This is a genomic window from Arsenophonus endosymbiont of Aleurodicus floccissimus, from assembly GCF_900343025.1.
GTDB lineage: Bacteria > Pseudomonadota > Gammaproteobacteria > Enterobacterales > Enterobacteriaceae > Arsenophonus.
This window is the reverse complement of record NZ_OUND01000001.1, coordinates 634,386-692,056: the sequence shown is the minus strand read 5'-3', so window position 1 is coordinate 692,056 and position 57,671 is coordinate 634,386. Positions and strand designations below refer to the sequence as shown.

The 57,671-nt window shown below is 36.0% G+C and carries 36 protein-coding genes and 29 pseudogenes (2 of these 65 cut by a window edge); 36 read left to right on the top strand and 29 right to left on the bottom strand.

Going from position 1 to position 57,671, the window contains the following annotated elements:
- Positions 1 to 823, bottom strand: partial view of a 3-deoxy-7-phosphoheptulonate synthase gene (locus ARADI_RS03640; protein WP_119711146.1) — the 5' portion only. The gene continues 224 nt to the left of window position 1, outside the view; 823 of the gene's 1,047 nt are visible here — the first part of the coding sequence; it begins with the start codon at positions 821 to 823; its stop codon lies off the left edge, out of view.
- A 130-nt stretch (positions 824 to 953) separates the two neighbouring features.
- A pseudogene (ppsR, locus tag ARADI_RS03635) lies at positions 954 to 1,802 on the bottom strand (posphoenolpyruvate synthetase regulatory kinase/phosphorylase PpsR).
- A gap of 238 nt (positions 1,803 to 2,040) precedes the next feature.
- Between ppsR and ARADI_RS19420 the strand changes: the two are divergent.
- Positions 2,041 to 3,706 (top strand): annotated as a pseudogene (locus tag ARADI_RS19420) (PEP/pyruvate-binding domain-containing protein); the annotation flags it as partial.
- 246 nt (positions 3,707 to 3,952) lie between these two features.
- On the opposite strand, the pseudogene ARADI_RS03625 reads toward ARADI_RS19420, so the two are convergent.
- The 11 genes and pseudogenes from ARADI_RS03625 to ydiK all read right to left on the bottom strand — a co-directional run bounded on the left by ARADI_RS03625 (position 3,953) and on the right by ydiK (position 12,624).
- Positions 3,953 to 4,744 (bottom strand): annotated as a pseudogene (locus ARADI_RS03625) (heme ABC transporter ATP-binding protein).
- Positions 4,745 to 4,754: 10 nt separating this feature from the next.
- Positions 4,755 to 5,751 (bottom strand): annotated as a pseudogene (locus ARADI_RS03620) (FecCD family ABC transporter permease).
- Positions 5,751 to 6,565 (bottom strand): annotated as a pseudogene (locus ARADI_RS03615) (heme/hemin ABC transporter substrate-binding protein). Before ARADI_RS03615 ends, ARADI_RS03620 begins: the two co-directional pseudogenes overlap by 1 nt.
- Positions 6,566 to 6,596: 31 nt before the next feature.
- Positions 6,597 to 6,983, bottom strand: a pseudogene (locus tag ARADI_RS17180) (ChuX/HutX family heme-like substrate-binding protein).
- 186 nt (positions 6,984 to 7,169) lie between these two features.
- Entirely contained in the window at positions 7,170 to 7,646 is a 477-nt protein-coding gene (locus tag ARADI_RS17175; protein WP_238149093.1) for a ChuX/HutX family heme-like substrate-binding protein, read from the bottom strand.
- 362 nt (positions 7,647 to 8,008) lie between these two features.
- A complete protein-coding gene (locus tag ARADI_RS03605) occupies positions 8,009 to 8,575 on the bottom strand; it encodes a porin family protein (protein WP_119711145.1) in 567 nt (188 codons plus the stop codon).
- A 9-nt stretch (positions 8,576 to 8,584) separates the two neighbouring features.
- A pseudogene (locus ARADI_RS20595) lies at positions 8,585 to 9,040 on the bottom strand (TonB-dependent receptor domain-containing protein).
- A gap of 3 nt (positions 9,041 to 9,043) precedes the next feature.
- Entirely contained in the window at positions 9,044 to 9,331 is a 288-nt protein-coding gene (locus ARADI_RS03590; protein WP_119711142.1) for a hypothetical protein, read from the bottom strand.
- Positions 9,332 to 9,465: 134 nt separating this feature from the next.
- Positions 9,466 to 9,867, bottom strand: a complete 402-nt coding sequence (locus ARADI_RS03585; protein WP_238149092.1) for a TonB-dependent receptor plug domain-containing protein — start codon at positions 9,865 to 9,867, stop codon at positions 9,466 to 9,468.
- 156 nt (positions 9,868 to 10,023) lie between these two features.
- A pseudogene (gene hemP / locus ARADI_RS21520) lies at positions 10,024 to 10,208 on the bottom strand (hemin uptake protein HemP).
- A 1,331-nt stretch (positions 10,209 to 11,539) separates the two neighbouring features.
- Positions 11,540 to 12,624 (bottom strand): annotated as a pseudogene (ydiK, locus tag ARADI_RS03575) (AI-2E family transporter YdiK).
- Positions 12,625 to 12,839: 215 nt separating this feature from the next.
- Between ydiK and ydiJ the strand changes: the two are divergent.
- The 9 genes and pseudogenes from ydiJ to ARADI_RS03530 all read left to right on the top strand — a co-directional run bounded on the left by ydiJ (position 12,840) and on the right by ARADI_RS03530 (position 23,274).
- A pseudogene (ydiJ, locus tag ARADI_RS03570) lies at positions 12,840 to 15,873 on the top strand (D-2-hydroxyglutarate dehydrogenase YdiJ).
- A 53-nt stretch (positions 15,874 to 15,926) separates the two neighbouring features.
- The gene (locus ARADI_RS03565; RefSeq protein WP_238149091.1) at positions 15,927 to 16,280 is read left to right on the top strand and encodes a hotdog fold thioesterase; all 354 of its coding nucleotides are present in this window, start codon (positions 15,927 to 15,929) and stop codon (positions 16,278 to 16,280) included.
- A gap of 315 nt (positions 16,281 to 16,595) precedes the next feature.
- The gene (gene sufA, locus ARADI_RS03560; RefSeq protein ID WP_119711139.1) at positions 16,596 to 16,964 is read left to right on the top strand and encodes a Fe-S cluster assembly scaffold SufA; all 369 of its coding nucleotides are present in this window, start codon (positions 16,596 to 16,598) and stop codon (positions 16,962 to 16,964) included.
- A 32-nt stretch (positions 16,965 to 16,996) separates the two neighbouring features.
- Positions 16,997 to 18,474: pseudogene (sufB, locus tag ARADI_RS03555) on the top strand (Fe-S cluster assembly protein SufB).
- Positions 18,475 to 18,518: 44 nt separating this feature from the next.
- A pseudogene (sufC, locus tag ARADI_RS03550) lies at positions 18,519 to 19,265 on the top strand (Fe-S cluster assembly ATPase SufC).
- A pseudogene (gene sufD, locus ARADI_RS03545) lies at positions 19,240 to 20,556 on the top strand (Fe-S cluster assembly protein SufD). Before sufC ends, sufD begins: the two co-directional pseudogenes overlap by 26 nt.
- A 1-nt stretch (position 20,557) precedes the next feature.
- A pseudogene (locus ARADI_RS03540) lies at positions 20,558 to 21,814 on the top strand (SufS family cysteine desulfurase).
- Between the two features lie 41 nt (positions 21,815 to 21,855).
- Positions 21,856 to 22,296, top strand: a pseudogene (sufE, locus tag ARADI_RS03535) (cysteine desulfuration protein SufE).
- A gap of 61 nt (positions 22,297 to 22,357) precedes the next feature.
- Positions 22,358 to 23,274: pseudogene (locus ARADI_RS03530) on the top strand (L,D-transpeptidase family protein).
- A 178-nt stretch (positions 23,275 to 23,452) separates the two neighbouring features.
- On the opposite strand, the gene ARADI_RS03525 reads toward ARADI_RS03530, so the two are convergent.
- Together ARADI_RS03525 and pykF are read right to left on the bottom strand one after the other, a co-directional pair.
- Positions 23,453 to 23,689: a major outer membrane lipoprotein gene (locus ARADI_RS03525; protein WP_119711138.1), complete on the bottom strand. Its 237-nt coding sequence runs from the start codon at positions 23,687 to 23,689 to the stop codon at positions 23,453 to 23,455.
- Positions 23,690 to 24,248: 559 nt separating this feature from the next.
- Positions 24,249 to 25,661, bottom strand: a complete 1,413-nt coding sequence (gene pykF, locus ARADI_RS03520; RefSeq protein WP_119711137.1) for a pyruvate kinase PykF — start codon at positions 25,659 to 25,661, stop codon at positions 24,249 to 24,251.
- Positions 25,662 to 26,551: 890 nt separating this feature from the next.
- Here pykF and ARADI_RS03515 point away from each other — a divergent pair.
- Positions 26,552 to 26,887: a hypothetical protein gene (locus ARADI_RS03515; RefSeq protein WP_147392344.1), complete on the top strand. Its 336-nt coding sequence runs from the start codon at positions 26,552 to 26,554 to the stop codon at positions 26,885 to 26,887.
- Between the two features lie 214 nt (positions 26,888 to 27,101).
- Here the strand turns inward: ARADI_RS03515 and sodB are convergent, their stop codons facing one another.
- On the bottom strand, positions 27,102 to 27,683 hold the full coding sequence (gene sodB, locus ARADI_RS03510; RefSeq protein WP_119711134.1) for a superoxide dismutase [Fe]: 582 nt from the start codon (positions 27,681 to 27,683) through the stop codon (positions 27,102 to 27,104).
- A gap of 244 nt (positions 27,684 to 27,927) precedes the next feature.
- On the opposite strand from sodB, the pseudogene ARADI_RS03505 reads away from it, so the two are divergent.
- Positions 27,928 to 28,274 (top strand): annotated as a pseudogene (locus ARADI_RS03505) (Grx4 family monothiol glutaredoxin).
- Between the two features lie 68 nt (positions 28,275 to 28,342).
- Here the strand turns inward: ARADI_RS03505 and rnt are convergent.
- On the bottom strand, positions 28,343 to 28,987 hold the full coding sequence (rnt, locus tag ARADI_RS03500; protein WP_119711133.1) for a ribonuclease T: 645 nt from the start codon (positions 28,985 to 28,987) through the stop codon (positions 28,343 to 28,345).
- A 122-nt stretch (positions 28,988 to 29,109) separates the two neighbouring features.
- Positions 29,110 to 29,522, bottom strand: a pseudogene (gene gloA, locus ARADI_RS03495) (lactoylglutathione lyase).
- A gap of 942 nt (positions 29,523 to 30,464) precedes the next feature.
- Here gloA and slyA point away from each other — a divergent pair.
- A pseudogene (gene slyA / locus ARADI_RS03490) lies at positions 30,465 to 30,827 on the top strand (transcriptional regulator SlyA); the annotation flags it as partial.
- A gap of 170 nt (positions 30,828 to 30,997) precedes the next feature.
- Here the strand turns inward: slyA and ARADI_RS03485 are convergent.
- Entirely contained in the window at positions 30,998 to 31,465 is a 468-nt protein-coding gene (locus ARADI_RS03485; RefSeq protein WP_119711131.1) for an outer membrane lipoprotein, read from the bottom strand.
- A gap of 310 nt (positions 31,466 to 31,775) precedes the next feature.
- Between ARADI_RS03485 and ARADI_RS03480 the strand changes: the two are divergent.
- The 5 genes and pseudogenes from ARADI_RS03480 (at position 31,776) to pdxY (ending at position 35,982) form a co-directional block, all read left to right on the top strand.
- Positions 31,776 to 32,575 (top strand): annotated as a pseudogene (locus tag ARADI_RS03480) (anhydro-N-acetylmuramic acid kinase).
- Between the two features lie 34 nt (positions 32,576 to 32,609).
- Entirely contained in the window at positions 32,610 to 32,876 is a 267-nt protein-coding gene (locus ARADI_RS20590; protein WP_369406925.1) for an anhydro-N-acetylmuramic acid kinase, read from the top strand.
- 34 nt (positions 32,877 to 32,910) lie between these two features.
- The gene (pdxH, locus tag ARADI_RS03475) at positions 32,911 to 33,564 is read left to right on the top strand and encodes a pyridoxamine 5'-phosphate oxidase (protein ID WP_119711130.1); all 654 of its coding nucleotides are present in this window, start codon (positions 32,911 to 32,913) and stop codon (positions 33,562 to 33,564) included.
- Between the two features lie 114 nt (positions 33,565 to 33,678).
- Complete coding sequence (tyrS, locus tag ARADI_RS03470) at positions 33,679 to 34,953, top strand: tyrosine--tRNA ligase (protein ID WP_119711129.1); 1,275 nt, start codon at positions 33,679 to 33,681, stop codon at positions 34,951 to 34,953.
- A 163-nt stretch (positions 34,954 to 35,116) separates the two neighbouring features.
- Positions 35,117 to 35,982 (top strand): annotated as a pseudogene (gene pdxY, locus ARADI_RS03465) (pyridoxal kinase PdxY).
- Positions 35,983 to 36,049: 67 nt separating this feature from the next.
- On the opposite strand, the pseudogene gstA reads toward pdxY, so the two are convergent.
- Both gstA and ARADI_RS03455 read right to left on the bottom strand, forming a co-directional pair.
- Positions 36,050 to 36,666 (bottom strand): annotated as a pseudogene (gene gstA, locus ARADI_RS03460) (glutathione transferase GstA).
- A 167-nt stretch (positions 36,667 to 36,833) separates the two neighbouring features.
- Positions 36,834 to 37,027: pseudogene (locus ARADI_RS03455) on the bottom strand (YegP family protein).
- A 739-nt stretch (positions 37,028 to 37,766) separates the two neighbouring features.
- Here ARADI_RS03455 and ARADI_RS03450 point away from each other — a divergent pair.
- The 5 genes from ARADI_RS03450 to ARADI_RS03425 all read left to right on the top strand — a co-directional run bounded on the left by ARADI_RS03450 (position 37,767) and on the right by ARADI_RS03425 (position 40,271).
- Positions 37,767 to 38,213: a hypothetical protein gene (locus tag ARADI_RS03450; protein WP_119711127.1), complete on the top strand. Its 447-nt coding sequence runs from the start codon at positions 37,767 to 37,769 to the stop codon at positions 38,211 to 38,213.
- Positions 38,214 to 38,242: 29 nt separating this feature from the next.
- A complete protein-coding gene (locus tag ARADI_RS03445) occupies positions 38,243 to 38,425 on the top strand; it encodes a hypothetical protein (protein WP_119711126.1) in 183 nt (60 codons plus the stop codon).
- Positions 38,426 to 38,526: 101 nt separating this feature from the next.
- Positions 38,527 to 38,763: a hypothetical protein gene (locus ARADI_RS03440; RefSeq protein ID WP_238149090.1), complete on the top strand. Its 237-nt coding sequence runs from the start codon at positions 38,527 to 38,529 to the stop codon at positions 38,761 to 38,763.
- A 699-nt stretch (positions 38,764 to 39,462) separates the two neighbouring features.
- Entirely contained in the window at positions 39,463 to 39,825 is a 363-nt protein-coding gene (locus ARADI_RS03430; RefSeq protein WP_119711123.1) for a hypothetical protein, read from the top strand.
- A complete protein-coding gene (locus ARADI_RS03425) occupies positions 39,822 to 40,271 on the top strand; it encodes a hypothetical protein (RefSeq protein WP_119711122.1) in 450 nt (149 codons plus the stop codon). The genes ARADI_RS03430 and ARADI_RS03425 overlap by 4 nt, the downstream gene beginning before the upstream one ends.
- A gap of 78 nt (positions 40,272 to 40,349) precedes the next feature.
- Here the strand turns inward: ARADI_RS03425 and fabI are convergent, their stop codons facing one another.
- The 7 genes and pseudogenes from fabI to ARADI_RS03390 form a co-directional block, all read right to left on the bottom strand.
- A complete protein-coding gene (fabI, locus tag ARADI_RS03420; protein WP_119711121.1) occupies positions 40,350 to 41,141 on the bottom strand; it encodes an enoyl-ACP reductase FabI in 792 nt (263 codons plus the stop codon).
- Positions 41,142 to 41,312: 171 nt separating this feature from the next.
- Positions 41,313 to 42,123 (bottom strand): annotated as a pseudogene (gene sapF / locus ARADI_RS03415) (putrescine export ABC transporter ATP-binding protein SapF).
- 5 nt (positions 42,124 to 42,128) lie between these two features.
- Positions 42,129 to 43,115 carry a putrescine export ABC transporter ATP-binding protein SapD gene (gene sapD, locus ARADI_RS03410; RefSeq protein ID WP_119711120.1) on the bottom strand — a complete coding sequence of 329 codons (987 nt, stop codon included), beginning with the start codon at positions 43,113 to 43,115 and terminating at the stop codon, positions 42,129 to 42,131.
- Positions 43,115 to 44,008 (bottom strand): putrescine export ABC transporter permease SapC, encoded by an 894-nt coding sequence (sapC, locus tag ARADI_RS03405; RefSeq protein WP_119711119.1) that lies wholly within the window; start codon positions 44,006 to 44,008, stop codon positions 43,115 to 43,117. Before sapC ends, sapD begins: the two co-directional genes overlap by 1 nt.
- An 18-nt stretch (positions 44,009 to 44,026) precedes the next feature.
- A pseudogene (gene sapB / locus ARADI_RS03400) lies at positions 44,027 to 44,959 on the bottom strand (putrescine export ABC transporter permease SapB); the annotation flags it as partial.
- A complete protein-coding gene (gene sapA, locus ARADI_RS03395; protein ID WP_119711118.1) occupies positions 44,956 to 46,578 on the bottom strand; it encodes an ABC transporter substrate-binding protein SapA in 1,623 nt (540 codons plus the stop codon). The gene sapA and the pseudogene sapB, both read right to left, overlap by 4 nt.
- A 241-nt stretch (positions 46,579 to 46,819) precedes the next feature.
- Positions 46,820 to 47,659 (bottom strand): sigma 54-interacting transcriptional regulator, encoded by an 840-nt coding sequence (locus ARADI_RS03390; RefSeq protein WP_119711618.1) that lies wholly within the window; start codon positions 47,657 to 47,659, stop codon positions 46,820 to 46,822.
- A gap of 258 nt (positions 47,660 to 47,917) precedes the next feature.
- On the opposite strand from ARADI_RS03390, the pseudogene pspA reads away from it, so the two are divergent.
- The 7 genes and pseudogenes from pspA (at position 47,918) to tyrR (ending at position 53,714) form a co-directional block, all read left to right on the top strand.
- Positions 47,918 to 48,583: pseudogene (gene pspA, locus ARADI_RS03385) on the top strand (phage shock protein PspA).
- A gap of 40 nt (positions 48,584 to 48,623) precedes the next feature.
- Positions 48,624 to 48,839 (top strand): envelope stress response membrane protein PspB, encoded by a 216-nt coding sequence (gene pspB / locus ARADI_RS03380; RefSeq protein WP_119711117.1) that lies wholly within the window; start codon positions 48,624 to 48,626, stop codon positions 48,837 to 48,839.
- A gap of 11 nt (positions 48,840 to 48,850) precedes the next feature.
- A complete protein-coding gene (locus tag ARADI_RS20225; protein ID WP_305000186.1) occupies positions 48,851 to 49,066 on the top strand; it encodes a PspC domain-containing protein in 216 nt (71 codons plus the stop codon).
- 242 nt (positions 49,067 to 49,308) lie between these two features.
- A complete protein-coding gene (locus tag ARADI_RS22095) occupies positions 49,309 to 49,476 on the top strand; it encodes a phage shock protein PspD (RefSeq protein WP_119711116.1) in 168 nt (55 codons plus the stop codon).
- Positions 49,477 to 49,522: 46 nt separating this feature from the next.
- Positions 49,523 to 50,918 (top strand): annotated as a pseudogene (locus ARADI_RS03365) (YcjX family GTP-binding protein).
- A complete protein-coding gene (locus tag ARADI_RS03360; protein WP_119711115.1) occupies positions 50,915 to 51,976 on the top strand; it encodes a YcjF family protein in 1,062 nt (353 codons plus the stop codon). Before ARADI_RS03365 ends, ARADI_RS03360 begins: the two are co-directional and overlap by 4 nt.
- Positions 51,977 to 52,187: 211 nt before the next feature.
- Positions 52,188 to 53,714, top strand: a pseudogene (gene tyrR, locus ARADI_RS03355) (transcriptional regulator TyrR).
- 127 nt (positions 53,715 to 53,841) lie between these two features.
- On the opposite strand, the pseudogene tpx reads toward tyrR, so the two are convergent.
- Positions 53,842 to 54,345, bottom strand: a pseudogene (tpx, locus tag ARADI_RS03350) (thiol peroxidase).
- A gap of 148 nt (positions 54,346 to 54,493) precedes the next feature.
- On the opposite strand from tpx, the gene ARADI_RS17165 reads away from it, so the two are divergent.
- From ARADI_RS17165 to ARADI_RS20580, 6 genes are all read left to right on the top strand, one after another.
- Entirely contained in the window at positions 54,494 to 54,793 is a 300-nt protein-coding gene (locus ARADI_RS17165) for a hypothetical protein (RefSeq protein WP_238149088.1), read from the top strand.
- A gap of 74 nt (positions 54,794 to 54,867) precedes the next feature.
- Entirely contained in the window at positions 54,868 to 55,212 is a 345-nt protein-coding gene (locus tag ARADI_RS19415; RefSeq protein WP_255420600.1) for an ABC transporter substrate-binding protein, read from the top strand.
- Complete coding sequence (locus tag ARADI_RS19410) at positions 55,175 to 55,588, top strand: ABC transporter substrate-binding protein (protein WP_255420599.1); 414 nt, start codon at positions 55,175 to 55,177, stop codon at positions 55,586 to 55,588. Before ARADI_RS19415 ends, ARADI_RS19410 begins: the two co-directional genes overlap by 38 nt.
- Positions 55,589 to 55,655: 67 nt before the next feature.
- Positions 55,656 to 55,973: a hypothetical protein gene (locus tag ARADI_RS17155; RefSeq protein WP_238149087.1), complete on the top strand. Its 318-nt coding sequence runs from the start codon at positions 55,656 to 55,658 to the stop codon at positions 55,971 to 55,973.
- Positions 55,974 to 57,039: 1,066 nt separating this feature from the next.
- Positions 57,040 to 57,663, top strand: a complete 624-nt coding sequence (locus tag ARADI_RS20585) for a CorA family divalent cation transporter (RefSeq protein WP_369406924.1) — start codon at positions 57,040 to 57,042, stop codon at positions 57,661 to 57,663.
- Positions 57,630 to 57,671 carry the 5' end (the start) of a CorA family divalent cation transporter gene (locus ARADI_RS20580; protein WP_369406923.1) on the top strand. 429 nt of this gene lie beyond the right edge of the window, so 42 of the gene's 471 nt are visible here — the first part of the coding sequence; its start codon is at positions 57,630 to 57,632; its stop codon lies off the right edge, out of view. Before ARADI_RS20585 ends, ARADI_RS20580 begins: the two co-directional genes overlap by 34 nt.

Here is a 57,671-nt window from a genome sequence, read left to right as displayed (position 1 = left end):
GATGAATTTTTTGACAATTACCATGGCTAAAGTCGATAACCAATCGCTCAGGTAATCCCAATTGGCGTAACTGACTGCAGGCTACGGCAATATCCTCAGCGCTATAATTAGGCCGTTTTCCTCCCCGCATAATAATATGGCCATAAGGGTTACCTTTCGTTTGATAAATAGTCATTTGGCCATTCTTATCCGGCGATAAAAATACATGGCTGGCACGTGCGGCACGAATAGCATCTATAGCAATATTAATATTCCCGTCGGTACCATTTTTGAAACCAACCGGACATGACAGCGCTGATGCCATTTGTCGATGGATTTGGCTTTCTGTTGTTCTGGCGCCGACGGCTCCCCAGCTAATAAGATCGGCTACATACTGACCGGTTATCATATCTAAAAATTCAGTTGCCGTCGGTAGTCCAAGTTGATTAATGTTAGTTAATAGCTCACGGGCTAAACGCAAACCTTTGTTAACTTGGCAGGAATTGTTTAGGTCAGGATCGGAAATTAAACCTTTCCAGCCAATCACCGTCCGTGGTTTTTCAAAATAGGTACGCATCACGATTTCAAGATAATCTTTATATTCGCCGCGTGATTTAGCTAACATTTTGGCATATTCAAGTGCCGCTTGGGTATCATCTACAGAGCATGGGCCAATGACCACCAATAGGCGTTGATCTTGGCCAATTAAAATTGACTCAATTGATTTTCGTGACGTTGTCACATTTTCGATAATTTCTTTGGATAGCGGAAATTCATCCACCAGCGCTTGAGGCGTAATAAGGCTATCAATAGGTTGAGTTCTTAACTCATCGGTTTTATACATATTTATCTCATATATAATTCAATATAGTCGATTTTCTGGCAAATAAACTAGCATTACCATAACTGAAAATAAACTGGATCTAATGGTTGTTTAAGATATCGTTAAAGTAATGAGCGTTTCTCAGCTAATTTTAAATTATTAAAATATACCACGACTTAGCCCCAAATATTTCAATAATTTTGGCTGAAATCTCTTCGACAGAGTAGTTAGTTGTATTTAAATAGTTAATATTATGTTATTCTAAATAAAGTCTCTACCTCAGTTAATTCTATCCGATATTGATGCAAAGAAGCATAACGACTTTTTTCATAGCGCGCTTCACGAATAGCAGCTAGACGTTCAGGGCTAATTGTTAGACCAAAAAGTTTATTTATATAAGGTTTTAATGCAAGTGGTAATTGTAAATTATCCATATAATCTGCGGTGAAAGGATAATTGTCTGCCTGGATGGTAAATTGCATCGCTAAATAGAGGCTGGTCGGTGTTTTACCGCAGCACGAAACTCCAAGTAAAATAATTTGAGCCTGATCGAGATTTTTTAGTGATATACCATCATTGTGCGCTAATGTATATTCAATCTCCGTAATTCTAGCATCATATTGATTTAGATTAGATAGTCCATGAGTACGGTTGAGCTTTGGTTCGGGTTTTAAGCCGATCTCTTGCTGGATCGGATCAATCAAAGATTGGACAATATCCTGACAACAGCCGGCACTATTGGTAATAATTTTTTTGCTGTTGGAGAGATAATCGAGTAGAAAACCAACGGGCGGAGATGGGTTTTTGAATAGATTTGATCAATTTTTTGTTTTATTTCTTCAGCGCGTTTTTCGCTGGTGACAAACGGTAGTGTGTAAGAAGAAAAATTTAGCGGAAATTGTGATAAAACTACATGCCCGAGTGTTTCTGCAGTAATAGCGGTTCCGTCAGAGATAAAAAATACACAGTGTACTAAATTTTTGGCGTGATGATTGTCCATTGGTTAATTTTCCTTTTCTTTAATTCTATTTTTAGAAAGTAAAATAATAAAGATAAAATGTAAAAATTTGTTAGCCGAATGATAGATTATCTGGCGTTAAAAAATATTATTATGAGCTTGATCGATTCACCATTCCATTTTTGGTTCAACACTATGTTAGTCTTAATGATGAGATAATTTTTGCCAACCAACTAAAATATTTACACTTCCTATGAATTTTAATAAGGGATCTTCTTCAATGTCAGATAATGGCCGTACTTCATGCAATATACTTCGGTATAACCAGCTTACTATGAATGATGTTGATTTAGTTGGTGGAAAGAACGCTTCTTTAGGTGAAATGATCACACATTTAGCTGATCTGGATGTTATCGTGCCGAATGGTTTTGCCACTACTGCCCATGTTTTCAATGATTTTTTAGAACAAGGTGGGGTTAATCAATGTATATACTAATTATTGGATGAAATTGATGTTGACGATGTAACTCAATTAGCCAAAGCAGGTAACTAAATCCGGCAATGGATTCATCGATACCCCTTTTGGCGATAAATTAGAACAAGATATTCGGCAGGCTTTTTCGCAATTACCCGCCGATGAGTGTGATATTTCGTTTGCCGTACGTTCTTCTGCTACTGCTGAAGATATGCCAGATGCTTCTTTTGCTGGTCAGCAAGAAACTTTTTTGAATGTACAAGGTATTGACGCGGTAATTGTTGCTATTAGACATGTTTTTGCTTCACTATTTAATGATCGGGCTATCTCATATCGAGTTCATCAAGGTTATGATCATCGCGGTATCGCGCTTTCTGCTAGTATTCAACGCATGGTACGTTCTGATTTAACTCCTTGGGGCGTAATGTTTACTTTAGATATCGAATCAGGTTTTGATCAGATAGTTTTTATTACCTCAGCGTGTGGGCTTGGCGATATGGTTGTTCAAGGCGCAATTAATCCTGATGAATTTTATGTGCATAAACCGACATTAAAAGCGGGGGCGTCCAGCTATTGTGCGTAGAACGTTAGGCTCGAAAAAAATGCGTATAGTTTATGCTTATAATCATCAATATGGTAAGCAGGTAAGAATTGAAGGGGTAGCGGAAAAACAGCGTAATAGCTTTTCGTTAGCTGATCATGAAGTTAAAGCTCTTGCTCATCAGGCATTATTAATTGAGCAGCATTATGGCCGGCCAATGGACATTGAATGGGCTAAAGATGGCCATAATGGTAAATTATATATTGTCCAAGCTCGTCCTGAAACTGTCCGTTCTAATCAGCAGGTAATGGAGCGCTATCAAATAAAAAAACCGGTAAGGTATTAGTAGAAGGACGTGCTATTGGCCAACGTATTGGTGCAGGAACAGTTAAAAGTGATTGTCCGTTTATCTGATTTAAATCAAATGAATATGCTAACTTAATTGGCGGTGAGCTTTATGAACCTCATGAAGAAAACCCTATGTTAGGTTTTCGTGGTGCAGGGCGCTATGTGTCCGATAGTTTTCGCCAATGTTTTGCCCTGGAGTGTGAATCGGTCAAGCGGGTGGGAAATATCATAGGGTTAACTAATGTTGAGATTATGATCCCATTTGTCAGAACCGTAGCTCAAGCAGAAGCTGTTATTGAGGAGTTAGCCCATTATGGTTTAAAACGCGGTGAAAATGGTTTGAAAATTATAATGATGTGCGAAATTCCATCAAATGCCCTATTAGCAGAATAATTTCTTGCCTATTTTGATGGATTTTCTATTGGTTCAAATGATATGACACAATTAACCCTCAGGCTTGATCGTGATTCGGGTATTATTTCTTCATTATTTGATGAACGCAATGAAGCAGTAAAAGCATTAACTTCAATGGCGATAACAACCGCGAAACAGCAAGGCAAGTATGTAGGTATTTTTGGTCAAGGTCCTTCTGATCATCAGGATTTTGCTCAATAGTTAATGAAAGAAGGGATTGATAGTCTTTCTCTTAATCCTGATACGGTGATGAACATGGTTGTCACTGGCCGAAAATGATTAGCACTGGTTAATTTTATCAATTAAATTTATTTTGCAAACTGAGTCTGAACATAAAAACGCAGACTCAGTTAATGACGATCAATATTTAATATTTATGCTTTTAACTGGCGATTATCAATTAAAACCAATTAGTTAATGATGTAAAAATATTTGCGGAATATTTTTGTCTGGATGAGTTTTTACATAAAGATTGGCTCTGTACCAGCGGCGTAAATTGTCTTCTGTCATGACTTATTGTGGCGTGCCGACACTAACCAGTCGCCCCCGATAAAGTAAATAAATGCGATCTACATATAATGCTGCTAGGTTTAAATCATGTAATACACAACAGACGCCAATAGATTGTTCTCGATTTAATCGATGTAATAAACGTAAACTTTGCTGCTGATGATAGAGATCAAGCGCCGAGGTTGGTTCATCCAAAAATAAATAGCTATTATTGGGCTCAGGCTGCCAAAGTTGGGCGATAACTCGTGCTAGCTGAACTCGCTGTTGCTCTCCGCCAGAAAGTTGTCGGTAATTTCGATAACGCAATGCCAGACAGTCTGTTTGTATTAATGCACTTTCGATAGCTTGATTGAAATAATAACTACCATATGGAGTTCGTCCCATTGCCTCAATTTCTTCAACGGTGAACGGAAAGTTGAGTTGGTTATGTTGACGCATTACCGCACGTTTACGTGATAATTTATTAATGTCCCAGGTTGCCAGCGATTTCCCTTTTAATAAACAGTCTCCAGTATGTGGTGTAAGAAAGCAAGTCAATAAAAGCAGTAAGGTCGATTTTCCGGCACCATTAGGCCCGATAATAATACTTATTTGGTTGTGATAGAGTGACAGTGATAAATCATCAATAATATTTTGACTGTTTACGCTATAACAGAGTCGTTTTGCTGCAATAAAAGGTGGTGAAGAGCGGCACATAATTTTATCATTAACCTTGTGACTGTTTTAAAATAAGATAGAGAAAATAAGGGGCACCAATTAGCCCGGTAATTAAGCCTATTGGAATTTCTGCCGGTGTGGCTATAGTACGAGCGATGGTATCAGCAGTAAGTAGTAAAGCGGCTCCGGCTAAAGCACAAGCGGATAATAACCATTTATGGTTAGCGCCAAAGCTCATTATAATAAGATGCGGGACAACTAGGCCAATAAAACCAATTATTCCACTTAGCGCAACAGCACAACCAATTAAAAGTGAGCTAAGCAGTAACAGGATAAATTTTGTTTTTTTACTTTTAAACCGAGATAATGCGCCTCTTCATCGCCTAATTGTAATAAATTAAGTTTCTTACTTTGCTGTAAGGTAATAAGTATGGTCAGTGAGATGGTGGTGGCGGCAATAGCTAATATGGCACCATTATTTTGACTTAAAGAGCCCATCATCCATAATGTAAAGCTGCGTAACTGTTGGTTATCGCTAATATAGCTAAGTGTACACCAATGAAAGATACACATAGTGTATTAATCGCTATGCCTGACAAAAGTAATTTTGTTAAATGACCATTTGAATAATGTGTTAATGAAAAAATAACTATTGCAATAATAAAGCCACCCGCAAACGCGGCTATCAGATAACCATAGTCACTTAACAGTGAAGAACTGGGGAAGGGAAGAACAATAAAAAGCGCAACGCTAAGGGCTGCTCAGCTACTAATACCAAGTAAGCCGGGATCGGCTAATGGATTACGAAATAGCCCTTGCATAATAGCACCCGCAACGGCTAATACACAGCCGACTAATAATGCCAGTAAAATACGGGGTAAGCGAATAGTTAGCCAAATTTGCCAATGATTATCGGTTAATGGTAGTTGCCAAAGTGAGTGAAACGACAAAGCCATTGCACCCACATTTGCCGCCAGTAAAGTAATTAAAATAACAATACAAAATAAAATGAATAAGCCCAATGTTGGATAAGCGAATTGTTTCATCATTTATTGGATTTTTCCAAAGTATCACGTATTTGCTTCATAACGCTAGGCGTCGACAAGCTAAATCCGAGTAGCCCTATAAATCATTAACGACGAGTAATGCTTTGTTTTTTCCGGCAGGTGTCATATTAATACCCGGTAATCGCCAGACTTTTTCTATTCCACCTAAAGAGCGGAGCCCTTCAAAGGTAATTAAAATCCAATTAGGTTGACTGGCAATGATGGCCTCTTGAGAAAGTGTCAGGTAACCATTAAAACCCTGTAGTGCATTTTTGGCACCGACCGTTGAAATAATACTATCTGCCGTGGTGCATTGACCGGCGACTAGCGGTACAGTTTCATTATGGCTAAATATGAAAATGATTTTTTGTTGCAAAGGCGCAGTATTAATTAATGACAATTGCTCATTAAGTTTATTGATGAGTTGTTCACATTTTTGTGGCTGGTGGATAGCGTTAGCAATGGTGCGAATTTTTTCTGGTATGGCTGCCAGAGAAGGTGTTCCCTGTCACTTTTATTATCTTCACTCCTGTTTGTTGAATTTGTTTTAGGACTAAATCGGGTTTAGCTTGCTCACTTGCTAAGATCAGCGTCGGGTATAGCGATAAAATGCCTTCAGCATTTAACATACGCATATAGCCTACGTCAGGAAGCTTTAATACCGGTCTGGTTGACGACTGGTACTATCTCGAGCAATAACCTGCTTTCCTTCATTAAGGGCAAAGATAATTTCAGTAATATCCCCTCCAAGGGTAATAATGCGTTCACTCGCCTGAGAATAAGGAATGAGTAAAAATATGATGATGGAGAGCAGCCCTAATTTCTATTAAGTTTAACTCCTGTCATTATATTTTAGTTAAGGTTGAAATTTGCTTTTGCCAATCTAATTGTTCAGGTTCTCCTTCGGTACGTTGACCAAATAGTTGAATGACTTGATTGCCATAGTGATCAAAAATTTCCAGGCTGGTGACTATACCATCCTTGGTTGGTTTACGTGTTACCCAACTGTTAGCGATGCCAGTTTCAATTACATTGAAGGAGAATTTTGTATTTAAAATATTACTTTTCTGTAGCGCACTTTATTTGTCATGATAATCCGCCAATTTTTGAATGCATCCGGTAAATATTTGCATACATCCAAGGTTACCAACGAAGATCATAATTTCATTTTGTTGATTAAAGGCGCAATGCAGAATGTGGTAGAGGAGAATGATTATTAATCTGATAAGCAAGCTCGTCGCTAACTACAGCGAAGATTTATTGCCGTTTGACATTATGTTTTTGCAATAATTGAAAAAATTGATGAACATTTGTCATATTGCGCCAATCTGTTTCTAGTTGTTTTTTTACCGCTTCGTTAATATGGGGTGGTTGTTAATAGACAATAACAAGACGCAAATTTAATGGTGGATTGGCGGTCATTTGATATTGATTAATTTATACCAAACAGCCATATTAGTTTTTTCAGTGGCGTAAATCTTATGTACGGCATTACCATAATGATCAAAAACCTGAATACTGTGTTGTATATTATCTGAAAATATCTCAGTTAAGGCAAAGCTGATTGCCCAGTGATCAAGAAAAATACGCAAATCAAGTTCTCTGGGGTTAAGAACAATACCAGTCAGGCTGTTTAAACGAACATTTTTGAATTCACTGATATGGATATGAGTGGCATATTTATTATTAGTAATTGCTTTTATTTCACCTAGATTTGCTAATTTAGGTAATAATAGTGTTGGATTTATATTTAACCGTTTAGCATTATCAGCATTTGCACATGCGTAAATCAATTCTGCTTCTGTGACATTTAAATAGTTTGCCGATTCTGCTATTGATTGCAGATTATTCTGTTGTTTTGTCTGCTGGTAGCGGTTATAAAGTGAATCGTTCATACTTTCATTTCCTTATTAGGTATATTGTGTTGATCCATAATTTATTTATTACTATTATTAACCTGCTATGCCTAATGTTGGACATAGGTGTAAATTGTAGGGTCTCTCCGATTTGTTAAATTTAAAATCCTATTTGTCATTACTAATAGTTTAAATAGAAATCTTTAGCTCTATAAAACACTTGTTGCTGTAGATTGTCTAATTTTTATTGTTTTGTTTGTTTTTTTTTTTTTTCGCTAAAAAACATATTTATGACAAAATTTTGATCTGATAAAGACAGAAAGTTTGCAATAAAATTAATTGTCATGAGTAAAATAAATAAGTAATTACTCATGACTTGCTGTTAGGGTTAATAAAAATAATTACCAACGATAATTAATTTTAAAATGTATATTTTTACCTTCCTGTGGAATAACTAATGATGAGGTATAGGACTTATTAAATGCATTGGTTAATGATAGAGTGGAATTTATGCCTGATAACCGCCCATTTCCTTGATAATATAGATAGAAGTCATTGGTACCATAACCCGCTTGTTGAGTGATAGGATTCCAATATTTATCTTTACCGCTATGGTCACCAGAGCGATTAGTTCTAGCGGTATATTGTCCAACCCAGCCCAATGAAAAACCGCTATTAACCAGGGCTACATCAAGTGAAGCCGTCAAACTTTCTGGTCGAATCGATGACATGCTCATACCAGATTTGGTGTCTTTCGCATGAGTTCGATTGTAAGCGAGAACAGCATTGAACCAAGGGGTAGTATAATTAATTCTACTATCTATACCATGGATAACCACAGATGGTGTATTGATGCTTAATGTTTTCCCAATGGGAGGAACGCCATGAACTTCGGTCTTAATGTAAGTAGTCGCTTTAGTGTCAAAAATAGCTGTTCGCCATTGTAAGCTATTATTAGCCAGTAACATATTATTAAACTATAAGTTTACACCGTATTCAATTGTTTGATTGCGTTCAGGTTGTAGATTAGGGTTTGGCGTAAAATAATTCATAGAGAAGTGTTTTGAATCATTATAAATTTCATTTAAGCTAGGCGTTCTGTAGCCCTCAGCATAAGAACTAAAAATCTCCAACTAGTGTGTGGGAGTAAAGCTAACTACGCCACGAAATATCCACTGAGAATCCTGATTGCTAGCGTATCTATCACTATCATTTCTATCGTTAGAATAACGAGTACCGATAGAAAAGGTAATTGGTAATTTATTTAATCGAATTTCATCTTCTAACCAAACCGCTATATTGCGCAAGGTTGCTGCTGGAAAGCGATCTGCTAGTTTATTAGACTGTTGCTTTTGTTGATAAAATTCGCTACCAATATTGAATTGGTGAGCAGCAAACTGATTAGAATCCCAGGTAAAAAGATCCCAATTTATAAGCTAATTTTCCGTATGAAACGGATATATTTTTTGTGTCAATTGAATATCATATTGGCTGGTAATGCGATCGTAGCGGCTATTTTCGTAACGGCTAGGTTTGACAACTTCTGGGTTTCTATGTTGTATTCCATCATTTTGATAATAGTGTAATTGAGCTGAAATTATATATGATGGAGTGATTGCCCAGTTGCCTTTGGCGAGTAGACTGTGAATATCCTCCTTATTAAAGGGAATTAAGCCATCACTGAGATGAGGCGATCCTTTTGATCTTGTAATAAAGGCAATCAATCCATCAGTGCCGTCAGTTCTACCAAATAATAAGCTACCATATTGATATCCCTTATCATTATGGCTATAGCCTAAGTTTAGGATAGCACCATGAGATTGCTCTGGAGCCAGCAGATCTCGTGCATTAACTGTTTTTAAGGCGATAGTACCACTAAGGGCTCCACTACCATCTTGTAGGCTATTACTACCTTGTATAGCAATGATTTTTTTATAAATATTGGGTCTAGAAATGTGCGGGTGATTGTTCCGGTATCAATATCTTGCCGAATACCGTCAATGGTTATCAGAACCCCAGAACTTTCATAACCTCGCATGTTTAAATTTTGGCCATTAGTAATGCCAAAGCCAGAGAGGCTAACACCGGGAATGCTTCTTAATAAATCTAATGCATTAGATGCGTATTGATATTTTGGTTTACTAGTATCAATTACAGTATATGTTTTAGCGGTAGTGGATATATACGGCGTTGCTTGATCAGCATATACGGTAATGGTTTTATCGTCTGCTTTTGACCAGGATAGTTGCGGAATCAGCATTTCGATAATACAAGGTACGCCATATAGTGAATATTTAATATAATTAATTGATTTTAAGGCAGTCTTTTTCAGGCCCATAGGTATCCTTCCCTATTTTTATAATAGATCTAAAAATTAGCTGCCTGATAGTAGTTAGGTGGCTTGGTTTTGATTATTTTATTTGGTTAATATTAATTTTCCTGCTCTGGTCTGGCGTAATTGATAAATTTCACCTTGATGATAGATATTAGCAACTCCTTTTTTTGATCCAATAAATATTGGCTATTGATGGTATTAATCACCTGGGTTGTTATTTGTTTTACATCTGAATTTAGTAAATTATTTTGTCTGAGTTTGTTCATATCGAAGAGGTATAACTAAATAATGGTAATTATTATTGTTTTGTTGTTAATCAAGGTTTTTCATCTGCATATAAACAGTGATAAAGTGAAACAATGATAAATAATCAAGAAATGTATTTTTAAAACAATAAAATAGAATTATTTCATAAAGGACGGTTGAAAGAATATAAATAATTTTTATAAAACGGAATTATTATTTTAGATGGTATTAGAATAATTAGTAATATTTGTCTGTTTTTTTATTCATTCTTTTAGCAAAAAATAGATAATAAATATGCTTTTTAATCTAAATGCAATTATATAATAAAATGTTATTATTTTAAAAAATAGATTTTATTTGCTTATATTATAGTCAGCATATATCGTTAAAAAATTTTATTTTCATGGTATTCTATTCACTTATTTATTGTTAACTTTAGGTTATTTTTACTATTTTATTTATATTCAGTGACGTTAAAAAAATAATATAGTTGAAATTTGTAAATTATATATTCAATTATAGCTTGACGGATGACAGGCCAGATTATGATATAGAATAAGGTTTATTTACTTTTATATAATAAAAATTAAATAATAATATATGGCATTAGATAATAAATTGAGTGGCAAACTAATAACAGGTAAAGTTTATGCATATTTTATTATTAATAAATATTTGCCAGGCTTAATTAAAAATATGAATATTTATAGGTAAGTATCTTACTTTATAGCAGATGAGCTTTATATTTTATAAATAAAAGTCAATAATATCATTATAAATCAATTGATTATCATTAATATTACTATTTGCAATAGAAAAAAAGCCTATAATGGGCTGACAGGCAAAGACTACACACAGCAATATTCTGTAGGTTTCATGATTTTTTTTTATTGCATAATAATGCCAAGAATATTAAAACCAATAATTTATAAAGAGGTTAATCTATAAGTATTATATTAAGATAACTCTAAGGTTTTATCACTAAGAATTATCTCAATAAAAATTTCACTTTGTAGTATAATTATATAAGATGATTATTTAATACTAATACTAATACTAATACTAATACTAATACTAATACTAATACTAATACTAATACTAATACTAATACTAATACTAATACTAATACTAATACTAATACTAATACTAATACTAATACTAATACTAATACTAATACTAATACTAATACTAATACTAATACTAATACTAATACTAATACTAATACTAATACTAATACTAATACTAATGAAATTTAATTGTACGGTATTTTGGAAAATTTTTAGCGTAACAAATTTCAAATAATTTAAGTATAATGATTAAGAAGAATATTAATTAAGTCAATCATTTTAATTTAAGGATCTTTCTTATATAAATTAGATTTGGTTGCATTATTTAATAACTTAGCTGGTTTCGAAACCTCATTCATCCAGGCGGTTAGTAAATTATGTGTGACAGTTAAAACGACTGGACCAATAAAAAGACCAATTACGCCAATCAAAATAAGTATCATCGATAAATTCGCCCCCATCCTTATTAAAATAGGACGCAGTACGCCATCCATTGTTGCGACAATGATGCTCCATACAATCATAATAATGGCCCAGCTGGTATTGCCTGACCAGAATAACTATACTATGGAGGGTACCATAATCAATAATGGTCCAAGTTGGGCAACACAACATACAAAGATAAGAATTGTTAATATTGCAGCATAAGGAATATTTGCTAAAGCTAAACCAATACCACTGGTAATCTCGCCTGTATTAATGCGGTTACTACTACACTTAATGCAACAGCACGAATTGATTGGCCCGCAAGTAGGATCGCGGTATCGCCTCGTGTACCTGCTAGGCGAATGGCAAAATGACGAATACTTAATATAACACTTTCTCCCTTCAAATAGAGTAATGCACTAAATAGTAACATTACGACAAGATGAAACACGAAACGCCCGGCATTAATGGCTTGCGTTAAGAACCAGCTGGTTGCTTCTCCAATATACGGTTGTAGTTTAGCAATTAATGTATTACCGTCATTAGCGACCAATGTATGCCAACCATAGAAGAGTTTATTACCTATAAAGGGTAAGTTTTTTAACAACAATAGCTCGGGTAATCTAATTTCAGTTGGTGATTTTGCCCATTCAATCAGTGGGCCACTATTTTGAATAATGCTACCAATTAGTATTACAAAAGGAATAACAAATAATAATATTACTAATAGAGTCATCGCTATACTTGCTAGCCATTTTTTATGCCATAGTTTACTTTCAATTTTTTTAAATAATGGCCAGTTTGTAATAACCACCATGCCTGCCCAGAGAAAACCAAGTATGAATGGTTTCAATATCCAAAAACATGCAGCTATCATTAATAAAATAGCAATTATGCTAAAAATGAATTTGGGTAAATCGTTAGGGGATTGCGCTTTTTCCATATATTAGCCTAATTATAAAGAATGATGGGTGCATATTATCAATTGTCTATTACATGATTAATCATGTTTTTTGTATCTAATAAAAGTAGGGTGATGATGGAAATCGTATTGTTTACAAAATGTTAATTGCCAAATTTTGTCTGGTATGTATTCTCAATTAAAGAATAGTACATAAATTGCAAAGTGAACACTAATTAAAAAGAGTTACTAGTATAATGATCCCACGTATAGGACGCGCTCATCAAATCAGTCAGCAGATAACAACCTATTTAACGACATTAAAAAACCAAGATTTTAGTGGAGATTTACCCATCAGTTATGCTGAACGTTTATCAATAGCAACAGATAATAGTATTTATCAACTTACACCTAAAGCGGTTGTCTATCCGCATTCGACTAGCGATGTTCAATTGTTGGTGAAACTTGCGATTGATAAACAATTTCAGTCATTAACCTTTACACCCAGAGGTGGTGGCACAGGGACCAATGGCCAGGTTTTGACTGAAGGCATTGTGGTTGATATGTTGCGCTATATGCAAAAAATTTTGCAAATTAATGTGGCAGAAAAATGGGTTAGAGTCGAAGCTGGTGTGATAAAAGATCAACTTAACCAATTTTTGGCGCCTTATGGTTATTTTTTTCACCTGAATTATCAACCAGTAACCGAGCCACTTTGGGTGGTATGTTCAATACTCACTCATCAGGTCAAGGTTCATTAGTTTATGGTAAAACATCGGATCATGTACTAAGTGTTAAAGCTATTTTACTTGGTGGAGAGGTATTAGAAACCTATCCGATGGCAGCTCAGTTGGCGGAGCGTATTTCACAGCAGGAATCAACTATTGGTCGCATATATCGTGCCGTTTATCACCACTGTCAGCAGCAGCGGCAGCTAATTTTGGCTAAATTTCCGCGATTAAATAGATTTTTAACTGGTTATGATTTACGACACGTGTTTGACGATATTATGACTCAATTTGATTTAACCCGAATTTTAACCGGCTCTGAAGGGACCCTGGCTTTTATTACCGAAGCTAAGCTAAATATTACCCCATTACCTAAAGTAAGACGATTAGTTAACATAAAGTATGACTCATTTGATTCAGCGTTACATAATGCACTAGTTATGGTGGCAGCCAAAGCATTATCAGTGGAAATGGTTGATACTAAAATCCTCTCTTTAGTGCGTGATAATATTATCTGGCATTCAGTGAGTAAATTAATTAATGATGTTGATGACAAAAAATTATTAGTATTAAACATTGTTGAATTTAGCGGGGATAGTGAAGAAAAAATTAATCAACAATTAATTCGCTTATGTTCACAATTGGATAAGTCAATCCAAGCCGGTAATTCGAGGATCCTTGATTATCATATATGCCATCAATTGGCAGATATTGAAAATATCTATACGATGAGAAAAAAAGCAGTTGGCTTGTTGGCTAATACCAAAGGATTAGCAAAACCGATACCGTTCGTAGAGGATACTTGCGTGCCACAGGAGCATTTAGCCGATTACATTGCTGAATTTCGTGCGTTGCTTGACTGCAATAATTTAGCTTATGGCATGTTTGGTCATGTTGATGCTGGGGTATTACATGTTCGCCCGGTGATGGATATGTGTGCTCCTCAACAAGAAGTATTAATGAAACAAATTTCAGATCAAATTGCTCAACTTACTGCTAAATATAGCGGCTTATTATGGGGGGAACACGGTAAAGGTTTTCGTTCCGCCTACGGTCCACAATTTTTTGGTGAAAAGCTTTATCAAATACTCTGTCAAATCAAAACAGCATTTGATCCCTTTAATCAATTAAACCCAGGAAAAATATACTCATCAATTAATATAGCGCTTCCGTTAATGCCTATCGATACTGTAAAAAGAGGAACCTATGACCGTACCATTCCGATCAAAGTGAGGGAAACATTTGAGCAGGTTATGGCCTGTAATGGTAATGGCTTGTGCTTTAATTTTGACGTTAATAGTCCAATGTGTCCTTCAATGAAAATTTCCCTGCAACGAATTCATTCACCAAAAGGCCGAGCAACATTAATGCGAGAATGGTTAAGATTACAGGTTAAGCAAGGCGTAAACTTAGCGTTATTTGTAGAAGATATTAATAGTTATAAACTCTCTTGGCCGCAAAAAATAACACGCCTATACCATACCTTGCGAGCTAAGAGTGGACAGTATGATTTTCCCATGAAGTAAAAGAGGCGATGGCAGGTTGTTTAGCCTGTAAAGCGTGTTCAACCCAATGCCCAGTTAAAATTGATGTTCCCTTGTTTAGGGCAAAATTTTTAGCCCTCTATTATAAGTCGTTATTTGCGACCAATTAGTGACTATGTGGTTGCCAATATTGAATTAACTTTGCCACTCATGGCAAAACAGCCACGCTGGTTTAATTTTATGTTACGGCAAGAGTGGATACAAACCCTAGGTCACAAAGGTGATTGGACTAACGGATTTTCCTCAACTGTCTACACCCAGTTTACAACAACAATTGGCTGGTCATGCAGCATTGTCTCTGTCATTGCCACAATTAGAAAGCTTACCAGAAGAGACTCGCAACCAATTTGTTTTTGTCGTCCAAGATCCATTTACTAGTTATTATTATGCCAAGGTAGTTGCAGATTTTATACATTTAATTGAAATATTAGGTTATCGGCCTATATTGTTGCGATTTTCTGCTAATGGAAAAGCGTTACATATTAAAGGATATTTAACTCGTTTTGCCAAAACAGCAGATTTTCTTAACCGTTTAGCGTAATTATCAATTCCGATGGTCGGTATTGATCCAGCCTTAGTGTTCTATTATCGCGATGAATATAACCAGATCCTCGGTAATAAACAGGGTAAATTCGAAGTTAAATTGGCTGATGATAGTATTAACGACAAAGCCAGTAGCGAAGTTAATGGCTGAAAAATGGTATTTATTAGAGTATTGTACCGAAATGTCATTGTTAGCTGATAGTGCTCAATAATGGATTAAAATTTTTGCTCAGTTTGGTCGTCATCTTATTAATGTTAATGTTGGTTATTGTGGCATGGCAGGAACTTATGGTCATGAGGTTAAACATCTGGCTAATTCAAAGGGAATTTATGCCTTATCTTGGGGAAATCTATTACAAAAATTACCCAAAACACATTGTCTAGCAACAGGTTACTCTTGTCGCAGTCAAGTAAAACGAATTGAAAATGAAGCAATAAAACATCCTTTACAAGCGTTATTGGAGATATTTAAATGATTTGGTAACGTTCTTATACCCTCGAAGAAATTAATAGTTGGAGTGATAACAGCATGTTATCCCATTTAGGGATTGTTATGTTAAGTATTAGTGATGATACTATTGAAGCAACAATGCCGGTTGATCAGCGTAACATGCAGCCGTTTGGATTACTACATGGTGGTACTTCGGTGGTATTAGCCGAATCGTTAGGCTCGATAGCTGGTTATTTCTGTACTCAAGATAATCAAAAAGTAGTTGGTACCGAAATTAATGCTAGCCATATTAGGCCGGTATCTTCAGGAAAAGTACGTGGCGTATGTAGTGCAATTCATCTAGGTCGCTGGCAACAAGTCTGGTCGATAAAAATCTTTGATGAACAATTAAGACTAAGTTGTATTTGCCGTTTGACAACAGTAATCATTTAATGGTTAGCACTTAAAGATAACTAAACGACAAAAAATCGATGATTTAGCGATGCTTTGTTTGTCACATTACATATTGTTGAATTTGTGAGTTTGTTTTATTTTTTATATTTATCATAATATTAGGGTGATTGTTGATTTAATAATCGTAAAATAAACGCCACTTTTTGCTGAAAAAATACTCTAATTAAAATATCCGCTTAAAATAAATGGTTAAAGTGAGAAATGTTATCATTACCATATATAATATTAAGCAAAAAAAGTCTAGTTACATTGATAGTATAATCTAGTCAAAATATTAGTTTCGTGAGGTCAATAATGGCAGAGCGCGTTGATACTTTTTCTTTGAATGAAACAACTTGGCAGGGCCTTACCATAACCGATAAAGCAGCTGCTCAAATTCTTAAATTAATGAAAAAAAATCCTGCTAGTCAGGGATTATCTCTTAATATCAAGCAATCAGGTTGTGCAGGATTTGGTTATGTCATTGCATTGATAGATAATCCAACTAAAGAATATTTGCTGTTTGAAAATAATGGCGCCAAACTTTTTGTTCTTCTAAAAGCAATGCCATTTATTGATGGTACTGAGGTTGATTATGTTCGTGAGGGACTTAATCAAGTATTCAAATTTAATAATCCTAATGCTCAACACGCTTGTGGTTGTGGTGAAAGCTTTGGTATTTAAGTGAATTAAATTATGTCACAGCGTAATTAGAAATTAGTGATGATGTTCAACAATGGTTAGCGGAGCATCGTTATAAAGAGGGGTTTTTCACTCAGGTTGCAACGGATGAATTAGCTAAAGGTCTCAATGAAGAGGTCATCAAAGCTATTTTAGCCAAACGTAATGAACCTGATTGGAAGTTGCAGTTTCGTTTAGAGGCTTATCAACATTGGTTGGGTATGGAAGAACCCCACTGGCTTAAAGGCTATTATCCTGATTTAAACTACCAGGAATATAGTTATCATGCGGCGCCATCCTGCAATAGTTGCGATGATACTTATCAAGCTGAAACTGATTCATCGACAGCGGGTGGGGATGAGCATAGCAATAATTACCTGACCGCCGAAGTTGAAGAAGCATTCAATAAACTTGGTGTACCAGTTCGTGAGGGTAAATCGGTTGCGGTAGATGCTATTTTTGACTCAGTTTCTGTTTCAACAACTTATCGTAGCGAATTAGCGAAACTGGGTATTATTTTTTGCTCTTTTGGTGAAGCTATCCAACAGTATCCTGAGTTAGTAAAAAATATATTGGTACGGTCGTTTCTAATCGAGACAATTTTTTTGTGGCCTTAAATTCTGCTGTCGCTTCTGATGGGACATTTGTTTATGTACCAAAGGGTGTTTGTTGCCCGATGGAATTATCAACCTATTTTCGTATTAATTCAGCTAAGACCGGTCAGTTTGAGCGCACTATCTTGATTGCTGATGAAGGTAGTTACATTAGTTATATTGAAGGATGCTCTGCTCCGGTGCGAGATAGCTATCAATTACATGCTGCAGTAGTTGAAGTTATTATTCATAAAGATGCTGAAGTAAAATATTCTACCGTACAAAACTGGTTTTCAGGTGGTGAAAGTGAAACCGGTGGCATTTTGAACTTTATCACCAAACGCGCCTTATGCGAGGGTGAGAATGCCAAAATGTCCTGGACACAGTCTGAAACAGGTTCGGGTATTACTTGGAAATATCCCAGTGTTATTTTGCAAGGGGATAATTCGGTGGGGGAATTCTTTTCAGTCGCATTAACCAATGGTAATCAACAGGCTGATACCGGTACAAAAATGATCCATATTGGTAAGAATACGCATTCTACCATCATCTCAAAAGGGATCTCAGCCGGTCGTAGTCAAAATAGTTACCGCGGTTTAGTAAAGATTTTACCGACGGCAGAAAACGCCAGAAATTATACCCAATGTGATTCTATGTTAATTGGCACTGAATGTGGCGCGTATACTTTTCCTCATATTGAAGTAAAAAATAGTAGCGCACAGTTAGAGCATGAAGCTACAACATCTCGTATTGGTGAAGATCAACTCTTTTTTTGCTTGCAACGAGGTATTAGTGAGGATGACGCCATTTCCATGATCGTAAATGGTTTCTGTAAAGATGTCTTTTCTGAATTACCATTAGAGTTTGCCGTTGAAGCACAAAAATTGTTAGCAATTAGTTTGGAACATAGTGTGGGTTGATGGTTCCTATTAAAAGAATACTCAGTTATTCAAAGGCCAATGAAATGTTAAGTGTTAAAAATTTAAATGTCAGTATTGAAGGTAATCAAATTCTTAACGGATTAAATCTAGAAGTAAAAGCGGGTGAAGTACATGCAATCATGGGGCCTAATGGATCAGGCAAGAGTACATTATCAGCGACACTGGCAGGACGTGAAGAATATCAAATAGAACAGGGTGAAATTCTATTCAAAAATAAAAATTTGCTTGAGTTATCGCCAGAAGAACGTACAGGTGAAGGTATATTTTTAGCCTTTGAATATCCGGTGGAAATTCCTGGCGTAAGTAATCAATTTTTCTTACAAACCTCGGTTAATGCAGTAAGAGAGTATCGTAAGCAGCCACCACTAGATAAATTTGATTTTCAGGATTTTATTGAAGATAAAATTGAACTACTTGATATGCCGAAAGATTTACTTACTCGATCAGTTAATGTCGATTTCTCTGGTGGAGAAAAAAAACGCAATGATATTTTACAGATAGCAGCGTTAGAGCCTGAGTTATGTATTTTAGATGAAACCGACTAGGGTCTTGATATTGATGCCTTCAAAGTTGTGGCTAATGGCGTGAACTCACTTCGTAGTGCTGAAAGAGTTTTTATCATCGTTACTCACTATCAGCGTATTTTGGATTATGTACAGCCTGATTTTGTTCACGTTCTCCATCAAGGCAAAATTATTCAATCAGGTGATTTTACCTTGGCTAGAAAACTAGAGGTACAAGGCTATGGCTGGCTTATTGACCAACAGTAAAAGAGCAGAAAAACAGCAGCAAGTCACAAAGTTAAATCAACAGGCGCTAAAAAGCTTTGCGACACTTTTTTATGCCAGTAAAAGAGCAAATGAAAAACAAGCTCAGGCCTATTGGCAGCAGGTAGAGAAAATTGGTTTTCCGCCATTTCGCCATGAAGAGTGGTATTATACGCCGTTGGCAAAAGTACTTAATGCTCAATACCAATTAAATAGTGATAAAGTTAACACAATTATTGCTGAGCAATTAAAACAGCTGGCTATCTCTATTGACGGCTTGCGAATTGTTTTGTTTGATGGATGTCTTATCCCTGCCTTAAGTAGCGATAACTTTGGCCCTTATCAAATTCAAATGATGGATGCGCAGGCACAGCTTCCGGCACCTATCATGACCGATGAAATATTCCTGTTTAACTGAGAGTCTGGCCGCTTAGCCCCTGATGATTAAATTGGCCGCTAATCAACAAGTAGAAAAACCACTCTATATATTGAATATTACCTCTGGTTCAAATCACCATAATTATGTTAATACTAGTCACTATCGCTATCATTTAGAGATTGGTGCCAATTGCAAATCGCAAGTTATTGAACATTTTGTTTCTGTTGATGATAAGCCGCATCTGACAGGCAGTCGATTGACCGCTAATATAGCTGATAATAATCATTTTAGTCATATCAAACTTAGCATTGAAAACAACCAAAGTCACCATTTTGCCCATAATGACATCTTGTCAAGTCGTGATAGTCAATAAACAGTAGCGGTATTTTTATCGGCTCAGCATTACTTCGCCATCATACCAGTGTGAAATTAAATGGAGCGGGTAGCAGATTAACACTTAATATCTTATTGTTGCCACGAAATAGAGAAATTTTTGATACCAGAACTTATCTTGAATATAATCAGCCATGTTGTAAAAGTCGCCAGTTGCATAAAACGATCGCGCAGGATGAAAGTAAAGCTGTTTTTAATGGGATGATTAAAGTTGCGCCACAGGCACTTAAAACCAATGGCCAAATGACAAATAATAACTTGTTATTAGGTAAACAAGCCGAAATTGACACCAAACCGCAGTTAGAAATTTATGCTGATGATGTTAAGTGTAGTCATGGTGCTACAGTAGGCCGGATTGATGATGAACAGCTGTTTTCTTTACGTTCACGGGGTATTCATCTCAATGATGCAAAACATATGATTATGGTGGCCTTTGCAGCTGAAGTCATCGAATCTATTGAGAGTGAAGGTGTAAGTAACAAGGTAATGGATATTATTCAGCAGCGCTTAGCAGGGATTTAATATGACATTTTCAGTGGCATCCATTCGCAAAGATTTTCCTATGCTGGCAGAAAAAATCAACGATAAACCGTTGGTTTATTTGGATAGTGCTGCCAGTGCGCAAAAACCGCTCCAAGTGATAGAAAAGGAAAGGCAATTTCTTTGTCATCACTATGCGGCGGTACATCGAGGGATCCATCGCTTGAGTAGTGAAGCCACGGCGATGGTAGAAAATGTTCGTCAGCAAGTCATTGATTTTATTCATGCAGCTGATTCTGAAGAAATCGTTTTTGTTAAAGGAACAACGGAAGGCATAAATTTAATTGCTAATAGTTATAGGCATGGTTTTATCAAACCAGGCGATAATATTATCATTAGCCAAATGGAACATCACGCTAATATAGTTCCTTGGCATTTGCTTGCAGGCCAGATTGGTTTTGATATTCGTATATTACCTATTGATAATGATGGAAAATCAATTTTTGAACAATTAGATAGGTTAATCGATAGCCGGACTCGATTACTCTCTTTTACCCACATGTCGAATGTTTTGGGAACCGTTAATCCAGCAAAACAGATTATTGCCTATGCGTGCCAATGTGCAGAGCAAAAAGCAGCACAATTGCATATTTTGCTTGATGGTGCGCAAAGTATTATGCACCAAATGATTGATGTCCAAGATTTAGATTGTGATTTTTATATTTTTTCCGGTCACAAACTGTATGGACCTACTGGTATTGGTGTTTTATATGGCAAAAAGGCCTTATTAAATGTTTTACCACCTTGGCAAGGTGGGGAAGCCATGATTGATCAAGTGAGTATGACGTTATCTGAGCCAGCAATAATAAATATCACTTACGAAAAGGTACCATGGCGATTTGAAGCGGGCACACCCAATATTGTTGGCATTCTTGGCTTAGGTGAGGCATTACGTTATATTAATAATATTGGTTATCAACAAATATCTGCTCATGAAACGGCATTAATGCAGTATGCTAATCAGCGTTTAAGTACGGTAAACTCTTTGCGTCTTTACGGCTCAGATGAGCGTCAGGGAGTTATTGCCTTCAATTTAGGCGAGCATCATGCTTATGATATTGGTAGTTTTTTAGATAATTATGCAATTGCAATATGGACAGGCCACCATTGTACGCTGCCATTGATGGATTTTTATCAAGTACCAGCTATGTGCTGAGCTTCGCTAGCGGTTTATACTACTAAAGAAGAGATTGATATTTTAGTTGAAAAACTACAATATGTTGAAAAATTACTAGCTTAATCTGTTTTAAAGTACATATAAGGGTAGAATGATGTCAGCCCTTGCCTGATGAGAATAAATTGTTGCGTAATTTTTCACGTTGTCAAAACTAGGAAGAGCGATATCTTTATTTAATTGAATTAGGGGAAAAATTATTACCTCTTAGCGGTAGACAAAAACAAGTTAAAAATCAGGTCTCAGGTTGTCAAAGCCAGGTTTGGATTGCTATGGAGCCAGATAGTGACGGAAGGATCCAATTGGCAGGTGACAGCGATGCTGCTATAGTTAAGGGTTTGATTGCATTAGTAATAATTATTTTTCAAAATAAAACCGGAAAACAAATTTTGACTACAGATAGCAAAGCATTTTTTCAAAAGTTGTCATTGGAGCAGCATTTAACGCCATCAAGAAGCCAGGGATTGCATGCTATGATCAGAACAATCCACGCCAGCGAGCCGAAAAAATTATCCAATCAAGCACTTAAACATTTAGTTAACTACTGATATAATTAAAGTGACGCTTATTCATCCGATAAACTTTGTACGTTCCTTAGGAGGAAAAAGTATGAAGAGAATTCTATTTTTTATCGGCTTGTTTTTTTTAGCGGGCTGACTTTCAATGTCAGTGCTGCTGAATACTCCTTGCCATCCACTACAGCACGTTTAATTTGAGAAAATAGTATTTATGCGGTGCCTAATGATGGGCGTCCACTGGAAGCTATTGCAAGTGAATTTCAGATAGGTTTGCTGGATATGTTGGAAGCTAATCCAGGAACCGATCCATATTTACCTAAAGTGGGTAAAACGTTGATTATTCCATCGCAAATGTTATTACCTGCGACTAAGCGTGATGGTATCATCGTTAATTTAGCCGCATTGAGCCTGTATTATTTTCCTAAAGGAAGCAATAAAGTCATGGTTTACCCTATTGGTATCGGCCAATTGGGCGCCAATACGCCTAAAATGGTGACGACTGTTAGTCAATTAATTAAAAATCCAACCTGGACACCGACGCCTAATATCCGTAAACGTTATGCTGCCGATGGCGTTATATTGCCGGCAGTATTTCCAGCCGGGCCTGATAACCCTATGGGGCTTTATGCTTTGCGATTATCTTATGGTAACGGACAATATTTGATCCATGGTACTAATGCCAATTTTGGTATTGGACTACGTGTTAGTTCCGGTTGTATTCGTTTAAGACCTGAGGATATACAAGCATTATTCTACTCTATACCGGTAGGAACTTGGGTACAGGTAATCAATGAGCCGATTAAGTTCTCTAAAGAGCCAGACGGAAGCTATGACATCGAAGTTCACCAACCATTATCCAAATGTGAATCTGATGATCCGCAAACGATGCCATTAGTATATAGCAATGAGTTTAAGGCATTTTTGTAACAACCTGGTATTGATCAGCGATTAGTTGCTCAAGCCGTAGCACGTCGCTCAGGAATGCCGGTTAAGGTAAATAAGAGCTAAATTAATATTAGACGGTGATGAATTATGAGTAGATTTACTTTATTTTATAAAAAATAGTGAATTTATTAATAATCAGATAATGGTATTATTAAAAATTAGTTGTATGTAATAAATAATAAGGCACCCAACCAACGGGTGCCTTATTAGTATATCGAGTGATCCGTTAAATGCAATTGGATTACTTTTTATATCTACGAACTTGATTATCCAAACGTTGATTAGCACGAGCAGCTTCATCTTTAGCAGTCTGAACATCAATACGTAATGACTGAACGTCATTGGATAGTTGATCGACTTTACCGTTTACCGTTTGTACATCTGAGGACAGTTTGTTAATTTGGCTACTGTTTGAACAGCCTGCTAACAAAGCAGAAGCCAGAACGATAGAGCCCAGTAAAACTTTAGTACGCTTCATTATATTACCCTCTAGATTTAGTTAATCTCCAAGTAGCAAGGTAAGTATTGCACATTCCTGGTAAAACAGAGAATAAATTTCTATCTCTAACTTTGAATTATTAGATCTTTTTCAAATTCAGGCAGAATACTTACTTATTCTTATGCTAGTACTTAATTAGAATATTTTCTACTTAAAATCTGACAAGTTGCTTAATAAAATTAAGAAAAGAGAATAAATTTGTTTGTTTTTTGTTCGTTTTGATTGAATAGACGGCAATTTTTAATTATCTCATAGCGTTATTTTGTTAATTATTTTTTCCTGTAGATATAAAATAAAATTAACGTGATAACAGTTATTTTTTAAATAACATGTCGATTATGATCTTTTGAGCTGGAAATATTAATTTTTGGCTAATAGAATGTGTCTTAAATAAATGCTCAATGGCTAAAATGATTAATAGGTTTTTGATTATAAATTACCAATATTAGATATTAGTGCTTTAATTTTTCTTTATTAAAAAAAGAAAAAATAAATTCCCCGCTATTTTATTTGGAGGAATTTATTTTGGAAAATAGAATTATAAGATATGGACAGATGAGGTATTTGTTGTACCACTTGGCACTAATGCGCCTGAAACCATAACGACAACTTCACCTTTTTCGGCCATATTATTGTCTAAAGCAACTTGTTTACCAATACGATAGAAATCGTCTGTGGAGGCAATTTCTTTGACTAATTGTGGAATAACGCATTTAACTAATAATAATTGACGGGCAGTTTCTTCATTAGTTGTTAAAGCAAGGATCGGTGCTGTTGGAAAATATTTACGTACTGATTTTGCTGATTTACCGCCATAGGTTGCCACGATAATCAATTGAGAGTTTAACTTTTCCGCCATTTCAACCGCACCGCGACAAACTGCTTCAGTAATGCGTAATTTTTGGTTTATTTTACTATCATCAATGCGGCATGGCATAACTCGATCGGTACGATCGCAAATAGTCGCCATAATTTTTACCGCTTCGATAGGATATTTTCCTTTCGCGCTTTCGCCAGATAGCATAACGGCATCTGTACCGTCTAAAATAGCATTAGCAACATCACCGGCTTCCGCACGAGTAGGACGGGGATTTTTAATCATCGAATCTAACATTTGGGTGGCGGTAATGACAATTTTACGGGCTGCAACGCATTTTTCGATCATCATTTTTTGCGCAAAGATAACTTCTTCAACTGGGATCTCGACGCCAAGATCACCACGTGCCACCATGATCCCATCAGAGGCTTCTAAAATTTCATCGAAGTTATTTAATCCTTCTTGATTCTCAATTTTAGAGATTATTTGGATATTTTTACCACTATGCTGCGCTAGATGGGCGCGGATTTCTTCTACATCAGCGCGTTTACGGATAAAGGAAGCGGCAACAAAATCAACGCCTTGCTGGCAACCAAAAATCAGATCTTGTTTATCTTTTTCCGCCAGTGCAGGCAAGCCAATTGAAACACCCGGTAAATTAACGCCTTTATTTTCACCTAAATCGCCATTATTAAGTACCCGACAGATGACATCACTAGCGGTAACAGATAAAACTTTCATGCCGATTAAGCCATCATCAACTAGAATAGTATTACCTGGTTTAAGATCATCAGGTAAACCAGTGTAGGTCACAGCAACCCGATCTTGACCACCAATCACTGAGGTGTCGGTGGTAAAGGTAAAATTTTGTCCAGCGATTAGCGATACATCGTTGCCATCTTTAAGCAGCATTGTACGGATCTCTGGCCCTTTTGTATCTAATAATATTGCAGCCTGTTGGTTTTTTTGGCTACAGACAGCACGTAGATTTTTAATATGTTTACCATGTTCCTCATGATCACCATGTGAGAAATTTAGCCGCATGACATTCATGCCAGCATTAAGTAATTGTGAGAGTTTTTCTTCAGATTCAGTTTTAGGGCCGATAGTACAAACAATTTTGGTTTTTTTCATGACAATTAATCTACAGGTTTTATAGCAGTATTTTATTAATTGCGGTGTTTATATCAGGTTTTTGTTTTGATATAGGTTATACGCCGTAACGAATAGCTAAAAATCCACTGGTATTTAATAACGATAAAGTAAGTGGCACAAGTATAAATATCATGCCTTATTATTGCAACTGGCCACTATATTGTCAGTTGCATCATTTGAATGATATATAACTTATTATGATATTGTAGTTATTACTATTCATGCTATCAACGAAAAACCAATATAAACATAAGCTAATCACCACAATATTTACTAGCAGATAACAGTGCCGTTAAATTTTATCTAAAATGATAAAATTTGACTGATAAACTAACTTTTTATTTGTATACTGGAAAGGGAATCACATTATTACATCTTAAATAAAAGCAAATATTTGATATTTAATTTTTTAAAATTGGATTTAGCTAAATATTTATAAGTAAATCAAGGAGGATATTGATGTTTAATTAGATTAGTCATACTTAATCGCGTAACAGCTATTCAGATTGGTGAGGTAGGTGATATAACTATTTCTTCCTCATAACCAATTGGCACCCAACTAGGGCAGCAGATCCGAACAGTTAGTAATAATCATATCCAATGGCAGTCGGCCACAATCAATAACGGAACAAGTTTGGGTACGGCGCAATCGACGAGTACAAACCATCAAGCGTTATCAATGCAATGCACTAAGATTCGATCAGAAGGTGAGCAGCTAGTGCCTAATATGACTTTGAATATGACTATAAACATTGATCCTGGGATATCACTTTATCAGCGGTCAAATATGTCATTCAATTCGGGTGGTAACATTAGGCTTTCACCACTTAGTAATCCCAATTTTGATTTAGCTGAAGAAGTGGAATGCTTTGAAGAAACATTCTATGATCTTAGGATCCTATATTGAACAATTAGAACGTGCGCGAGCCTCTCAGCCAGCAGCAGGAAGTGAATTTTTATCGTTAAATACCGAAGAAAATAGTACAAATTCTACTCTCAATGTTGATGACTTTGATAGGTTGCTAGCGCAAAGCGAGCAAGAAGACTTTGAAGAAGCCAATCTTCCTGTAATAAGAGCAGCCGAATATCGGGCAACTTTAAGGGAAAATTCAGTGCTTACTGTTAATGATGAAGCTGAAATGCCAAATGAAAGCATTTCTTTAGTTAGAGCACCAATTGAAGATGATGATCCATCAATTAACTGAGCAATAGACAAATAATTAAGGGAAAACTCACAGTTATGCAGCGGCTATATTAATAATAAAATTTGTTTATTTACTAACCTGGTATTATAAATAATATAATTTATGATGGTATTTAATATTAATTATGTAATTGCTGTTCGTGACAATATTTAATAACAGCCATAGCCAGAAGCCTGTTTAACTTTTAACGCTTTTTCAAATCATATCCAATAAATTATGGCAACAAATTTTGTTCGACAAATTGCCAGTTAACCAGTGACCAAAAATTTGTCAAATATTCTGCCCGTGCATTACGATAATCAAGGTAGTAAGCATGCTCCCATATATCAACAGTCAGTAATGGTTTATCATCACCACTGATTGGTGTTGCGGCATTATAAGTATTGACGATGGAAAGTTTTCCATTTGCCTGTTTGACTAACCATGTCCAGCCGGAACCAAAATTTTTGATCACCGCATCGGTAAACTGGTGCTTAAATTTTTCAAAATCGGCAAAATGTTGATTAATGACCTCAGCTATTTTACCTGTTGGTTCGCTACCGGCATTAGGCGCTAAGCAGTACCAATAAAAAGTATGGTTCCAGATTTGGGCAGCATTATTAAAAATACCTCCTTGGGCGGTTCTTATAATTTCTTCTAATGATTTACCTTCAAAGTTAGTCCCTTTAATTAAATTATTTAGATTATTGACATAAGTGTTATGGTGTTTACCATAATGGTATTCTAACGTTTCTTGAGAAATATGGGGCTCTAAAGCATTTTTAGCATAAGGTAATGGCGGTAATTGGAAAGACATTGCAGACTCCTTTTTTATTCGTATCGTGCAACCAGTTGATAAATACAAAATATAAACATATTGAGATTATCATTTTTTATATAGATAACTTAATAATTATGTTAATCAATTTTTATTAAATACGATTGGAACATAATAAAGATAGCAGCAAAGGGTTATCAAGTATTGATAGAAAATGGTATTCTATATCAATGTTATGTTCGCGTGGTGCAAAATAATAGATTTAGTTTTTAAGGAAGTAACAATGACGACAATAGAAAAAATTGAACGCCAGGTAAAAGAAAATCCAATCCTTTTATACATGAAAGGCTCCCCTAAATTTCCAAGCTGTGGTTTCTCTGCCCAGGCAGTTCAAGCCCTTTCTGCTTGTGGTGAACGTTTTGCTTATGTAGATATTTTGCAAAACCCTGAATTCGTAGTGAGTTACCTAAGTATGCAAACTGGCCAACATTCCCTCAACTATGGATTGATGGTGAGCTAATTGGCGGTTGCGATATCATTATTGAAATGTATCAGCACGGTGAATTACAGAAATTGATCACCGCCACTGCCGATAAATATCGTACTTCAGAACAGCCTGGAGCTGAGTAGCTAAATAACCATTATAAAATAAATAGTTAATTAGAAGGCAGTAAAATTATGCATTACCACTGCCTTGATTATTCATCGGTTATTAGTGGCCAGCCACCTAATTTTTTCCATTTATTGACGATTTCACAAAACAGTAATGCCGTTCTATCGGTGTCATAAAGAGCGCCATGTGCCTGTTTACCATCAAAAGGGATCCCTGCGGTGTAACAAGCTTTAGCTAAAATTGTTTGACCAAAAACCAGCCCGCTGAGGGTTGCGGTATCGAAAGTCGCAAAAGGGTGGAACGGATTATGTTTTAGATTTGCTCGTTGAGCGGCAGCCATGATAAAACTATGATCAAAATTGGCATTGTGGGCAACAATAATTGCCCGATTGCAATCATTATTTTTAATGCCTTTTCTAACCATCTTAAAAATTGCATGTAAAGCGGTATATTCATCGACAGCGTTACGTAAAGGATTAGTGGGGTCGATGCCAGTGAAAGCCAGTGCAGTTGCTTCTATATTTGCCCCTGCAAAAGGTTCAACATGGAAATGGAGTTTTTCATCAATCTCTAACCAACCCCCTTGATCCATTTTTAGCGTCATAGCCGCAACTTCTAATAGCGCATCTTGTTGTGCGTTAAACCCACCAGTTTCTGCATCGATAACGACAGGATAATAACCTCGAAAACGCTTTGCCAGCGTGTTACCACCATTTGTTTTATTAGACATTTGCTTGAGACTTTATACTTGAGAATAAAGATATTATTCCAAATTTTGGCTAAAATGCATAAAATTGGCTTCAGTATAGAAAATGTATAGATAGATAGATGCTCGATCAATGACGAAAAGCGTCAGGTTACCCCTAAGGCATTGCTGGCATTTTTATTTTCAATCAATTCAATTTGATAGCCATCAGGATCTTCCACAAATGCAATAATCGTTGAGCCATCTTTTACTGGTCCTGCTTCGCGCGTTACCTTGCCGCCTGCTCGCCTTATGCTACTACAGGTATCAGCAACGTTATCAACGCCTAATGCAATGTGACCAAATGCGGTACCCATCTGGTAGTGCTCAACACCCCAATTATAGGTTAATTCGATTACGGCACCTTTACTTTCATCATCAAAGCCGACGAAGGTGAATGAGTATTTGTATGTAGGATTTTCACTTGTGCGCGTAATAGACGCATACCTAATATTTCAGTATAAAAATGAATTGAGCGTTGTAGATCGCCAACCCTTAACATGGTATGAAGTAAGCGCATATAAGCCTCTTTTTAAGTTTAAAAACCATTCATTACTGATATTAATATAACGTGAACCTTACCATTATTTCAATTTATATAGTTGGTTTATTAATTAAAATTTACAATATAATTGATTGCGTTACTTTAGTGTCAACTGTTGACGATTTAAAAATATCGTTCAGTTAACTTTATAGTAGCTATTTAATTATAACTAATTACTGATGTTGTTATAAGCTATTTGTTATCATAATATTGTAAACTGAACGGCTATTTTTCCTTTACAAGTTATGCATTAGTAATGCATAACAATTGTTTTTTTTATTATTGCTAGTGGTCAATGTATTAATTTATTATCTTGCTATAATTTTATTTTTATATTATTTGTTGACTTATTAGCTTGTTTTATTTGGGATTATTTATTTGAAATATAATGTTGTTTTATTGGTTTTTTTCTAACTTTCAGGTAATTTATTAAAAATCAATATAGACTTAGTATCTAAGTATAGCTGAATAAATGCTTTTAAGATTATTTATAATAACTTGTTTTATAATTTTTTTTATTTTTTATTGTCTATTTTTTGCAAATTAAAAATAATATTAATATAAAAACATATAGAATAGAATTTAGATGAAAGCTATTCTTATAAGGATATTTAATTAATAGTCTTTTGTTTTATATAGTAAATAAGTGGGTAATGATTAGAACACTAATTAAGTTAACTTAATATACTAATAATGAAATATAAGTTTATATATTATTATGCTAAATATAAATATAAATATAAATATAAATATAAATATAAATATAAATATAAATATAAATATAAATATAAATATAAATATTTACCCATTTCTATGTTAATATCTTAATGAATAGAAATGGATATATGTTTCTGGGATATTAATTGGCAATTTAATAATTATAGATGTAGATGGTATTCTATTTTTAAGAAGGAACAATTGGAATCAAAAATAGGAACTGATCTTGCGCGTTTAGTTCGAGTTTGGAGGGCATTGATTGATCATCGTCTGAAACCATTAAAGCTCACCCAAACTCATTGGGTAACCTTATATAACATTAGCCAGTTACCACCTGATCAATCACAAATTCAATTGGCTAAAGCAATAGGTATTGAACAACCATCGCTAGTTATAACTCTCAATCAATTAGAAGAAAAGAAATTGATCACGCGTCATACCTGTGTCAACGACAGACGAGCAAAAAGAATTAAATTAACAGAAGAATCGATGCCATTTATTAAACAGGTTGATTATGTAATTGAAAAAACCCGAAAGGAAATATTAGGAGGAATTACACATGATTAATTAAATACACTTTATTCATTGATATTAAAACTCGAGCAAAATATTATTCGGTTACATAATCATTCGTAATAAATGATAGCGTAATAAAAAAAGATCAAATGGCGTTATAATATAATGAATACGCGGCTAATTATCTAAATCTAGTCGCGTATGCTATTTAAGTTGAATTAACGAGGTGAAACAGTAATGTTATTTCCACTACCTATAATAGATACACGCTGGCCATTACGGAAGCTGTTTGGATCATTTTTTTGCACCACAGAAATAACTCGGCCATTATCCAACCTGATTTCCAGTTGAACGCCTTTTGTTTTGTTAAGTGCCCCTTGAACATTTTGACCGGCAACACCACCGGCGATCGCACCGGCCGCTGTTGCAAGGGTTTTTCCTGTGCCCCCGCCAACCGTATTACCCAATAACCCACCCAGAACAGCACCACCCAGTGCTCCTATGATGTTTTCGTCACCACCGGCCTGAATATTAACCGGGGTTACGCGAATAACGGTACCATAGGTCACAGTTTGTAATTGTTTAGCTTGAGATGCGGTATAAGTGTCCCCAGAAAAACTACCTGTATTTATACAGCCCGATAAAGCTGTTACTGTAAAAATACCGACGAGAACTTGCTTTAACATGATTACTCCTTTTGGAAATCTGATTTACAGTGTAATAATAATCATGAATACACAAATATCATAATTTATTGTATATAAACGAACTGGATAATTAGACAAATAGCAAAATTAATTTACTTTCTACAATCTAAATATAGTCTAAACATTAATAATTTTTTCTTAAAGTAATAAATTCAGCTTAATTAATTTATTTTTAAACAGTTATTTTTTATTTTATTTCGATGAGTTAAATGTTTGAAGTGAAAAGCTATGTCAATAAGTATATTGAATGACTAAAATGAAGTATAGATAAAATAATCAGAGGGAAAACATGAAAGCAGGTCACTATATAGTGGTGATGTCAGGTACCAGTCTCGATGGGGTTGATGTTGTTTTGGCTGAGATTGATGACAAAAATGTGATTCAGCTAGGTGCGATTTCCTTTCCTTTTCCCACAGAATTAAAAAATCAAGTCTTGTCTATATGCCAAGGTCAAGCGGTCATCTTAGCAACAATAGGTGAAATTGATTATCAGCTCGGCTCGTTATATGGTGAAGCGATCAATAACCTATTAAAACAGCAATTATTATCAGCCACAGATATTACCGCAATAGGATGTCATGGGCAAACTGTTTGGCACCAACCTACTGGCCAACGGCCTTTTACTCTGCAATTAGGTGACAATAATAGAATTTTTGCGTTAACCAACATCACTGTAGTAGGCGATTTTCGTCGTAGAGATATGGCGTATGGTGGGCAAGGTGCGCCTTTAGTACCTGCTTTTCATCACAAGGTACTTAGTCATCTTGATCAAAATCGTATTATTTTAAATATTGTTGGCATCGCTAATTTCACTACTTTATTTGGGAATTCAATAATTAAAGGCTATGATACTGGACCCGGAAATATGCTGTTGGATATCTGGGCCAATCAATATTTAAATAAACCTTATGATAATAACGGCGATTGGGCACGCTCAGGGCAGGTTAATAAGTCGCTTCTTACTGAAATACTAGCGGACCCTATTTTAAGCGACCAGCGCCCAAAAGTACTGGTAGAGAATATTTCAATTCTGCTTGGTTACAAAAATATCTGACATCGTACTTAAATTTATCAGCCCAGGATGTATAGGCTACTTTGGCAGAATTAACCATCCGTTCAATCGTTGATCTATGACAAAGTAGATTGTTTATTGGTTTGTGGTGGAGGAGCTAAAAATAACTATCTTATGGCAAGGTTAAGCGAATTGTTAACCAATATTGTGGTGGCATCAACAGATAAATATGGTTTGAGCGGAGATAATGTCAAAGCTTTGGCTTTTGCTTGGCTAGCGGCTCGTACCTTATCGGGTTTGCTAGGCAATTTACCCTCTGTTACTGGCGCTAACCAGGAAACAGTATTAGGCGCAATTTATCCGGCCAATAGTGAATAACATGATATCTATTGTAACAAGACAGAGGCAAAAAATGGTAGAAAAAATTCAGTTGGATATTGCTAGTTTAAGACGGGAATATACCCAAGGTGGTTTAAGACGTAAGGATTTAACCGACCAGCCATTAGTATTGTTTGAGCGTTGGTTAAAGCAGGCTTCTGAAGCAAAATTAGTCGATCCAACAGCCATGTGTGTTGCAAGCGTAGACAGCGATGGGCAACCATACCAACGCATTGTATTACTTAAACATTATGATAAAAATGGACTGATATTTTATACCAATTTATCTAGTCGTAAGGCACAACACATCGCTCATAACAATAAAGTCAGTTTACTATTTCCCTGGTATCAGTTAGAGCGTCAGGTTTGCTTCTTGGGTGAAGCAGAAAAACTCAGGCCACTTGAGGTAATAAAATATTTTCATAGTCGACCAAAAGATAGTCAAATAGCGGCCTGGGTTTCACAACAATCAGCAAAAATTTCTGCTAGAAGTCTATTAGAAAATAAATTTTTTGACTTAAAACAAAAATTTAAAAATGGTGAAATTCCCTTACCTAGTTTTTGGGGCGGATATCGCGTCAGATTTAACAGTGTTGAATTTTGGCAAGGTGGCACTAAACGGCTACATGATCGATTTTTGTATCAATGGCAACATGATCATTGGCAAATTGATCGCTTGGCGCCATAAACGGAAAAAATGATTTTTAACTGACACTTATTTGACTCGCGTTTTATTCTATTGGGCTTATTTATATTATATTTATCCACAAAATCGACGAAATAAAAATTGATGGAGTTATTGATGGTTAGCAAGAACCTAATTGAAGAATTGCAAGAGCGGGGTTTGATAGCCCAGCTGACGGATGAAACGGCATTAATAGAGAAACTATCCCAGGGATCAGTAGCGCTCTATTGTGGATTTGATCCAACCGCTGATAGCTTGCATTTAGGGCATTTGGTTCCTTTGCTATGTTTAAAGCGTTTCCAGCAAATGGGACATCAACCAGTAGCTTTGGTGGGTGGGGCAACAGGTTTAATTGGCGATCCAAGTTTTAAAGCCACTGAGCGTAAATTAAATACCAGTGAAACGGTACAGCAGTGGGTAGAAAAAATTCGTCAACAGGTTTCACCATTTCTTGATTTTGATTGTCGTAAAAATAGCGCCAAGGTAGTTAATAATTATGATTGGTTTGGTCAAATGGATGTCTTGACCTTCTTGCGCGATATTGGTAAACATTTTTCTGTTAATCAAATGATCAATAAAGAAGCTGTTAAACAACGACTTGAGCGCGATGATGCAGGCATCTCTTTTACTGAGTTCTCCTATAATTTGCTGCAGTCTTATGATTTTGCCAACCTTTGTCACCAACATAATGTTGAATTACAGATAGGCGGCTCTGATCAATGGGGCAATATTACTTCAGGCATTGATCTCACTCGACGTTTACATCAAAAACAGGTTTTTGGTTTGACGGTGCCGTTAATTACTAAATCTGATGGAATTAAATTTGGCAAGACCGAAGCGGGGGCGGTTTGGTTAGATCCGCAAAAAACCAGTCCATATAAGTTTTATCAATTTTGGGTTAATACTGCCGATGCTGATGTTTACCGCTTTCTTAAATTTTTTACCTTTATGCCAATTGCAGAAATTGACGCCTTGCAAGAAGAGGATCAAAATAGTGGTAAAGCGCCGAGGGCGCAGTATGTATTAGCGGAGAAAGTTACCCAGTTAGTACATGGTGATGAGGGCTTACAGGCGGCCAAGCGGATCACCGAAAGCTTATTTTCCGATACGATTGCTGCATTAACTGCAGCAGATTTTGCCCAGTTAGCGCAAGATGGCATGCCGATGATCAAATTAAATTCAGGGGCAGATTTACAGCAGGCATTAGTTGAAGCGAAATTGGTACCGTCACGTGGTCAGGCTAGAACGATGGTAAGCTCAAATGCGGTGGCAATTAATGGTAAAAAATGTATTGATGCTGAATATGTTTTTACTGTGGAAGATCGTCTATTTGGCCGTTATTCTTTGATCAGCCGTGGTAAAAAACATTACTGCTTAGTTAGTTGGCAATAATGGATGCATACAGGGTAAATTTAATCACTATAAGTCTTGTCTAACATAGCGATTAACTTATTGGTATTTATTAAATTAATCACTAATGTGTTAATTGCTTGTTTAGAAAGTAATGACTTTGTTTTGTAACGGCGAGTATTATCAAAAATAAAATGAGTGATATATGAAAAGTGTTCTATCAATTCAGTCGCATGTTGTTTTTGGCCATGCGGGTAATAATAGTGCCGCGGTTTTTCCTATGCAACGGATGAGAATTGATGTCTGGCCCCTGAATACGGTGCAATTTTCTAATCATACACAATATCCACAATGGACAGGCAGTGTTATGCCGCCTGAACATTTAACAGATATTGTTAACGGAATTAAGATTCACCAATTAAAACATTGTGATGCGGTTCTGACGGGTTATATTGGTTCTGCCAAACAAGGTAAAGCGATTGTTGATATTGTTAAACAGATAAAAATAAGTAACCTTGCTGCTTGCTATTTCTGTGATCCGGTGATATGACATGCTGAAAAAGGCTGTATTGTTGCATCGGGTGTGGCTGAGTTTTTATCTCATGAAGCTTTACCTATCAGCGACATAATGGCGCCTAACCTATTAGAGATGGAAACATTAGTTGGAAAATCGATTACTAATGTTGAACAAAAGTGCTATTAGCGGCGAGAGAATTGTGTCAACAAGGCCCACAAACGTTTTTAGTAAAACATCTCAGTCGTGCCGGTTATCATGCCGACTGTTTTGAAATGCTATTAGTGACCAAAGCGCATTGCTGGCATATCAGTCTGCCACTTATTGATTTTGGTAAACAGCAGCCGGTAGGGGTTGGCGATCTTACCAGCGGCTTAATGTCGGTCAATTTATTAAACGGCAAATCGTTATCTAGTGCATTAGAGCATGTAGCGGTAGCGGTTTATGAAGTGGTGTTAAAGACGAAAGCAATGGATAAATATGAATTACAACTGGTTGCTGCGCAAGATAAAATGGTAAATCCAGCTTATCACTTTAAAGTGGTACAGATTGATTAACCATTTTATCGCAGGACATTGCTCTTCAAGCTAAATCAAAGCTGAAGAGCAACAAACAAAGCTAAAATCAGATTAAACCTTCAGTAGTTAATGCTTCCTTTACACTTTTACGTTGGCTAATTTTTTCTTCAATATACTGCGTTAGATGTTGATATTGGCTAAGGTCAATATTTAACTACCGTAGCCCAACGATAAATAGTAAATAAATAAGCATCAGCAATAGTAAAGTATTCACCGCTGATAAATTTACGCTTAACCAACAAATTTTCCATATAGCTAAATTTAGTGATCAAGGATTTTATCACAATCTGATGGTAATTATCCGGTGTTAAAGGTGAAAATAGCGGACATAAAACCTTTATGTAATTCTGTTGCAATGTAATTAACCAATTCGAGCTGATGATAACGTTGCAGGCTGCCCATTGGTGCGATTAATTTATCATTTGAGTTAGTGGCTTGATCGGCAATATATTGCAAAATAATCGCATTCTCAGTCAAAATATCCTGGTTATCTAACTGTAATACCGGTACCTGGCCTTTAGGATTAATTATATAGAAATCAAAGCCTTTCTCGGTATATTTTTTCTTTAGATCAACCCGTTCAATACTAAAATCTAAGCCGGTTTCTCTTAATACAATATGAGGGGCAAGCGAACAAGCGCCGGCAGAATAGTAGAGTTTCATGGTGACCTTCCTTTGGATTTGTTCGGGTTTATTGCGGTTAAAGTAACAGCATAGCAGTTGCCAAAGATTTTATGGATTTATTTTTAGTCAGGCTAAAGATAGCAAGAGAAAGCAGGTAAAAGGAAAAGCTGCCAATAGCTGCAGCTTTTAGAAGAATAATGAATAACTTAGCTTTCGCTAGTGAGATCCTTAACTTGTTTGGTTGGACCATTTTTTTGCACCGAAGCAATCCCTTTTTGTACTGGGGCTTTGGTTTTATACATCTCACTAGTGGCAATAACTTCATGATTAGTAGCTTTTAACACAAAGTAGTATGGTTGGTCAGTGCTTTTACTACTTTTTTGATTTCATAGTAACCCATGCGTGCTCCTATTGAAAAGAATACTAATAACTTATTGAATATGGGTGACATTTTAATAAACTTAACACCCTAGAGTATATTAATTTAACCATATCTAAATATGGAAGTAATTTGAAAATTTGTCAAATTTATAGGCAGTTAGATTAAATTAATGTCATCTATTATTTAAATAAGAACTATATTTATTCTTTTATATAATATAAAAATATTTATTATATTATTTAATGGTTAATTAAATATAACTGCTTCTTATATAAACATAGTTTGGATTATTAGTATTTGAACGTAATTTGATATTTATTTTACTAGCTAATTTTATAATGGTTATTGGGAATTATCTAGAACAATAAGGAAAAAAATCACTTTTTATAAAAATAATATTACACCAGTTCAGTTAATTAAATTTACAGCACTAAATTCCAATATGGATGTCATGACTATTAATCCAGGTCATGTTTGCAAAAATATTTTGGGTATTAAAAACAGTCATCAAAATATTTAAAATAATGTAAAAGCTGATTATTTTGCATTAACCAGCGAACAAAACACGGTTTCAATTAAGCCTAATTTTTCTGCTTTTCTTCACAGCTATTTAGCTGATGCTTATATTACTGTAAAGAAGAATACAAACAATCCTTTAGAGCAAAATAATTTAGCTAATTTAACAGCCGCTAATAACGAACTTTATTATGCTTGTAATGATATAGTAAAGTTTACTAATCAAAATGATGGTGTAAAAGTGGAGCCTACTTATGCAGCTCCTTATGATAGTGTTGAAAAACAACAATATGCTAGTAATGACGTTTGCTATGATGCAGAAGGATATTCTATTGTAGGACAAGAGAAAAATACCTATGAACAAATCTCCGATAATGCTCTAGAAGAAGGAGAACAAATGGATAACGAAATTTACTATGATACGTTTGGAGAAAATAACCAGCATACTTATGAAACAATTCCTGATAATGCTAGTGATAAAACAACAAACTATCTAAATAGCAACAAAGAGATAAATGTAGAAAATGATCTAACTTCCTTGGAAAAATCTGTTGTGACTACCGTGGTACGAAATGAAATAACGCGATTGGCAGAACAAACATATTCGCTCCACCTAAATCTTTTATTTCGCGTCTTACCAGCTCTATATGGAATGCTATTTCTGGTTCAAAAAATGAATCAAAGATAGTACCTCCAGCCGAGTTAGTCGCTTACGCTATGCGGGAAAATATAACAGAAATTTGTGATAGATTTAATGAATGTATAGAGCAGAAAGCAATCTCAGGCGCATTCAGGCAACAACCAGGTTTAGAGTATAGCCTGACCGATAATAAAAAATTGGGACATACATTTAATAAAGATAGCTGGCAGCGTACGATCACATTGAATTATCATTTTTAATAAAGGCTTTTGTTACGTGTGTTTTTCCTAAAATTGGATTATAAGAATTAACTAATATAGGTTTTTCAACTGAAAAATTTAATCAGTTGTTAGATAAAAAATTGACAGACTGTATGTTGAAAGATCCTGCCAAACAACATTTACCAACGGTCTTAGCGACAATAGCAAACACATTGCGTTTAGCTACTGGTGAAAATAAGATTGATGGATTAACAACAGAAAGTATTGTTACTTCAATGCTACCCTCGTTTGTTGATATTATGTATATCGCGACACACAAAGAGGAAGCTAATCAGATCAAGGAATTAATTGCAAATTATCTTATTAAAAGTTATTAATAAGTAAATTAAAAAATCCCGTCTTATAAATAATATTTTGATAACAGAGTAATGAGTTTTAAAAAGTTTATTTATTGACGGGTTTATAATATTTAACCAGTAATAATTTCGATATTTTTAATATTAATAATAAAGTTTTATTAAAACACAATACTCTTTATTTAATTTAACCTAATGTTAACAATAATACAGATTTCACCTTTATTATATAATATACAACATCATTACAATTATTAATGTTATTTGTTGTCGTATTGGTTATTGGCATAATTAAATAAATTTATTTTATAAATAGCTATTTATCTACAGATAATATATTTACTGTTTATAAAAAGTCAGATATTTATTTTGTAAATAATAGAAAAGCTAAATTTGGTATTGTTGTTATTTAATTATATTTATGCTTGCTGGGGAAAATGTATAAAATAAATAATGGAGTTAACATGTGTTTAGATAGTTTTTCCAACACCAATAATACTGAAGCATCGCGGACACAAACCACTTCGCTGTTATCAAGCATTCAAACTAGCTTTAATAATTTTAAAGATTTAATAATTAGTTTGGTAAATAGTTTGATTGGCGTAAAAAATAGTTCCAGCGAATTTGACTGGAAATCAAATGATTCATTTAGCTATTTATCTCAGCCACAAAAATTTCCCGTTAAATTGCTTAGAGTGAGTTTCAATATCATCAAAAGGAATGACGTTAACTGGCAAAAAATCACCTGAATCAGCACAATTAACTACAGTAAAATCAGAGAGTACTATTTTAAATGAAAAACCACAGAAAACTGGCTTTAATATGCTGTGCGATGGTTTACTCAAATTGAGTAATCTCAGTTTTTGGCAGAAAAAAATGTCCTCAACCAGCGATAATGTTGAGCAGAACAAATTAGAAGCAGGTCAAGTTACTAAAGAGCGTATAGCAGTAGAACAAGCAATGCATGCTAATATCGTAGGAATTTGTGACAAGTTAAATCAATCTATTATGGACAAAAACGTTGAGGGAATTTTTAGAGGAGAGCCGAAGCAATATACAATAAAGATGATAATAGCAAATTGATTAACGTATTTAGCAACGAAGCACTTCAATCTGAACCCATTTCTTTATCATGGATGGTCAAAACCTTTTTAGGTGAATTTTTCCCCAAAGTCGATATGAATGAATTTAAAAATATTTTGTCAATCGATAACAGTGATCCAGAAGCATTGCAACAATTAGACAAGGTCCTTGCGCAAGAGGACTTTGATAGTTTGATCAAGGAAAAAATTAATACTAGCAGCTCAGAAGAAACACAAAATAATCTGAAAGCTTGTTTTGGTTCAATGGCAGAGGCGTTGCGTTTGGTTGATAGTGATCAGGGTATTCAAGGCTTAACAAAATCGAGTATTGTGACATCAATGTTACCTAGGATCATCGATATAACGCCTGAAAATTTTAGAGGTTATAACGATAAAAAAGAGATGATCACCGATTTGATGGCAAATTATCTCATTAAGTATCATTAAGTTGTCTTGCTAATAACAGCAGTCCGCCGTTAAATTGTATCGTTATCAAACAATAGATTTGGCGGGCTGATTATTGTACTAAGCTTTTAATTCTAGTTCGTTCATAGCAGCAATACTGAAACCACCGTCAACGTGTAAAATTTCACCTGTCACACCCGCTGATAAATCAGAGCAAAGGAAAGCAGCACAATTGCCAACATCTTCCGTTGTTACCGTACGGCGAATGGGGGTTATTGATTCACAATGTGATAGCATTTTACGAAAATCTTTTATGCCCGATGCTGCTAATGTGCGGATTGGACCGGCTGAAAGGCCATTAACGCGAATAGCTTCAGGCCCCATTGCGTTAGCCATATAACGAACATTTGCTTCAAGCGAAGCTTTTGCTAATCCCATAATATTATAGTTAGGGATCGCACGCTCAGCGCCCAAATAACTTAGGGTAACCAGGGCAGAATGAGGATTTAACATACTTCGACAAGCTTTTGCTAACGCAACAAAACTATAGGAACTAATATCGTGGGCAATCCGAAAGCCCTCGCGCGTCACTGCATCGACATAATCACCATCAAGTTGATCGGCTGGTGCATAGGCAATTGAATGGACAAAACCATCAAATTTGGGCCATAACTTCGCCAGCTCGGCAAATAAGGTAGTGATACTTTCATCGGAAGCAACATCACATGGCAAAACAATACTAGAGCCAAAGCTATTCGCCATCTCTTCTACGCGAGATTTCAGTTTATCACCTTGGTAACTGAAGGCCAGTTCAGCACCTTGTTGGTGCATTGCTTGTGCAATACCGTGAGCAATAGATAGTTTACTAGCTAAACCAGTGATCAGAATGCGCTTGCCGCTCATAAAGTCCATAAGCCGTATCCTTGTAAATTTTTAAATAATAACACTAATGTACACAGCATACATTATCTGTTGTAGATGGTATTTATGCATTATTTTTTTGATAAACGGCAGAGAGTTTATCATGACAGAAGAATAAGTTGTATTACCTTGCTGATCCGAGCAGTTTTTGCTGCCTTTATATTAACTAACATCTTGCCGCCAGGCATCGGCATATAAAAGTTCACCAAAATGGCTTGCAATTAAGCGTCGTGTCACTTCATGTGAAGGTGAAGTAAGTACTTCGGTGGTATTACCTCTTTCGACGACAACACCATTATCCATTACCAACACTTTATCGCTGATATGTTTCATCATACCTAGATGTTGAGTAACATAAATATAGGAAATACCTTGTTTTTCTTGTAATTCAAGCATTAAATTGACGATTTGAGAACGCATTGTCATATCTAATGACGCCAGTGCTTCATCGGCAATAATAATCTCTGGTTGCAGGATCAACGCTCTTGCCAGCGCTACGCGCTGTTTTTGACCCGCTGCTAACATATGCGGATAATAGCCAGCGTGATCAGGTAAATAGCCCAACTTGGCGAAGAGTCTGCTCTATACGCTCTTCTCGCTCGTGAACGGAAAGTGAAGTATTTAGAATTAAAGGGATCTCAAGAATTTGCCCGATACGCTGCCTAGGGGTTAAAGAAGTACTTGGATCCTGAAATATCATGCGGATGCGTTGACTGCGATAACTATAATCGCCAAAGTTAAGCTGATGTCTATTAATAAAGATTTCACCACCACTAGGTTCAATAACACCCGATAACATGCGAGCCAGGGTTGATTTGCCTGATCCGTTAGCACCAATAATAGCCAAGGTTTCACCAGCTCTTAAGGCAAAACTTAACGGTTTTACTGCTTCTAAGAGTTGAGTTTGAAATAACCCGGTGTGATAACGAAAGGTCTTAGTCAGATTTTTTATTGCCAGTAACGGTGTTGTCATGATTTTTACTCCATATTAAGAGGAAAATGGCATGCAAAAGCCCGATTTTTTATGCTGCGTAGCGGCGGTGTGATAATGCACGTTTTTTGTGCATAAGGACAACGAGGGCCAAGACGGCAACCGATTGGCAGGTGCTCTAAAGAAGGGATCGCCCCAGATAGGGTATTTAGTCGACTTTTATGCGGAAGCGGGCTGCCAAAATCCGGTACAGCACGGATTAATGCTTGTGTATAAGGATGATGGGGACGGACCAGTAACTCTTCAGGGATTGCACTTTCAACGGTTTGGCCACAATAGAGTACGCTAATCCGATCAACTAGTTTGCTCATCATTTGCATATCATGACTAATTAGTAAAATTGTCATGTTATTGTTTTGTTTTAATCTATCAAGCAGGCGAAATATTTGTGCTTGAGTTGTCGATTCCATTGCATTGGTGGGTTCATCGGCAATCAGTAATCGTGGTTGATTTGCCAGCGCAATGGCTATCATTACTTTCTGACATTCACCTTCAGTAAGTTCATAAGGATAGCTGTACATAATGTCATCGTGATCTTTAATTCCGACTCGATGGAGTAATTCAATTGCTCGTCGCCTACGCCAACTAAATCGGTGCCACCAACGACCTTTAAAAGTCCATTGTGGTATTGATTGGATAAGTTGTTTACCAATATTTTCAGCAGGATCTAAGCAAGACTGGGGTTCTTGAAAAATCATCGAAATATTATGGCCTATCACTCTACGTCGTTGGCGTGCGGTGAGCTTTAACAGATCAATATCAAGAAAATAAAAACGATCGGCAGTCACTTTTAAGTTATATTTAGTAACGCCACAAATAGCTTTAGCAATCAAACTTTTACCTGAACCAGACTCGCCAGCTAAGCCATGAATTTCGCCTTCATTTAACTGTAAAGAAACATTATCGACGGCTTTCACTGGCCCTTTGGCGGTCATAAATTCAATAGTCAGGTTACGGATATCTAGTAATGGCATTATTCCACCCCAGCATTAATGGCGCGATGTAAGCCATCACCAAGTAAGTTAACAAATAAAACGCTGATCATAATGGCTCCCCCAGGAAGAAAAACTGTCCATGGTGCTACATAAATCAGTTCTAAACTATCACCGAGCATAGTGCCCCATTCAGCAGTCGGTAATCTGGCCCCTACTAAATCAAGAAAGCCTAACGCAGCCATATCCAGAATGGCCATAGAGAAAGTGCGAGTAATTTCTGTTACCAAGATAGGTGTGATATTCGGTAATACGGTATACCAAAGGATATAAAAGTTTGAAGCACCGTCAAGTCGAGTGGCAAGAACATATTCGGTATCTAATTCATCGCGAACAGCGCTGTAAATTGTTCTAACAATTCTTGGTAATAAAGCTAACCAAATTGCTATCATCGCATTTTCAAGGCTTGAACCGGCAAAAGCGACAATAATAATCGCCAGGAGTAGCGAGGGAATTGATAATAGCGTATCTAACACATGATTTAAAATAGCTGATTTTAACCCATGGGTAATGCCGGCTAAACAACCTAATATTAATCCGACCAGTATTGTACTAATGGTGATCACAAGTGCAGAGCCAAAGGTAGATGCTGTACCGATAAGTAATCGACTTAAAATATCATGACCAAGATCATCAGTACCCAAAAAAAATGCCACATTACCATAATGCGACCAGGATGGAGGTAGTAGCTGGTAGCCCAAAAATTGTTGGTTAATTGTATAGGGGGCTAAGTAGCTGCCAAATAAAGTTAAAACCAAGAGAAAAGCAATACCATAAAATCCAGTCATTGCCAGAATATCATTAGAGAAAAATCGCCAGACAACCCGGATAGGGGATGGCATCTTTTGTTCACGATAAAAATTATCTGAAGACATACCCATCCTTATATTAGAAGGGTTCATCATAGCGCCTAAAATATTCGATATGACATTAACAAAAATAACTAAAGTACCAATAATCATTACGCCGGCAGAAATTACTGAGTAATCATTTTGTCGAATGGCTGCGACTAACCAGCGTCCTAAGCCTGGCCAATTAAATATAAGTTCAGTGATCATCGCTAGTGTTATCATATTAGAAAACTGCAGACCAAGTTTTGGAATAATAGGAGGCAGCGCATTGTGTAAGACATGACGTTTGATAATGGTAATACGAGAGAGTCCTCTGGTTACTGCTGCTTTAATATAATTTTCACCCATAACAGCTTCAGTACTATTTTTCATTAAACGTATCATTTCAGAAATTGGAGCAATAGCTAATGTAATAACGGGTAAAATCAAATGCTCTAATAGATTAATAAACATTTGGCTACGATAGATTGAATTCGATAACCATATATCGATCAGGGCAAAACCGGTCACAGGTTCAAGATCATACAGTAAATTAATTCGGCCAGAGACCGGTAACCAGCCTAATTTCAATGAAAAAAACAGGATAAATAATAAAGCCAACACAAAAATTGGCATAGAAAAACCGATTAGGGTAAAAATTTTAATAATGTAATCAATTGGTTTATTGCGCCAGACACCCGCAATAATGCAAGTAGGGATGCCGATTATTAAAGCTAAAATAAACGCTAAAAAGCACAATTCCATGGTGGCAGGAAAAGTGGCATTCAGCTGACTGCTAATCGGTTGACCATTAATACTAGAAAAACCAAAGTTCCAATGTAATAAGCCGGTTAAATAAAAAATATAGGCATCCCATAATAATAGTCTACTTAACGGAGCATCAGCAGTGAAATAGTTCAAACTAAAACTAACCAGCGTTAGTAAAAATAAAGTAATGATTAAAAGTAATAACCGACTTAATATGTAAATAATCACCAGGCTGCTGCTCCTTCGTCATTAAAATAGGAGTCAGCCGGTATTGGGGTTTTAATCGACCCCTCACGATAAACCCCGGAAAAAGAGGAGTTACCAAAGGCGCTAATAACTAGCCCTTTGATATCGTAGCGATAAGCCTGTAAATGTAATGAATAAGCTATTGGTAATACGGGTAATTCTTTTGCTAGTAATGATTGCGCTTGGTGGTAATAATTAATGCGAGATGAAATACTTTGGCTTATTAGCGCCTTACGTAAAAGTTCATCAAAGTAAGGATTACACCATTTACTCAAATTAGTATGTGATTCCTTGGCAGCGCAACTGAGTAGAGGGCGGAAAAAACTATCAGGATCATTACTATCCGTCGACCAACCGTGAAGAATCATGTCATAGTTGCGATCACTGAGCTTATTTTCTAATAAATCGCCTTCTACCGGATGAATATTCATCTTAATGCCTACTTTTGCTAAGTCTGCCTGGATAAGTTCGGCAGTTTTTAATGGGCTCGGATTATAGGATTGAGAAATAACGGGAACCCAAATATCTAATTTCATGCCGGACAAACCCAGCTCTTCTAACATTTCTTTGGCTTTTTCAAGATTATAATCTGTCACTTTCATTTGATTATCATAAGCCCATGAAGCTCTTGGTAGTACAGAAGTTGCTGTTTCAGCGGTGCCATAATAGATAGATTGCATTAATCTTTCATTATTAATTGAATACGCTATGGCTTGTCTAACCTTTAATTGATCAAGCGGTGGTTTGCTAGTGTTAAAAATCAGATAGGCGATATTCATGCCGGCTCGCATCGATAGCCGCGAACGGGCATCTTCACGTAGTACCTTTAATTGACTAGCAGCTGGATAGGCTAAGGCATCGCATTCGCCGGTTAATAATTTAGATATGCGTCCTGTACCGCCGGCACCCAGATCAATCACCACTTGCTGCATTAAAGGTTTGCCTTTCCAGTAGTTATTATGCCGATTTAGCTTGATAAATTGACCGGTTTGATAACCTACCAACATGAAAGGACCGGTACCGACAGGTTGCCAATCAATAAATTCTTTATGATTAATTTTGTTGAGATATTGCGCATATTCTTGTGAAAGTATTGGCGCATAGCGAGTTGCAAGATGCCAGAGAAATGACGCATCGGGGGTATATAATTTAAATTCAACAATATAATTATCAATTTTACGAATACTACGGATATTGTTAGCTAATTGCAGGCTATCGAAATAAGGATAATTGCCTCCCCCGACATAGTGATAAGGATGATTTTTATCAAACATACGGGAAAAACTAAACACAACGTCATCGGTATTGAGCGTTCGTGTCGGCGTGAACCAATCTGTTGTTTGAAATGGAATATTACGTTTTAAATAAAATCGATAAGTTGCCCCTTTATCAAATGATTTCCAGTGCGAGGCGAGTTCGGAATTTAATTTGTAGTTAAATGGATTAACTTCTAATAATCGATCATAAAGTTGAGCGGCTAGTGGATCAATAATCAGCCCGGTGCTGGCAATTTGCGGATTAAATATAGTAACAATGCCGTTAACACAATAGATAAAATTGTTTTGACGAATTTGTGGTGGAAGGGTATCTGCTAATTGCATTTATTGTCCCTACATTTATTAAAATAATCCATAAAATTAGGTACCGCATATAAAAACCTATTATAAGTGCGAATGGCTTTATTGTAGCTTAACTCCTGTTATGCAACAAAATAGAGTTGATAAAATTATCAGTAATTTATTAATAAAAAATTCTCAACCAACTGCTTTGCTAACGTTATTGATAATTATAGTAACTTTAATTTATTGCTGACACGATATTGCTTAGATTGCTGCTATTGTTTCAAATCAATGGGAAGCTGAAGTAGCGCTTATCGTTTTCTTTTGTTACCACCGACATCATTGGCTCATTAGCAAAGGGATTGAAGACAATCAAATCTAATGGTTCAGCTCTATCGCCATGACGATAGACGGAACGTTCAATGACATTCTTTAATTCACGTATATTACCTGGCCAGGGATAAGCTGACAGATTTTTTTGTGCTTTAACAGTAAACCCAGGGGAAAAAGAGAGGTTGAGCTCGTCGCGGCACATATTAATTGCGAACTGTTCAGCTAGTAACATAATATCGGCTAATCGCTCATGTAAGGGCGGAATGTGGATGACATCAAAGGCCAGACGGTCAAGTAGATTGGCACGAAACAAGCCTTTGCTAGCTAATTGGGGTAGATTAGCGTTGGTTGCGTAAATAAGCCTAACATCGACTTTAAGGCTTTGATTACCACCGACACGCTCTAGTTGGCCATATTCGATCACCCGCAATACTTTTTCTTGTACAATCATGGTGGTGGTTGCCAGCTCGTCGAGGAAAAGTGTGCCGCGATCTGCCCGTTCAAATCGGCCTAAATGTCTTTTTTGTGCACCAGTAAATGCGCCTGCTTCGTGACCAAATAATTCGAGATCTAATAAATTTTCATTCAGTGCACTACAATTAAGGGAAACAAATGGTTCTTGCCAACGTGGTGAAAGGTAATGGAGACGGCTAGCAATCAGCTCCTTGACTGTTTCTCGCTCACCTATGACTAAAACCGGTTTACTCAGTTTGGCAAGTGCTGAAGGTTGCTCCAGTATTTCCAAGAAATTATCAGCAGTGCCAAGAATATTATCTGTAGAGAATTGCATGGTCATTTTAGCCATTTATTGGTCGTTTTAATTAATCTGTAAATTATAACGAAAATTCGAATAAAAGATAACAAAATAAAAATTTAATTATTTCATATGGTTATATTTTTTTGTAAAATTGGCATAAATATAAATATAAATATAAATATAAATATAAATATAAATATAAATATAAATATAAATATTGTTTATCAATGATTAAGGTTAAAAAAATTTAATGACAAATCAATCATTCAATATTAATTAAGGAATTTATCGATGGGCATTTTCACACGTTTCGCGGACATCATTAATGCAAATGTTGCTTCTTTACTAGATAAGGCAGAAGATCCACAAAAAATGATCCGTTTAATGATCCAAGAAATGGAAGATATGTTAGTTGAGTCTCGTTCAATCTCGGCACGCACTTTAGCTGAGCAGAAAGGATTAGAGCGCCGTATTGCTAGCGGTGAAAAACAAGTTATACAATGGCAAGAAAAAGCAGAATTGGCACTAGTTAAAGATAAAGAGGATTTAGCTCGCGCGGCATTAATTGAAAAGTAAAAAGTGGCTACCATTATTGATACACTGAAAAGTGAGTTAATTATGGTAAATGAAACACTAGTACGTATGAAAGACGAGATTACTGAATTAGAGCAAAAACTGACTGAAACACCGGCAAAGCAGCAAACTATGGTATTAAGGCATCAAGCCGCGCAATCCAGTCGTGATGTGCGTCGTCAGTTAGATAGTGGTAAATTGGATGAAGCATTAGCGCGGTTTGAATAGTTTGAGCAGCGGATCGATCATATGGAAAGTGAAGCGCAAAGTTATCATTTAGGTAAACAAAAATCCTTAGACCAACAGTTTCCTGAATTAAAATCTGATGATGAAATCAGTGAGCAATTGGCTGCGTTGAAAGCTAAACTGAACAAACAAGAGTAATCTATTGGTAGCCAAAATTAATGATGAATAAGGAAATGTGATGGGCTCTATATTTATTGGGTTAGTTTTATTGATCTTTGTTATCTTTATTCTGCCTGTTTGGTTATGGTGCCACTATGGTAAAAAAGGAAATAGCCATAGTCAATTAACGCAGAATGAGATCCAGCGACTAATGCAGTTAGCCGAGCGAGCACAAAGCATGCAGCAACGTATTAAAGCACTGGAAGATATTCTGGATGCAGAGCATCCAAATTGAAGGCAAATATAATGGAAAAAATGGCCGCGCGAAAACTTTATCGACGTACTGATCAACTTATGATTGGGGGTGTTTGTGACGGGTTGGCGGCGCATTACTTTGATTTACCAGTTAATTTAGTACGGGCACTGGCGGTTGTGGCATTATTCTTGGGATTTTTTACCATTACCATCGTTATTTATCTGTTAATGTGTTTTTTTATCGAAGCGGCACCGGCAGGTTATTAGGATGAAACTGATATTAGTGTTAGAGTGGCTAAGTTAATGAATGAAATCGATCAGCAATTGAAAGCGGGTGAAAAAAACTGCGCCAAATGGAACGCTATATCACTTCTGATAGTTTCAGTATTGATAGTCGCATCAATAAATTGTAACTAATTATCAAATTACGGTAGAGTAAATGGATGCTCTACCGTAAAATCATTTTTCTTATCACAATTAAAAATTACCCTATATTTTAACAGAAGAATATGCTGATTAGCAGACCTAAAATTAAGCTTTTAAGCGGAAAAATGGCAATAATAGCAATAATTATGGTTATTCATTACGCGCCAGCTGGAATAATTGGACTAATGTTAAAATATACTAGCCGCAAACCTTTGCGATGGTTTATGTTAATAGTTATACAGCTATTGTAACGTCCAGGCATTGCTAAACTTGTGCGTAAGTTGTTATGGGAGAAATATGAAAAGATTGCGAAGTGAGCTTAGTGAACTGGTCAATCGAAGTGTAGATCGTCATCTTCGTTTAGCGGTTACCGGGCTTAGCCGTAGTGGTAAAACGGCATTTATTACCTCGCTGGTTAATCAGTTACTACATGTGTACAGTGGGGCGCGTTTGCCACTGTTTTCCGCCGCAAGAGATGGCCGTTTATTAGGTGCAAAACGGATCCCACAAAAACATTTTAATATTCCTCGCTTTACTTATGACGAAAATATAGCAGTATTGTACCATTCTCCTCCTCTATGGCCGACTCCTACCCGTGGAATCAGTGAAATATGTTTGCAACTATGTTATCGATCGCAACAGAGTTTGCTACGTCACGTCAAAGAGACTTCTAATTTATATATGAAATTATTGATTATCCAGGCGAATGGTTACTTGATCTGCCTATGTTGACTCAGGACTATTTTAGTTGGTTACGGCAAATGCAACAGCTATTAAAAGGCCGTGATAAGGAGGGTGCGCAGCAATGACTGCAACTTTGTCAACAGTTCTACCCCTTTGCAGCGGCTGATGAGAAATTATTAGCTAATATTGCTCAAGCTTACACCAATTACTTGGTTTTTTGTAAACAACAGTGGCAATATTTTATTCAGCCAAGGCGATTTGTATTACCTGGTGATCTTGCAGGGGCACCAGTATTGCAATTTTTTCCTTGGCCCAATATTGATACAACAGATGAACTAAAATTAAAGCAAGCGGACAAACAGTCTAATATTGGTATGTTGCAACAGCGTTATCACTATTATTGTCAAAAAATTGTTAAGCGCTTTTATAAAGATTACTTTCAACATTTTGATCGGCAAATTGTTTTAGTTGACTGTTTAGCTGGATTAAATAACGGTCCGGCAGTATTTAATGATATGCAGGCCGCATCAACCCAAATTATGCGTAGCTTTCCTTATGGTAAACGGACACTATTGCGCCGCATGTTCTCACCACATATTGATAAATTACTTTTCGCGGCAAGTAAGGTTGATCATATAACTCATGATCAACATGCCAATTTAGTTTCATTGCTACAGCAATTAGTTCTTGCCGCCTGGCAAAATGCGGCTTTTGAAGGGATCAGCATGGATTGTCTGGCGCTAGCTTCAATTCAGGCTACAGAAAATGGCATGATTGAATATCAGGGAGAACCGGTACCTACTTTAAAGGGACATAGATTAACAGATGGTCGATTAATGACTTTTTTCCAGATGAGGTACCACGGCGTTTGCCTAATGCTGATTTTTGGTTAAAGCAGGGATTTGATTTTGAATCTTTTCGGCCTCGCGAAACAGCGACTGATCAACCTGTTGCTCATATTCGATTGGATAGTGTTTTAGAATTTTTACTCGGAGATAAATTGAAATGAGTAAATCGCTAAAACCCCGCATCGATTTTGATGAGTCTTTGCCGGCAAACAAAAAAACAAAGTTAAAAAAAACCAAACTGTTTGATCAATTAGCGCCTGAACAATTTGCGGCTAGCAGCCACGAAACAGAAAATGATGAACGAGAAGGTGAAATTGAGGCATTGGTCAATGCTGCACTCAAACCGCGCTATAGTTTTTGGCGTAAACTGGTGGTTATTGCTTTAAGTTTAATCGTGGGGAGTATTTTTGCTCAGACCGGCGAATGGATCTACCAAGCGTGGATAGAGCAAAACTGGGTTTCTTTAGCTGTTGTCGCGGCTGGTGGCTTAATTATTATTGCTGCTATTGGCACCATCATAACTGAATGCCGGCGGCTTTATTATTTAAAAGAACGTAGTCAAAAACGCATCGAGGCTAGAGAATTTTTGCAAAGTCATGGTATGTATGGTGGGCGTGAATTTTGTCAAAAGCTAGGCAGACAATCGGCGATAGGCTTAGATCATCTGCCAATGAAACGTTGGCAGAGAACAATCCATGATAGCCATAATGATAAAGAAATCGTGACACTTTATAGTCAAATAGTGCAACCTATTTTGGATGAGCAGGCTAGAAAAGAGATTAATCGTTCATTTGCTGAATCAGCGTTAATGATTGCTGTTAGTCCTTTAGCAATTGTCGACATGGCATTTATTGCCTGGCGCAATATTCGATTAATTAATCGCATTGCAGCTATTTATGGCATTGAGCTGGGGTATTATAGCCGTATCCGATTATTTAAAATGGTATTACTTAATATTGCTTTTGCTGGAACAAGTGAGTTGGTGCGTGAAATTAGCATGGATTGGTTATCGCAAGATATTATGGCTCGGCTCTCTACACGAGCGGCTCAAGGGATCGGCGCCGGTTTACTCACAGCTAGATTAGGTATTAAAACGATGGAGTTATGCCGCCCTTTACCGTGGATGGATGATAAACCTAAATTGGCTGATTTTCGTCGTCAATTATTCAGCCAATTAAAAAATATTATGCCAAAAAGCGTTGAGCATAAAAATATTTAACTAATTCACCATCAAGCTTAATTGGGTAATTTTTTAATTAAGATCCGTGTTGACTAAAATGGTAAGCAGCAATATTAAAGTAATGCTTATCGGTTTATCATTTCTGGTGCTAGTGTTTATGCTATAAAACGTTTTCTATGGTAGCTTAATAAATGAAAATGCATACTTAATTAATTGAATAGTAAATTATATAGATATAAGGTTCTCAGTAGTGCGATTAGAAGTGATTTGCCAAGATCGAATGGGACTAACACGTGAATTACTTGTTTTACAAAACATTGACCTTGAAGGGATTGAAATTTCACCAAATCGTAATATTTATCTCAAATTTGCTTAAATTGACACTATGACGTTTCAACTGTTAATGACTGAAATTCGGCGTATTCGTGGTGTTAAAGATGTTAAGACGGTCTCTTTTATGCCTTCTGAACATGAAAAAAAATTATTATTGACTTTATTAAATACTTTTCCCGATCCTATTTTTTCGGTTAATGCCAAAGCTAACATTGAATTAGCCAATTCTGCGATATTAAAATTGTTTGTAATTGATAATAACCAGTTAAAAGAGAAAAAATTCAATCAGCTAATAAATCATCCGCGGTTGGCAAAGTTACTAGAGCAAAATAATTTACAATCCTATTCTGAGCAAGTGATGATTAAAGGTAATAAATATTTGCTGCAGGTTACGCCAATTAATAACCATAAAGCAACGGGTTCGATTGAAAATGCAGGTGCTATTATTCTACTAAAAGTATTACCCGCAGAGCAGCAGTATCAAGCAGATAAAATGGCAGCGGTAGATAGTTTTGCTCACATCATTGCAGTCAGTCCCAAAATTAGCAAGCCGGTTGAGGATCTAAAAAAATAGCCTTACTTGATGAACCGCTCCTATTGGTTGGGGAAACCGGAACAGGTAAAGATATTTTAGCTAAAGCTTGTCACATGCAGAGCATCAGAGGCGATAAACCTTTCTTAGGGCTTAATTGTGCATCGATGACAGATGATGTGGTAGAAAACGAGCTCTTTGGTTATGCTGCAGGAGCTTATCCAAATGCCATTGAAGCCAAAAAAGGATTTTTTGAGCAAGCGAATGGAGGTACTATTTTACTTGATGAAATTGGTGAAATGTCGCCAAAAATGCAGATCAAACTATTACGTTTCTTAAATGATGGTACCTTTCGTCGGGTAGGTGAACAGCAAGAAGTTAAAGTTGATGTCAGAGTGATCTGTGCGACACAAAAAAACTTGCTGGAATTAGTTGAAAAAGGGCAATTCAGACAAGATCTATACTACCGCCTGCATGTATTAACGGTGAACTTACCCCCGCTGCGTGAACGACAAGCTGATATAATACCGCTTACGGTAAAATTTGTTAGGCAATTTTCACAAGAACAAGGTATTGAAAAACCGAAACTTTCGCCTAAGTTAGGGCATTACCTTGCCAGTTATCACTGGCAAGGTAATGTGCGCCAGCTACGTAATGTTCTCTATCAGGCTTTAATTCAATTGGCAGGACGAGAATTAACGCCGCAAGATATTCATTTGCCAGATCTAAAAGATATTTTATTGTTTAGCGCCGATCAATTAAATGGTACGTTAGATGAATTAACAAAACATTTTAAAGCTTCAATATTGGCGCGACTTTATCAAGATTATCCAAGTACGCGTAAATTAGCTACACGGCTTAACGTATCCGCTAATTGCAAATAAGTTGCGGGAGTATGGGATTAAGTCATAAAAAAGAGAATGAGGGTGAGTGATAGTGTAATCAGGATCAAGATAGCGATAAGTTTTATCGCTATCGCATTAAAACTAGACAAATAGTTTAATTAAAAAACAGATATTTTTATTAAGTCTTAATATCACTATTTTAAGGCATTAAGAGCGGCATCATAGTTGGGTTCATGGGTGATTTCATCAACTAATTGACTATAAATGACCTTATCGTTTTCATCGATGAATAACTACAGTACGCACTGCTAATCCTTTTAATGGCCCAGAGGTCATTTCTACGCCGTGGTCTTTACTGAAAGTTGGTGCGCGAAAAAACGATAAAGTAACTACATTCTTAAGAGCCTCAGCACCACAAAACCTGCTCTGTGCAAAAGGAAGATCGGCAGAAATACACAATACAACCCTGTTTTCTAGTTGGCTGGCTATTTGGTTAAACTTGCGAATAGAGGTAGCGCAAACACCGGTATCAATACTGGGAAATATATTAAGAATTTTTCGTTTGCCTTGATAATCTGACAAAGATTTTTCTGCAAGATCGCTCTCTACAAGGGTAAATTGTTTAGCTTTATCAACAGGTTGAAAAAAATACCATTGATAGCAACACCTTCCCATTTGAAATTTATACTAGTTGACATCTTATCCTTTCCTTCTTAATAAGATTTAGTTCAACAATTCTAAATGAAAATAATTAAGTTTCTATCTAAATCGTTACAACAACTTGTGTTATATCTAATTGTTTTAACTAAATTATTTTCTATAATTATAATAACATCGGGATATAATATGGAAATCTATATGCTTCGCTATAGAACAGCATTAGTAATATTCTTTTTAAATTGTATCGTCACCACTAAACCTGCCGTGGCTGCGTTGATGGTTAGATGTGACTTATTAGCTGAAAAACAAGACATAGTTAGACAGATTAATGCAGATCCAACTTCTCTTGATCCTATTAGCAATGTTGGTTTAGCAGAATCGCATGTAATACGTGATTTATTTGAAGGATTGACTAATCAAAATGAAGTCGGTAGTCCGATTCCTGGTGTGGCAAATCGTTGGACAACCGCCGGTAATCGGATTTAGTTTTTTTATTTAAGACCGAATGCCAAGTGGTGACCCTGTTACGGCTTAAAGATTTTGTTTATAGTTAGCGTCACTTGGTTGATCCAGTAAATAATTCACCATTTGCTTATTTTGCCACCTTGGCGTGTATCAAGAATGCTCAAAAAATTATTAATAATGAACTACCAATTGAAACGTTAGGTGTTGAAGCTATTGATAATCATACTTTAAAGGTCCCTTTGGAGCAGTCCGCACCCTATTTTCTAAATTTAACTAACCATTTTAGTTTCTTTCCGGTTAATCAGAAAATAATTGCCAAATATGACCAAAATTGGGTCGCACCAACAAATTTAGTGGGCAATAGTGCTTTTATGTTATCTGAGCGTATTGCTGGCGAAAAAATTGTTTTACAACCTAACCGACATTATTGGGATTCATAAAAATACAATTTTAACTAAAGTGACTTTTCTGCCGATTAAACAGACAGCTCGTGCATGGCAAAGTTATTTTGCAGGTGATGTTGTCGAAATAGAATTTTTGCCTGAGCATTTAGATAGCAAATTATTACAGCAAATACCTGATGAGTTTTATTTGGCTGAACAACTGGCAACTTATTACTATGTTTTTAATACACAAAAGCCACCAACTAATGATAGCCGAGTTAGAGGCGGATTATCTGTATCAATTAATAGAGACGTTATCACGAATAAAATATTAGCTGATGGTGAGAAAGCCGCTTATCGTTTTATATCCGATATCATTGCCGATTTTACCCCGGAAAGGGGTTTTTATGATGGCTATGGCCAAAAGAGCTAGATGAACAAGCTCGAGTTCTATTGCATTTAGCGAGATTCAGTAGCCATAATCCGCTAAAGCTTTCTTGGTGTACAATAATTCAGAAAATAATAAAAAGGGGGCTACAGCTATCGCCTCTATGTGGAAAAGAAAATTAGGTGCTGAGATAACTTTGATTAATCAGAAATGGAAAACCTACACAGAGAGTGGTAATGCAGGTCATTTTAATGTGCTGGGTGCTGCCAGAATTGCTGAATATAATGAGCCATCGAGTTTTTTAAATGTCATGACATCTTCCAACGCTGGTAATTGGGCCAAATTCAAAAATAATGACTATGACGAAATGGTTGCATCAGCCATGATGGAAAAAATAGTAAAAATTGTAATTGATTTTATAATCGAGTAGAAAAAATGTTGTTAACTCAATCGCCTATTGCACCGATTTACTATTACAGTCACGGCTATTTAATTAAATCTTGGTTAAAGGGCTATCCAGTCAACAATCCAGAAAGTGTAAGTTATAGTCATACCCTTTATGTTATTAAACATTAATTCAATGCTAAATTAGCCTCCATAATGCAGGGCAGTGATGAAATTATGCCTTGAATATCATCTAGTGTGCAAAATTGTAAATTAAACAACTAGAATCTATAATCTAAACCAATATTAAAGCCATTCACTATGAGATTTGACAGATAGTCATCCTTATTTGCCCCTTCATAGCCTAAATAGAGGCTTGGCATGTTGACTGGGTTGATTTTTATGCCGACTCCCTAACTAAGGCCTGTGTTATGCTTCATTGAATTCAGCGTTATATTATCGAATTTTTCTCGATGTTTTAGGGTAAAACGAGCAAATCCGATAATGCCATATAAAGTTAAGTAATCATTGAAACGATAACTGGGGCCGGTTTGTAAGCTGAGGTAATCGATATTCACTTTATGTTTAACTAGTTGATAGGAATAATTTTAACTACGCCAATATTGATTTCCTTTATTCCAGCTTATCGACATTAATACTCCCCAATGGTTAGCTATTTGGTAGTCATAATTAATATTTAGACCAGTAAGCGAATTACCATGATAATAGAGATTAGAGTAGCCTAGACTGAAGGTTTGCGATTGAGGTGAAGCTGAAAATCCTGTTGCTGAAAAAAATAAATTGGTTATTAATGTGTAAAAATAACGGTTTTTTTCATAACTGTCGCTAGTTTATGTTTGTATGATAAATTATTTTAATCATTTTTTACTTGTTACAACTTTTTATTAATTACTTTAAATTTATTTCATTTTTAATTTTATTATTTTTTATAATGAATAATGGTATATAAAACTGCTTAGTAACATGAAAAATAAAATATCAAACGCAATTAATCCTATAACAATCGAGTAAGAAAGCTTTAATTAAGCAGAAATACGACTATTTTTAAAAGGAAAAGAACAAAAATTGACCGTAATAGGGGGATATTTGTTGTGGCTATTTATGGCTCAATAATTCAGGGCTCTGAACCTGTGCATGCTTACCAATTAGATGGTGAAGGTGGATTTGTTGCTATCAATGTTAATGCGGAAGCGACACCACAAAAGCCATTTTGGCTTCACTATGATTATAGAAATAAAGCCAGTTATCAATGGATAAAGCATTCTGGATTATTCAATTCAACCATCAAAGATGGATTAACAGGAAATATCAGTCGGTTGCGTATAATAAGAACTGGTGATAGTGCATTGGTTAATTTACAAACGATTAATAAGAATATTGGTGACAGGCCTGAACAGCTAGTTGCCTTTCGTATTTATATTAATAATCAGATAATTATTTCTAGTCGACATCATAAAGTTAAATCTCTTGAGCCTGTTATTGACGATCTTAATCATCATGTTGGCGCAAAAACGAGCGGAGAATGGTTAGTTGAAGTTGCTGATTCGATTAACGACGAAGTGAGTGATTTTACCGATATTTTGCATGATCGTTTAATTAAAATCGAAGGAAAGATCTTAACTGAAGAGATCCCTGAACGGGGAAAATTAGCGTTAGGCAGGTTATTATTGTGCGCCGCTATATGTCTACTCAACGGGATGTTTTTGCTCGTTTAGCGACAGAA

Coding starts and splice junctions, on each gene's coding strand:
- ARADI_RS17175 (WP_238149093.1), bottom strand. CDS start 7,646: ATGAACGATTCACTTTATAACCGCTACCAGCAGACAAAACAACAGAAT.
- ARADI_RS03605 (WP_119711145.1), bottom strand. CDS start 8,575: ATGTTACTGGCTAATAATAGCTTACAATGGCGAACAGCTATTTTTGAC.
- ARADI_RS03585 (WP_238149092.1), bottom strand. CDS start 9,867: ATGCTGATTCCGCAACTATCCTGGTCAAAAGCAGACGATAAAACCATT.
- ARADI_RS03565 (WP_238149091.1), top strand. CDS start 15,927: ATGTTATCCCATTTAGGGATTGTTATGTTAAGTATTAGTGATGATACT.
- sufA (WP_119711139.1), top strand. CDS start 16,596: ATGGCAGAGCGCGTTGATACTTTTTCTTTGAATGAAACAACTTGGCAG.
- ARADI_RS03525 (WP_119711138.1), bottom strand. CDS start 23,689: ATGAAGCGTACTAAAGTTTTACTGGGCTCTATCGTTCTGGCTTCTGCT.
- pykF (WP_119711137.1), bottom strand. CDS start 25,661: ATGAAAAAAACCAAAATTGTTTGTACTATCGGCCCTAAAACTGAATCT.
- sodB (WP_119711134.1), bottom strand. CDS start 27,683: ATGTCTTTCCAATTACCGCCATTACCTTATGCTAAAAATGCTTTAGAG.
- rnt (WP_119711133.1), bottom strand. CDS start 28,987: ATGTCTAATAAAACAAATGGTGGTAACACGCTGGCAAAGCGTTTTCGA.
- ARADI_RS03485 (WP_119711131.1), bottom strand. CDS start 31,465: ATGTTAAAGCAAGTTCTCGTCGGTATTTTTACAGTAACAGCTTTATCG.
- pdxH (WP_119711130.1), top strand. CDS start 32,911: ATGGTAGAAAAAATTCAGTTGGATATTGCTAGTTTAAGACGGGAATAT.
- tyrS (WP_119711129.1), top strand. CDS start 33,679: ATGGTTAGCAAGAACCTAATTGAAGAATTGCAAGAGCGGGGTTTGATA.
- ARADI_RS03445 (WP_119711126.1), top strand. CDS start 38,243: ATGCGGGAAAATATAACAGAAATTTGTGATAGATTTAATGAATGTATA.
- ARADI_RS03430 (WP_119711123.1), top strand. CDS start 39,463: ATGACGTTAACTGGCAAAAAATCACCTGAATCAGCACAATTAACTACA.
- fabI (WP_119711121.1), bottom strand. CDS start 41,141: ATGGACTTTATGAGCGGCAAGCGCATTCTGATCACTGGTTTAGCTAGT.
- sapD (WP_119711120.1), bottom strand. CDS start 43,115: ATGCCATTACTAGATATCCGTAACCTGACTATTGAATTTATGACCGCC.
- sapC (WP_119711119.1), bottom strand. CDS start 44,008: ATGTCTTCAGATAATTTTTATCGTGAACAAAAGATGCCATCCCCTATC.
- sapA (WP_119711118.1), bottom strand. CDS start 46,578: ATGCAATTAGCAGATACCCTTCCACCACAAATTCGTCAAAACAATTTT.
- ARADI_RS03390 (WP_119711618.1), bottom strand. CDS start 47,659: ATGCAATTCTCTACAGATAATATTCTTGGCACTGCTGATAATTTCTTG.
- pspB (WP_119711117.1), top strand. CDS start 48,624: ATGGGCTCTATATTTATTGGGTTAGTTTTATTGATCTTTGTTATCTTT.
- ARADI_RS20225 (WP_305000186.1), top strand. CDS start 48,851: ATGGAAAAAATGGCCGCGCGAAAACTTTATCGACGTACTGATCAACTT.
- ARADI_RS22095 (WP_119711116.1), top strand. CDS start 49,309: ATGCTGATTAGCAGACCTAAAATTAAGCTTTTAAGCGGAAAAATGGCA.
- ARADI_RS03360 (WP_119711115.1), top strand. CDS start 50,915: ATGAGTAAATCGCTAAAACCCCGCATCGATTTTGATGAGTCTTTGCCG.
- ARADI_RS17165 (WP_238149088.1), top strand. CDS start 54,494: ATGGAAATCTATATGCTTCGCTATAGAACAGCATTAGTAATATTCTTT.